Here is a 57,671-nt window from a genome sequence, read left to right as displayed (position 1 = left end):
GATTCAATCAAAAAGTAGCAAAACCCCTCCTTATCGCCTCGCCCTACTCGCCCTCTTAGCTGGTGTAAATCCGCTAGCCCAAAGCGATCTGCCCCATCGATGATTATGGTATTGGCATTGGGGAGGTGAATGCCTGATTCAATAATGGCAGTGCAAAGTAGCATTTGATATTTTCCACAGGCAAACTCATACATTATCTGCTCGCTCTCACTAGCATTGACTTGAGAATGCAGCATAGCTATGGCAAGCTCCGGAAAAAGCTCTTGCAAATGCTTATAAATAGCAGGCATAGATGCGATATTGTTATAGAGATAAAACACCTGCCCGCCACGGCGCAGCTCTCGCTGGATAATTTCTTTGAGCAAGGCATCGCTTTTATGCTTGATAAATGTGCGAGAATCCTTGCGCGAAGTGGGCGGTGTATCTAGGCGACTCATACCCTTTATGTGAGATAGAGCCATATTGAGTGTGCGAGGGATTGGTGTAGCAGACATACTTAGGATATGGACATTTGTGCTTAGCTGCTTTAAACTCTCCTTTTGCTTCACGCCAAATTTATGCTCTTCATCAACGACCACCAACCCAAGCTTGCTAAACTCCGCGCCAAAGAGACTATGCGTGCCAACCACCACAGAAATCTTGCCATTTTTCAAGCTCTCTGCGACCTCGCGTTTCTCTTTGGCACTAAGATAGCGATCATATCGACCAACTTGTATCCCAAAGGGCGCAAAGCGTTTGGATAGTGTGGCAAAATGCTGCGCGCTAAGAAGTGTTGTAGGCACGATAAGCGCGCATTGATAGCCGCTTCTACACACAGCATAGATTGCATTCATCGCTACTTCTGTCTTGCCAAAGCCCACATCGCCACTTAGCAGCCTATCCATCACGCGCCCACTTGCAAGATCGCTAAAAATGGATTCTATGGCTTTGCTTTGATCAGGGGTTAGCCCAAAGCCCGCACTATGCTGGAATACAGCTAGCTCCGGGGCTTTGGTATCAATCACGCTACCTTGCAGCAAATTGCGTGTAGCAGCAAGCTTGATGATAGAATCCGCTATGGCAAAGAGCTTGTCTCTAGCCTTTGCCTTAAGTCTTGCAAAGCTTCCTTTACCAAGTCGATCAATCACCGGGATAGAGCCACTTGCAGCAATGTAGCGATCAATTGTGTGGAGATTTTCCACAGGGAGCAGAAGCTTATCCTCGCCAAAATATTGGATATGGATAAAATCACGCGTAACGCCTAGGATAGTATTCTGCACGATACCTTTGAAAATCCCTATACCATACTCACTATGCACGACATATTCACCGATATTTAGCTCATCTAGGGCAAATTTAGGGCGTTTGGGTCGTTTAGCAGCACTATGTGTAAAAGTGGATTCTAGGCTTAATATCAACTCATCAGGCGTGCTAATATGCACAACCGCGCTAGATTCTACAATATTGCTAGAATCCACAATCTTTGCACTTATGGCAGCTAGCTCACTTTTGCTGCGCACTATAATTGTGGTGCGCTTGCTTGCGTGGTGGGCTAGCAGTGCTTCTAATGCTTCTAAATGAAACTCGACATCGCGATAGGATTCTAGCTCTTGTAAGATTGCAGGCATTTGCATAGAATCCTCTCTAGATTCTGCGATATGCACAAGCACTTGCTGCCAAAAATCCTGCGCCCTAGAATCCAGCTCTGCACAAGTGGATTCTAGGGCGTCTCCGCGATCCACAGATACGATCTCTGCTAGCTCTCTAGCAGCATTTGTAGTCAAAATACTAGGGTAGCTAGCAGGGAGCAGCTCTCTATGTGGCAAATACCAAAGCCCTAGAGAGAGCATATCTTTGCTCATCACTTGATAATCACTCTCCTCCACCGCCTCGCACAATCGCTCATACTCACCACAATCCAAGCTAAAAAGAGCAGGCGGTATAGTAAGGCTATCTTCTCTAGCTTGCTCTTTAAGCTGTGTTTCTATGCTAAATACACTAATCTCTTCACACTCATCACCAAAAAAGCTAATGCGATAGGGCTTACTAAGTGGGGGATAAATATCAACAATATCCCCGCGGAAGCTCACCTCTCCCTCCATTTCTATCATATCAACACTCTCATATCCATAGCGGATCAATGTGTCTTTAAGCTCTTGAAGTCGATAGTCTTTCCCTACTGCAAGCCTAAGATTCTGGCAGTATTTCTGCGATGGCAGTGGATATATAAGTGAAGAGATGGGTGTGATTAGAAGTGTGTTTTCATCAGCATAAAATGCACGAAGCTGGGCTAGATTCTCCACAAATTCGATAAAAAAGCTTCGCACATCATCGCCCACTCGTAGGCGCATTTCCTTGCAAAGCAGCGGGCGTTTAGTAGAGAGCTTTGCGCTATATGTATAGAGCGCGACTTGATAAGCACTTAAAGCTTCTTCATAATCCTTACACAAAATCACCCGTGCAGGTGATGTGTCTATAAGGATTCTATAGAGATTTGCTTGGAGCATTCTTTGGGGCTGCTTGCCCTTTAATTTTACTTTCTCCTATGAACACGCCTTTTTTCTCGATCACAAGCTCTGTAGAAGTTATCACGCCCTCAAATCGCCCAAGTGAAGCGATCTCCACGCTCTCGCTCTCTGTCAAGCCCTTAAGCTTGCCACTTACTATAAGCTTATTGGCATAGACTTCGCCATTGACAAAGCCGCTTTTGCCGATCATTACCGTGCTTTTTGAGCGGATACTGCCCTCAATTTCGCCATCAATGTGCAAGTGGCAGTCTGTATCGATCTCGCCCTTTATTTTTGTCCCTTGTGCGATGATAGTCGCAGCTCCGGGCTTTTGCCCTAATCCATTAGGTTGTTTATCGTCGCTAGTAAAGATTGCCATGCAATACTCCTTTCTTTTGTAAAAATTGAATCAAAGTTCTTCATATCCCACCTAGCAAAATTCATAGGATCGATAGGCTTTTCTAAAAACCGCACCTCATAGTGCAAATGCGGACCTGTGCTAACGCCAGAATTCCCCGTTTTGGCTATGAGCTGCCCCTTTTTCACAAATGAGCCTGCTTTGATTAAAACCTCATTGAGATGAGCATAATAAGTTTTAAAGCCAAATGAATGGGTAATCTTTACTAATTTTCCATATCCACCATTCCAGCCAGAATCCGCCCAATCCACCACGCCATCAGCTGTGGCATACACAGAAGTGCCAATCCTTGCTCCAAAATCCGTGCCTGTATGCTGACGCACGACTTTTAGCACCGGGTGCAGACGCGTGCCATAAGGATCTGTGATACTAGAAAAAGACTCAAGCGGATAGCCATTAGGGATAAACTTCATAAAAAACGCTTTTTGCACACCTGTGATACTTGCTATATCCACGCGATCGACTAGATTCTCATTTGGCATATTATTCACACCAATGACATTTTCAAGGTTGTCGATTTTATCGCTTGCTATGGAGATTTCTTGCAAGCGTTGATTGATCTCATCGTTTAAAATCGCATTGCCAAGCAGCATTGTCTCATTGCGCTCTTCAATGAGCGAAGTTTTGGCGTTAATATCAGCAATTTCAGATCGAAACACGCCAATTGCCACCGCGATAAAAAACACCACACTAAGAAAAAAGAGCAGGACATATAAAGTGATCTGGCGAAAAATCATATTGACATTGACATACTTACTCCCATCCTTATGGGTGATCATAAGCACAAGGCGTTGGTCAAATATCATAAAGACTCTTTTTTGAGCTTCTCGCTAGAGCTTACGCGCAATGTTTGTAGCTTGGCAATATCTTCAATCGCCCATACAAGATTTTTCCAATCAATGCCATCTTCTTTTTGAAAAATCGCATCAAAATTCTCAAAATTCCAGCTCGCATAGGTAGCGGGATTAAGCGATGTCCCTAAAAATCCCACTTCATAATACAACCTCTCTCCATTAGAGCGACCACTACTGCCGCTGTAACCGATGATTTGCCCCTTTTGCACGAAATCACCCTTATTGATCGTGAGCGTATCAAGGTGTGCATAGACTGATGAGAATCCAAAAGAGTGTGTGAGCTTGATCACATTACCAAGCCCTGTTTTGCCGTTGTTTTGCACAAGCACAACCACGCCATCTGCTGTGGCATACACAGGAGTAGCCTTTGGCGCGATGTAATCCATAGCCCCCTCAACCCCACTTACATTGCGCAGTGGATGCAACCGCTCTGCGGTTAAATGCTTGCTTGTGAAAGTTTTAAGCGGATCACCATTGGGGATAAGTCTAAGAAGCAAGAGTTTATGTGTATTGCTGATATTTTGTAAATCGACTTTTGTGATTTGGGGCTGCCTAGTGATATTGCGCTTAATACTTACAATATCCTCTAGCTTATCGATTTTAGAATTTACCACTTCTAGCTCATCAGTGCGCTCTCTAATGGCATTTCTAAGCAAGGCGTTTTTCTGGTAGATTGAGTGGTATTGTGCGATAGCATCGCTTTTTTGTTTGGCAATATCATTGACTTGATGCATAAGAAAATACATCGCAACAAAGCTTAGCAAAAATAGTCCTAGCACTATAACAGCACCGATTGCGACAAGCTTGGTTACATTTCTAGGGAGAGAAAACTGCCTAGATCCCTTCTCATCAACAATCGAAAAAACAAGTCTATCCTCTTGCATTCCACATCTCCAAAAAAGCTTCTGCCACGCTAAATGACCCAAACACCACATACTCTTTCTCATCTTGCAACAAAGAGCAATCAAGCACAAAAGCCTTATGTGCGATCCCAAGCTCAGCGCAAACCGCTAATAGCTCATCTTCGGGTATGGCTCTAGTATGTGTGATAGGGCAGATTAGTAATTGATCGATATTGGGCTTTAAGATACTCAATATCTCGCGCACATCCTTTTGAGAAAAAGTATTATACACAAGATTTATGCGTTTTTTACCAAGAATTTGCGCTATGGCACGCGCACACTCGGCATTGTGTCCTACATCGATCATCACATTTGGCGCGATTTTTTGCGCCCTAGCTGGTAGGTCAAATCTAGGCATATTAGACAAATCATCAACTCCCAAAGCAGCAAGCACACACACAGCCACAGCGAAGTTCTCCTGCAAAAATGGCGCGAAATCCCGCATATATGCTTGTATCTCTGGGGCTTTTAGGCAAGAGTGTATGATGTCTTTAGTAAGTATTGTCAATGTAGAATCCACTTTTTTAGCAATAGATTGAGCAATAGATTCTACTTCTTTGTAGGTTTGTGGAGCTAGGAACGCACGCTTGCTCATAGCCTTTAGCTTTGTGGTAGCAATAGATTCTATACTATTGCCTAAAAACTCTGTATGATCATAAGAAATAGGTGTGAAAACACTTAGCTCCACATATTCTTTTAGCACACTTGTAGAGTCAAACTCCCCGCCAAGCCCCGCCTCGCATACAAAATACTCACAATCTTGTGCCAGCACTAGAGCTAGCAAAGTCGCATACTCAAAATAGCTTGCCTGCTGGACACAGCTATATTCTTGCAAAGCCCTATGCGCCGCTTCTAGCTCATCATCGCTCACTATGCACCCATTTTTATAAAATCGCTCATTAAATCTATGCAAATGTGGAGAGGTAAAATGCAGCACCTTGTAGCCTTGCGCCAAAAGCCCAAGTGCGATAAACCGCCCCGTGCTGCCCTTGCCATTTGTGCCTAAAATTTGAATGATGTGTTTTGGGAGCTTGCAATCCAAAGCAGCAAAGATTTTAGGCATACGAGATGGATCAAATGCCGCATACTCCGCGCCTTTAGATTCTAAATACGCGTGCCAAGTGAGCCTAGATCCACGAGAATCCATAACGGCTTTTGCTCCATATCATCTCCATTTTTGTGCCTATCGTGCTATTTTTGCCCATCAAAGGAAATTTGCGCGACAAATTGATCCACTGTTTGCGTGAAGGCTTGATTGATCGCGTAGTAGCGGTTGTTGTATGTCGTAAGTGGATTATCTAGTGAGACATTGTAGTCATAATACCCACTGCCATCAAAGGTCCTTTTTGTGCCTTTTTTGTTGTCATAAGTATAAGTTACATACGCATTCACACGATAGTAAGTCGTAAATGCGCTACTGCTTAGGGCGAAAGTTGTATCTACGATTTTGTTGATCGCTACTGTGATGATACTATCGGCATCTTCTTTGCTAGAGACGCGAATTTGAAAGCGAGAGATGATGATTTTATTCATAAGGTCTTTAAGCTCGACAGAGTTTTCTGGGTTGGGGAGATTGACCTTTAGCTCCACATAAACTCTCTCGCCTAAGGCTTTTTGCGCATAGGTGGCTGAAGGGACATAGCCACAGCTTGTAAGTGCGAGCATTATAGCCACTAGAGCGATAAGTCTATACACTCACACCACCACGAAATTTACAAGTTTATTTGGGACAAAGACTTCTTTTTTGATAGTTGTCCCAAGCAGCCATTTTTGTGCAGCTTGCTTTGCTTGCTCGATGATTTGGGGCTTTTGCGCACTTGTTTGCACGCTAATTTCTGCACGCTTTTTGCCATTGATAGTAACAGCATAGATCATCTCATCACTAGCAAACACACTAGAATCCACTTTTATCTCGCCAAAGTTTGCTAGACCAAAAAGCTCCTCACTAAGCTCCCAGCAAATATGTGGGATAATAGGCTCTAAAATGGACAGCAAAATGAAATACCCCTCTGTCCAAATATCTGGATTATCCTGCGCATTTAGGGCATTGAAAGCCTCCATACAAGAGGCAATGAGTGTATTAAAATTATAATTATTCTGCCGTTTGGTGAAAACTTCTTGGCTTTTTTGCAAGGCTTCATAAAGCTTTTTGCGTGCGAGCTTTTGCGTAGAATCTAGCTTGCTTCCATCAATGCGCGGGGTCTCTTTAGTAGGGTAGGCATTTTGCGCTCTCTCATACAAGCGGCGGATAAAGCGATTTGCCCCTTCTACGCCATTATCATTCCACTCAAGCTCTTTGATAGGTGGAGCAGCAAAGAGGATAAACAGCCGCGCTGTATCTGCGCCATACGCGTGTAAAATATCCTTAGGATTGACAACATTGCCCTTAGATTTTGCCATTTTCGCGCCATCTTTTAGCACCATTCCTTGTGTAAGCAAATGGGCAAAAGGCTCATTGAAGCTATGATAGCCCAAATCGCGCAACACTTTGGTAAAAAAGCGTGCATACAGCAAATGTAAAATCGCGTGCTCAATCCCGCCGATATACTCATCAACCTGCAGCCAATACGCCACGCTCTTTGTATCAATGCCACACTGCTCCCACTTATCACGCCGCGTGGCATAGCGCAGAAAATACCAGCTAGATTCTACAAAAGTATCCATCGTATCGCTCTCTCGCCTAGCCTGCTTGCCACACTTAGGACAAAGAGCGTGCATAAAGCTAGAGTGGCTAGCAAGTGGATTGCCCTCGCCGGTGATTGCTACTTCTTCTGGCAGTGTTATAGGGAGATTTTCTAATCTCTCTGGCACAGCCCCACAATCATCACAATGCACGATAGGAATAGGCGCACCCCAATATCTCTGCCTAGACACTCCCCAATCACGCAAGCGATATTGCACCACGCCCCTGCCAAGTCCATTTTGCTCAAAATGCTTAATCATTGCCTGCCTAGCTTCATCACCACTAAGCCCCTTAAACGCCCCTTCTAGCATTGCCCCATCATCGCTACAAGGCAGGGGATTTTGCGTCTGCAAGGCTTGCTTGATAGGCAGCCCATACTTCTTAGCAAAGTCAAAATCTCTTTCATCGTGTGCTGGCACACTCATCACCGCCCCAGATCCATAATCCATAAGCACGAAATTTGCCACCCACACAGGCAGTAGCTCATCTGTAAGCGGGTGAATCACCTTAACCCCCAAATCCACGCCCTGCTTTGGCGCGATGGCGCGATCTTTGGCACTAGTATTTTGCATAGCTATGATACTCTCTTTAGCTTGCGTATCCAAAGTGGCAAAGACTGCTTGCACCAACGGATGCTCTGGTGCAATAGCACAATAAGTAACGCCAAAAATCGTATCCGGGCGCGTGGTAAAAACTTCAAGACTCTCTATCCCACTGCGCTCTTTGGCACTAGATTCTAGGGAGAGTCCAAACTGCAGCCCGTGGGACTTACCGATCCAATTTTTCTGCATAAGCAGCACTTGTGGCGACCATTTGCCCTCTAAAGTCTGTAAATCTTCAAGCAGCTCTTCTGCATAATCAGTGATTTTTATGTAGTATTGCTCCATTTCTTTTTGCACAACTTGCGTATCACATCGCCAGCACTTACCATCGATCACCTGCTCATTTGCTAGCACGGTAAGATCCTTAGGACACCAATTTAGCAAGGCTTTTTTGCGGTATATAAGCCCCTTTTCCCACATTTCTATGAAAAATTCTTGCTCCCATTTTGTATAAATAGGATCACAAGTCGCCAAATCCTGCTGTGCTGAAAAAGATAAGCCCAAAGCGCGAAACTCCGCACGCATAGCATTCATATTGTCATAAGTCCAAGATTTTGGGTGAAGCTTGTGCTTGATAGCGGCATTTTCTGCTGGCATACCAAAGGCGTCAAAGCCGATAGGGTGCAAGACATTAAAGCCACGATTGCGATAATACCTTGCTAGCGCATCGCCTATGCAGTAGTTACGCACATGCCCCATATGGATCGCGCCACTTGGGTAGGGAAACATACTTAGGATATATTTTTTAGGCTTGTTAGAATCCCACTCTGGCTCAAATACCCCTGTCTCCGCCCAATGCTGCTGCCACTTTTTTTCTATGGTTTTTGGATTATAGCTACGCATACACGATCCTAGAAATCCACATCTTGCTTCTGCGCACTCTCAATGAGAATCAAAATAAGCGAGAAGATATTTGCCATAAGCGCGCCTAGCACAAAGACATAGGCTAGCTTTTCGTTATGAAACACTTGCAACACACCAAATGCTGGCAACAAATGCAGATCCGCGACAATCGAGCTAGCAAACAGCTCTGATGAGAGCCTTTTACGCACGCCGATTTTCAAGGTCGTGGCGATAAGATTTAGCGCAATAGCGACAAACAAAATCGTCAAATCCGGCGCATACAAAAAGCCTGCCGTAGAAGTCGCACTGCTTAGTGTGAAAAAAATAAAAATGACTTTACCCCAGTCCATACTAGCTCCTTATTCTAGAATCCACTTTTTGTTTTGTGGGTGTCGGCTTTTTCTAAAGACACCTGAATCTCTCATAACCACACAGTAACTCACTTCCACACTCCCTCTAGACCCGTCCGCCCTCATACTGCTGGCGGATTCTAGCTCTCTCTTTTGCGCGCTTTTGCTTTTCTAGCTCTTTGTTATGATACTTTTCTATATCAAAGCCTAGCAGTATCGCAAGCTTTGGGGCAAGAAACATTGAGCTATAAGTCCCTACAATCACCCCCACAAGCATAGGCAAGGAGAATCCCACAATAATCGACCCACCAAAGACATACAAAGTCAGCACGACAAAAAACACCGTAAGTGAAGTGAGCAGCGTGCGTGAAAGCGTGTGAGAAATAGCTTCATTGATAACAAGGGCAATATCATTTGTCTTATCATTGAGCATTTTTTCACGGATTCTATCAAAGATGATAATGGTATCATTGATCGAATATCCTATCAAAGTAAGCAGTGCTGCTACAACTTCCAAATTTACATCAATATCAAAAATCACAACACTTGCAGCAGTGATGATCACATCGTGTATCAATGCCAAAATCCCAGCCAGAGCAAACCTCCACTCATAGCGGAAGCTCACATACACCATCATCGCGATAAATGCTAATAGCAGTGAGACAATGCCCTTTTCCTTAAGCTCTGCGCCGACTTTCGCCCCCACAGAGTCTAGCTTGCGGATCTCAAAGCTGCCACTTGGGGCTAAGGTGGATTCTAGCATAGGGGCGAGATTGCGCCCTTCAAGCTCGGCGTTATTGGGGATTTTGACAAGCAATTCTTGCGCAGAGTCAAACTCGCTTACCTGCACTCCTTTAAACACAGGCTCTAGCAACGCTCGCACTTGCTCAATGGGAGCTTTGCCCTCATAGCGTAGCTGCGCACTACTCCCCCCAGCAAAATCAATCCCCGCAGTAAAGCCGGGCTTGATAAACAAAAACACCGCCACTGCCAATAGCGCGACACTAAGCCATAGCCCATAATTAGAGTATTTCACAAAATCAATAAGGCGCACTTGTTTAAAAATTTCCATTATTTTGCTCTCCTTTGACTCCTTTGGGCGCGGATTTAATGCTTGCTTTTGGCTTAGTAGCGTGCATAGCTGACTTCACAGCAGGATAAGACACGCCAAACCACAGCTTCATTGATTTTGTCTTGCTAAGTCTAGGGAGCAAGACTTCATAGATCCCGTGTGTGCCGATGATGGCTGTGATGATAGAAGCTAAAATCCCAATCCCTGTAGTGATAGCAAAGCCTTGGATCGCGCCTGTGCCATAGGCATAGAGCAAAAATGAAGCGATAAGAGAGGTGATATTAGAGTCAAAAATCGCGCGAGAGGCATTGATATAGCCTACTTGGATCGCCCGCGCGATCGACTCTCCAGCACGCAAGGCTTCGCGGATTCTTTCATTGATGATGATATTTGCATCAACGGCTACCCCGACTGTTAGCACGATCCCTGCCATACCGGGCAGTGTCAATGTCGCACCAAAGATTGCCATAACCGCAATAATCAGCAAGAGATTTACCACAAGCGCGCAAGAAGCGATAACCCCTGCTAGCGCGTAATACACGATCATAAAGCCCACTACCAGCACAAAGCCACCAATGAGTGCGAGCATTGAAGCACGGATACTATCAGATCCTAGACTAGGACCCACACTGCGCTTTTCTAGCACAGAGAGTGGCACAGGCAATGCCCCGCTTCGCAAAGTGATCGCTAGATCTGTGGCTTCCTCTTCTGTGAAATCCCCACTAATTTGCCCGCTTGAAGCAATCCTAGCGCGAATCACAGGCGCGGAGTAAATCTTGCTATCTAGCACGATTGCCATACGCTTACCTATGCTAGCACTTGAAAAATCAGCAAATCGCTTTGCCCCTTGTGCGTTTAGCTCAAATGCCACCACAGGGCGGTGGTTTTCATCATACGCTACGCGTGCATCGCTTATCATAGAGCCATCTAAAATAGCTGTCGCCTTTAGCAAAAGCTTTGGCACGCCCTCGCCCCTAGCCATAGCACTTTGGGCTTCTTTGGTGGATTCTGCAAAGGGCAAAATCACATCACTAAAGCCTTGTGCTTCAAAATCACTCATAGCATACACGCGGCTCACGCGATCTTCATCGACTGCCATCATCTGCAAAAATGCTGCCTTAGAGATAAGATCACGCACGCGCTGCTCTTGCTTGGTGTTTTTGATCCCGGGCAATTCTACTAGAATCTGCTCTCGCCCTTGTTGTGTTACGCTAGGCTCGCCGAGCCCAAATTCATTTAGGCGGTTGCGGATAGTTGTGATCGCTTGAGCGATAGCCTGCTTGCGCACTTCATCTCGCTCTTGCTGGGTAAGGATAATGGTGTAGTGGTATTCTTGGGCTTCATAGGCGATACCGCGCAAAGATTTGAGCAAGATTTCAAGCTCGCTAGCCTCAGTAGAATCGATCAAATCAAACTGCACGCTGCTCTCTTGGGCTTGCACAGGAGAGAGTAGAATCTGCTTTTTGCCTGCTTCATACTCTATGGCAGAAGCGATAGAAGAGTAGCGCGCGGTAATTGCCGCATCTGTATCCACACCAAGCAAGAGCTGCAAGCCGCCTTGCAAATCAAGCCCTAATGTGATTTTATAGCCCTTAGTGTCAAAAAAGCTTGGCACACTAAACACCAAGCCAAAACACAAAGCCCCCAAAAAGACAAGGAATCTCGGCTGAAAGAGTTTCATCTAATTATCTAATGTAGTAGCTATGATTGCGTAGCTTGTGTATCATCATATTTATAGGCGACAAAATCCCTAGAAAGCCTAGCAGTGCTCTCATCACTTAATCGCACGCTAAAAAACAGCCCTTCTACTTTGATGATCTCACAAATAAATCCCCCAGAGCTTACGACTTTATCGCCCTTTTTCAATCCTTCTAGCATTTCTTTGTGGCGTTTAGCTTGCACGCGCTGGGGACGGATAAGAAAGAAGTAAAACACAGCAAAAAGCACAATAAGAGGCAAAAGAGAGACAAAAAGCTCATTAGCATTACTACCCATAGAGACATCCTTATGCATAAATTAGGGGCGCATTATAACGCCTATTTATTTACTTTATCCTTTATTTTTGCGACTAGGAGCAAAAAAGCCGCGCCAATAATACCCGACATAAGCGAGCCGCTAAGAATGGCGATTTTAGAGATCTCTGCTGCTTGCTCGGCATTCTCCACACCCTTAAACGCAAGCTCGGATACAAAAATCGACATCGTAAAGCCAATCCCTGCTAGCATACCAGCCCCTAGAATCTCACCCCAAGTAATCCCACTAGGACGCGAGGCAATGCCTAATTTCTCACATAAAAATGTGATAAGGAAAATCCCCAAAGGCTTACCGATAAGCAGTCCTAAAACCACGCCTAAAAATATATGATCAAATCCCAAAAGCGCGCTAAAATCTATGCCATCATCAAGCCGCACACCCGCATTGGCAAAGCCAAATAGCGGCATAATGCAATACGCACTCCACGGGTGCAAGGTGCGTTCTAGTCGCCCAAGTGGGCTTTGCACTTGTGCGATAGTCTCACGCATATCACGGAGGCTTCTTACTTGAGATTCATTTAAAAACACCTGCTCATCGCTCTTGCTACGGACAAAATTATCTACCATCGTGCCGACATACGGCGTGAAATCTTGCAGATCAAATTTAGGGCGCACAGGGATACAAAACGCCAAAGCCACAGCAGAAATAGTCGCGTGGATCCCGCTATTATGCACGGCAAACCACAGCACCACACCCACACACAAATACGGAGCTAACGCTCTAACGCCACACTTATTAAGCGCGATAAGCACACAAATAAGCACCGCTGCCAAGCCTAAATACGCATAATTCAAAGTGCTTGTATAAAACAGCGCGATCACCACAATCGCCCCTAGATCATCAACCACTGCAAGCGTTACCAAAAAGACCTTCAACGCCATAGGCACGCGCGATTTAAGGAGCATTATCACCCCAAGAGCAAAGGCAATATCTGTCGCCATAGGGATTCCAAAGCCGTGTGCTGAAGGTGTGCCGGCATTTAGCCCAAAGTAAATCGCTCCGGGGATAAGCATACCGCCAACTGCCGCAAGAGCTGGGAATAACGCCTTTTTCACACTTGCTAGCTCGCCAAAAAGCACCTCGCGCTTAATCTCTAGCCCCACCATTAAGAAAAACAACGCCATAAGCACATCGCTAATCCAATGATGCATACTAAAGCCGATAAATATACTGCCATCTTCTCCTTGTGCGCCAAGATGCGCTAAAAACGGAAATGGATGCATAAGCCCTTGTATCTCTACACCTAGCTTCATATGCCAAAAGTTAAAATACGCTTCGCTTAAAGGGGAGTTTGCCATAATCATCGCAAGCACCGCTGCGAAAAACAAAAACACCCCCCCAAATGCTTCACTTTTTAAAAAATTGACAAACACATCTCGCAATCCTAGCTTCTCTAGATTCCGCTCTGTTGGCTGCATACACACCCCTTGAAAATAAAATGGCGAGATTATAACAATATTTTGCAAGTGTTTTTTGGTAAAATCTCGCGCAAATCCCTAAAACAAAGTCCATATATGCACACAACAACGCAATCCCTATCCGCTCTGCAATCTTATGCAGATCTCTCTTGTGCTAGGCAGGAGCTTTTGCAAGCATTTTGGCAAGATATACTCTCTAGCTCTAGCACACACGGGACGCCTGCAACGCTTGAAGCACTCCTTGAGTATGCTTATAGGCTTGCTAGTGTTGTAGGGCAAATCCCGCCCCAAGCTATGGCGATTGTTTTATCAATAGATTCTAGCAACTTCGCACGATATAAGCAGACACAGACATTTACACACATTATGCAGGCATTAGATTCTATGCTTTGTGCAAGCAATCTTACTAGCGATTCTCTAGTGGCTATGCAAGCTTTGCAATGCGCTATTTTAGCCTGTGAGTCGCCTAAAAGAATCCAAGAGAGCCTAGAGCTTATGCGCCATATTATCGCCACAGGCTTATGTGATATACAACGAGCAAAAAGACTTTTTACAATGCTAGAGATATGTTTCTCACAGGATAAAAAGATCGCCCCTAGCCTAGAATCCACTTCGCGCAATATCTCTACCAAGGCTTTAGAAGATGAGTTTAGCAGCATTGCTAGCGCACTAGAATCCGCCATCCCACATACAAAACCAGCCCTTGACACAGCCAAGGCAAAGCTCCAAAACAAGGGCTTTTCTATCGGTGTAGCCGGTGTGCTAAGTGCGGGGAAAAGCAGCTTTTTAAACGCACTATTAGGCAAGAGTGTGCTAGGCACCTCCACAATCCCAGAGACCGCCGCGCTTACTATCTTGCACTATGGGCAAAGTGAGTGTGCGGAAGTGGAGTTTTTCACCCCGCAAGAGCTTGCCCAGCATAAAAGCAGCGATACACTCACAAATGAGCAAAAAGCCTTGCTAGAAATGGGGCAAAAAGCCATAGCCTGTGAAGAGCTAGCCCACTACACTTCAGCCAACCACAAAAGTGGATTCTACTCTTTAGTCAAGCAGGTAAAGCTCGCCCTACCGCTGGCATTCTTGCAAAATAATGTCGAGATTGTCGATACACCCGGGCTTGATGATCCTGTGCGTATCCGTGAAGAGCTTACAAAATCCTATATCCAGCAGTGTGATATGCTTATTTATGTGATGAATGCAAGCTGTGCGGCTACGCAAAAGGATATGGACTTTATCTTAGAATCGCTCATTGGTGGGCATTTAGCAAGGATACTTGTAGTGCTAACGCGTGCGGATTTGCTTAGTGGCAAAGAGCTAGAATCTAGCCTAAACTACACCCGCCAAAGCCTACAACAAGAGCTGCAAAAAGCACGCTATGATGGCGATATACAAGCCTTGCTAGATAGTATTGACTTTATCCCTGTTTCTTCACTTTTTGCCCTAGGGTATAAAACAGATGATAAAGACATCATCGCTAAAGCACAAGCACAGGGCTTTACACTAGAGCAAACAGGACTGCCCAAAGTGCAAGCCTACCTAGAATCTATGCTCTTTGGCGATAATGCACCCAAGCAAAGAGACTTGCTATATAGCGCGTATAGGGGAGTGCTACTTGAGCTAGATACAGCAAGGCAAAATATAGAGCTACAACAGCGCATAATGCAAGCAAATAGTGAAGATAGACACAAAATAGCACAAGAATTGCGAGATAAAAATGAAAAGCTAAAAGAGTCAATGCACAAAGCCCACAAACAGCTAGAGACATTGGCAAGCGATTTTATGCAGTATTTGCACGAGCTACTATCACTTATCAATGCCCACTTAAACGCCCATATACAAAGGCTTTTTACCCAGCTTTATGATGATGCTATCTATGAATACGCCAAAAACGCAAAGCCAAGCAAAGAACGCGTAGAATCCATAATCAACCAAAGCCTGCAAGATAGCTACCACGATCTTATGCGTGAATACAAATACAAAGTCGCCAAGAAGCTACGCACGCTCAATGAGCTCACACTCTCTACTAATGCCTCTTTGCCCCTAGATACACCCCTAGCAATGCCCATCATAACCCACCCGGATAACTCTGCTGCAATCACCACCCTAGCTAGCACCCTAGCCCTAGCCGTGCTAGAGCTTAATAACGCACACAGCAAAAACTCCCAAGAAAAGCTTCGCGCCAGCTTGCAAGAGCTTTTGCGCACACAGCTAGGAGATTTTACCCACTTGCTCACACAAGAAAATACACGCATACAAGGCTTATTAGAGCAAAGCCTAGCAGCCTATACCAAAGCACAAGAAAATGCCCTGCAAGAGATGATCGCCCACAATCTCTCCACACTAGAATCCACCCTAGCCAAGCAATCTAGCCCAAGTGATATACAAGCCCTAGAATCCACTTTTGCAACGATCCAATCCCTGCACAATGAAGTGCAAATGATCCTTAAGGCTCTGCGATGATCTCTACAAACACCACCCCCCAAGCAATGCAACCCACACAAGCGCATATAGCCCTAGATTCTCCCACACTACTAGAATCCTTTATCCAAGAGTGCTTGCTCACTGCTAGTGCCAATCCTCTAAGCCAAGCTATCCAGCTCACACGCTATGCCCTAAGTCGCACAGACACACTCACCAAAGAGCGCAGTAGCACATTAAACACCCTTGAAAAAAGCCTTGATGAGCCTATATCCATAGCTGTTGTAGGGCAGTTTTCTAGCGGGAAGAGCACTTTTCTTAATGCCATTATAGGGCGTGCGATCCTGCCTAGTGGGATCACGCCTATAACCTCAAAAGTCTGCACGATTTGCTATGGCGGCACATACAGCCTAGAGGCTATCTACAATGATGGCAGATCTGCCACAAAGCCGCTAGAGTTTCTCCACACACTAGATGAGCTAGAAAATCTCCAGATCCGCGAGTTTGTCCTCTACGCCCCAAACCCCCTGCTTCGCTCCATAAGCCTGCTTGATACCCCCGGCTTCAACTCGCAAAATGCCATAGACACTGACACGACTAATGCGATCTTATCGCGTGTCGATGGGATCATCTGGCTCTCTTTGATCGATAATGTCGGCAAGCAAAGTGAAAAAGACATTATAGAATCCCACATCAAGCGTTATCTCTCTAAATCCCTTTGTGTGCTAAACCAAAAAGATCGCCTAGCCAATGATGATGAAGTCCAAACAAGCCTAGAATACGCCAAATCCGCCTTTAGCGGGTGTTTTAGCGAGATTATTGCTATCTCTGCCAAAAATGCCCTAAAGGCTATGCAAATGGCAGAGCAGACACAAACACCACTAGAATCTAGCACTCTATATAGCCAAGCAAATTTCTCTGCTGTGCTAGAGTTTATCACCGCGCTAGCTAGCAATGCCAAAGAGCTGCAATCTAGCAAGCTTATCCGCTCTTTGCAAGAAGTCCTTACCCAAAGTCTAGCAGAGATACACCAAGCCCTAGAATCCACTAGCGCGTATCTACAAATGCTAGAGCGACTTGATAGCACGCTACGATTTAATGCCCTGCAAAGTGGCTTAGAGAAGCAGTTTAACGCCTTTTTCACGCGCTATGACAGCACACTAGAAAGCCTTGCGCAATACATCTTTTCCCAGCTAGAATCCAAAGATTTCACCCTATCTATCACAAGCAAAAATATCCTAGGTATGCAAAATACGCAGTCTCAAACTTTCCAAGCCACCATAATCCCCAAAGACACGATTATAAGCAAGCTCCATAGTGAAGAAAATCGCTTCTTGCTAGATTGCCGCACACTAGGCTTGCAAATAAGCGCGTTTGGGAAGAATGTGGGCGAGTTTTTAGACAATGAGATGAAGACTTTTTGCACGCAAAGTAGCACGCTTGGGCTTAATCAATGCCCAAAGCTTAAAGACTCTTGGCTGGCTTTGTGCCACACTATTACCTCATCACTCCAAGCACAAAATGCCAAAGCTCTATGCACTCTCCAAAGCGAGCTTGATACGCTAAAAACACTCCTTACCCTAAACTACCCAAATGCCATAATGCTAACGCTAAACACCCTAGATAACACAATCAACTACGCTTTGCAAAAGCACAAGCAATCCCCAAAAGACTTCGCGCTTTTCACTCCCACGCTAGAAAATATCCGCGATAGCTTGAATAATGCTCTGCATTTTCTCACATTTCAAGACAAGCTCTCTCTCCACAATGCTTTGTATAAAAAGACCTTATGGGGCTTAAGTCAAGCATATATGGACAATGCCAAGAATGCTGCTATGCATATCGCCCCATATAAAAATACCCTGCAAGAATACACACAAATCCTACAAGACACCAAAGATAAGCTTAACAATCAAGCCTAGTGCGATGAAAATAGGCGATGTGTATTAGGCTTTGCGCTGGGCTTTCTCCTCTAGCCCACTAAGCCCAAAACGCCTTTGCAGCTCGGCTAGCACTTGCTCTGGGTGGATATTATAGTAGGCTAGCCCCACAAGGATATGGTAGAGTAAATCCGCACATTCATAGACAATCTGCGCAGAATCTTTATCTTTTAACGCTAGCACGACTTCTCCTGCTTCTTCAATGATCTTTTTGCCAAAGCCATTGACACCTTTTGCATACAAACTAGCAGTGTAAGAGCTAGATTCTGGTGCGCCCTTGCGCTCTAAAAGCGCGTGATAAAGCGTATCCATAATGTCATAGGCTTGAATGCCATAGACTTGGGAGGGATCATTAGGCGAAGAGGGCGCAAAAGTGGGTTCTAGGGGGCTAGATTTTAAAGTGGTTAAAAAGGTGGATTCTGGGGAAGTTTGGGGTTCTAAGATTGTGGAGCTAGAATCTAGCGTAGTAAAAAAGCAGCTTTTATGCCCTGTGTGGCACGCCGCCCCCACTTGTGTGATGATAAAAAGCAAGGCATCATTATCGCAATCTAGCGCGATGGATTCTACCTTTTGCGTATGTCCGCTGCGCTCGCCCTTTTTCCAAATGCGATTTTTCGAGCGAGAAAAGTAGTGCATATAACCACTCTCTAGTGTGAGTGTTAGAGCCTGCTTATCCATAAAGGCTAGCATTAGCACTTCTTTGCTGCTAGAGTCCTGCACGATAGCGGGCATTAGCGGAGATTTGCCCCAATCAAGCCTAGCTACTATCTCATCTACTACCATAGATAGATCTACCCCTTTATCCTGCCTTTAAGTCCTTGCCACCCTTGGGCGATTGCCACTGCCTTACTTGTCAGATACTGCGGCGTTTTGCTTAGGATTTTTGCTATCGACCCAAATATTTGGCACAGCCCCACCGGGTAGCAAGAAAATCTGCGTATCTTTGTTTTCTTTCAAGGCTTCATTAAACTTGCCCTGTGTCTCGATCTGGCGCAGCTGGATTAGCTGATTATTTAGGCTTTGTCCTACAAGGCGATTAGATTCTGCCACCGCCTTTGCTTCAATGAGCTTGGCATCTGCCACACCTTGGGCTTTAATGCGATTTGCCCTAGCCTCGCCCTCTTCTTCTTGCTGGCGTCTTTGGGCTTTTTGGCGTGCGTTTTGCACCTCTTCTATCTGCTCTCTTACCTTAGGTGGCAGCACGATTTCACGCAGCTCCACAGAGACGAGATTAACCGGGCGGTCTTCATACTGCTCGATTTTGTCCTTAATCCCACTGCTGATAAGCTGGGCGATCTCTCCGCGCTTGCCGGGCAGCTCTTGGGCAGGGTAGTTTCCAATCACGCTTAATGCCACATCACGGATCGCAGGATAGACGATTTTCTCCTGCCACGAAAGCCCCCATTTCTCAATCGTCTTTGGGGCTTTGGTGCTATCTAGGACATATTTGACCGTTAGCTCCACAAGCACTTGCAAGCCATCTCTATCCATTGTGTCAATGGCGTTGTTGCGAAAGATCCCGCGATTTTTCCCTACCAAAATATCATCAGCCCTTGAGAAATTCACCTCGCGCACCTTTGTATCTTCAATAATCACACTTTGCACAAAGGGGATAAAAAAGTGGATTCCAGCTTCAAGGGGCTTTGGATCATAGCGACCCGTAGTAGCCTTAATCCCTGTCTCCCCAGAATTGACAATCACAAATGGACGCGCCATAAAAAAGAGAATCCCTAGCACCACGATAACGATCACAATCGTAACCATCTTGCTGCTAGCCAAATTTGGCGGGATATTAAAGCCCTGAAAATCGCGTGGCGTATTGCCTTCACCCCTATTTCTGCTATCATCTCGCTTACTTCCTGTGCCACGGCGATTATCGCGCGTGTCTTTATCATCGTTATTATCTCTAGGTGGGGTTTGATTTTTCTTGCGTAAATGCTCGTTTAGATCTATTGGCATAGTGTGTCCTTAATCAATGAAAGTTAGATAGCTAGCATATTTTGGATTCTGGTCTTTTTGCGCATTGACTAGCGCGTGAAATTCTGCTTGCAGGGCTTTGGTGATCTGCCCAGCTCCACCAGAGCCGATTGGATAAAAATCCACCTCTCTAATGGGCGTGATCTCCGCAGCCGTCCCGGTGAAAAACGCCTCATCAGCTACATAAAGCTCATCGCGCGTGATATGCCGCTCTAGCACCTCTAGCCCCAAGTCTTTAGCAAGCTCGATAGTCGTAGCCTGTGTGATAGATTCTAGTGTATAGTCGTGCGGTGGGGTGATAAGCTTGCCATCTCGCACGATAAATATACACTCCCCGCTTCCCTCTGCTACAAAGCCCTGCTCATCAAGCAGCAATGCCTCATCACAGCCGCACGCCAAAGCTTCGTATTTTGCCATTTGGGAGTTGAGATAGTTTGCAGCAGCCTTTGCTTTGCCCATAGTAGAGCGGATAGGATTACGCGCAAAGGAGCTGGTTTTGACCTTTATGCCATTATTTATGCCATCTTCGCCAAGATACGCGCCCCACTCCCACGCCGCGATAATTGTCTCCACAGGGGCGTTGATATGCGCCACGCCCATAACGCCATAGCCCAAATACACAAGCGGGCGGATATAAACATTGCCAGAAAAGTCCGCGCGATTTGCTTTAAGCAGCGCGATATGTGCAGCTTCTAGCTCCTCTAGTGTATAAGGGCAATGTAGGCGCAAAATCTTGCACGATCGTAGCAGCCTAGCGCAATGCTCTCTTAGGCGGAAAATCGCCAAGCCCTTAGGCGTCATATACGCCCTTGTGCCTTCAAAGGCAGCGTTGCCATAATGCAGTGTATGGCTTAAGACATGCGTGGTGGCATCTTTCCACGCGATAAGCTCGCCATTTTTCCAAATATAGCTTGATTCTTTCATCGTGATTTCCTTGATTTGTTATGGGATTTAGTCGTGCGATACACTCGCGCGGGTGATTCCATCATCGGCAAACTTGTGCGCTTATGCTCTAAGTAATGTGTCAAAAGTTTTAAACACAGCTGGGCTGGCTCGGCTTGGCTACTTAGCTGATTATAAGTATCTATGGCTTCTTGTGAAATCTTAGTCGCTAGCAAGTCATCAAGCTTTTTAGCAATATTTACAGGCAGCTCAAATAGCTCTAGCTTGCTGCCGACATCTTCTTGGATTCTTTGCAGCTCTTTATACTCTAGTGGGCTTACAAGCGTGATCGCCACGCCCTTTTTCCCCGCGCGTCCTGTGCGCCCTATGCGGTGGATATAGCTTTCTGGATTGAGCGGGATATGGTAGTTAAATACATGGCTCACATCGCTAATATCAAGCCCGCGACTTGCCACATCAGTAGCGACTAGGATCTGCACGCTTTTATTCTTAAACTCCGTGATCGCCGCGCGTCTTGTGCGCTGGTCTAAATCCCCGTGCAATGCCACAGATGCATAGCCCTGCGCGTTAAGGAAAGTGTTTAGCGTGTCGGCTTCTTTTTTGGTGCGAGTAAAGATGATAGAGCGCGTGGGGGTTTGGGTATCAAGCAGGCGGATAATGGCTTCATTGCGCTCATTATCATTGATGACATAGTAGCGTTGCGTAATATCGGTGTTTGCCACTTCTGTGGGGGTGATTTTGATTTTGGTGGGGTTTAGTAAGATTTTATCCGCAAGCTCTTGGATAGGCTTTGGCATAGTCGCTGAAAACAGCAGCACTTGAATCTCGCTTGGCAGATAGCTAAAGATCTCTTCAATATCGTCCAAAAATCCCATATCAAGCATTTCATCGCTCTCATCAAGCACGACAATGCGCGGCGCGAAATTGCGCAGGCGGTTGTTTTTCAAATGATCTAGTAGTCTGCCCGGAGTAGCGATCATCATCTGCGGATTTTTGTCTAAAAAGCTAATTTGGTGCTTGATATTTTGCCCACCATAGACACAAATCGTGCGCGTGCGGCAGAATTTACCAAGCTTGAATGCCTCATCGCTAATTTGCATAGCAAGCTCTCTTGTAGGCGTGATGACAAGGGCTTCTACTTCGCCATTGTTGCGGAGATTGTGCAAGATAGGTAGGACAAAGGCGGCAGTTTTGCCCGTGCCTGTTTGGGCTTGGGCGATGAGATCGCCTCCTTGCAAAATCGCCGGGATCGCTTCTGCTTGGATCGGGCTTGGCACGCTAAATCCCGCTAACTCTATACCTCTTAATACGGAGCGTTTAAGCCCCAAATCACTAAAGTTTTGTTCTTGTGGTTCTTGTGATTGCTGCATTATGGATCTTTGTTATAGTCTCAAAAATGGCGTAATTATACTTTGACAGACTTATAATTTTCTTATGTGATTAGCCCATAAGTTTGGCATTTAGCGCACTTGCTCGCCATTGATAAGCAGTCTACGCACCTTGTCTGCTAGCAGGATAAAATGCACTTCTGGCTGGGTAGAATCCTTGATACCCTTAATCTCAAACACCGCCATATCCGCGCTTTTTCCACTCTCTAGCGTGCCATTAGCAAGCCCTAGGGCTTTGGCATTGCCCCTTGTGGCAGCAAGCAGCAGCAAACGCGCAAGCCTCGGCAGATCATAATCCATACCAAAAAGCCCCGCACGCAATTCATCAAGCATATTGGTATTGGCATTAGAGCTTGCGCCATCACTGCCTATGCCAAGATTCTCCACTAGGCTAGAATCCAGCTTTTTTAGATCAAGCATAGAGCCGCTAAGCAGGCGATTAGATCTCGGGCAGGTGATGAGAGAGTGCCCCTGCTGCGCTAAAAAAGTGGATTCTAGGGGGTGCAAGGCGGTGCAATGCACAAAAGATGTGCGCATAGATGAAAAAAGCTCCATAAACTCCTGCGGTGTGTAGTAGGGGACTGGGCTAGGGATCTTTAACACTTGTGTATAAAAGTCATAAAACCACCCCTTAGGCGCGGTGGCGCGATCTTTGGACTCTAGCCAAACTCGCTCGGCATTAGATTCTAAAAAATGCGCACTAAGCGTGCAAGACATCTCGCAAGGATTATTGCAAGGATTATTGATAGTATGGGTAGGGCGCGTGGATTCTAAAGCTTGCTTAGAAAAAGCCTCTTTAGCAAAGGCGATGATATGCTTTGCTAGCACGCTATGCACAGAATAGGGCGCGTGCAGGGCAAGAGCCGGGAAAAAGCTCCTAGAAGAGAGCTTTTTAGCCTCATAGAATCGTGCTTTCACATCTGCTAGCAAGGTATCAAGCGCAGCAGGATTTGCCCCAATGGCTTCGCTAAAATACACCACCTTTAGCGCGCTTTTGGCTAATGCTTGCATATCTGCTCCATAGCTAGAGATCGCCCCCACACTCCCCACACCAGAGTCTAGCTGCTCATCTATGGTGGATTCTATGGCGGTGGGCATATCAGCTAGCACGCTATCGCGCTTACTCATCACACTTGCTAGCCAGCCCTCAAAGCTCCCATACACAAAGCTTGTAGAATTGCTACTAAACTCAAAATGAATGTGGGCGTTGATGAGGGCAGGGAGCAAGACGCAACCGCTAAAAAACTCTGTTTCTAATGTTGGCGTTGGCTTTTTGCGAAAAAGCGGGGAGTTTGTGGCTCGCTGTGTCGATAGACCGCAAGTCTTATCTCCTTGCTCGCCACTACACAACCCCGCTTTTTCATCAAAAATCCTGCCGCCTGCGAGGTGGCTATCAAACACATTTTCAGCCTTTGCGTTCTGCGGCGTGTTTAAACTTTCGGCATTTTCCCTAGAATCCACTTTTTCTAAAGAAACCTGCGAGCTCACGCTCGCACCGCTTCGCTTGTTTTCTAAAGAAACTGCGTTTTCACTAATGGCGTTGTTTTCTGTCATTGCGAGCCGCTGCGTAGCAGTGGCGTGGCAATCCATTTTTTCTTTAGAATCCGCTTTCGCGCCTTTATGGATCGCCACGACTTCCTTGCGGAAGTCTCGCGATGACAAAAAGGTGGAGTCGGCTTGCTCGTGTGGATTTTGCGCGTTCCTAGAATCCACTTTTTTATTAGCGGCGTTTTTTCTGTCATTGCGAGCGGATTGAAAATCCGCGTGGCAATCCATAGCTTCACAACTAGAATCCACTTTTTCTAAAGAAGCTATGCTTTGTATTTTTTCAGCATTGTTTAAAAAAGTGGATTCTAGCTCCAAAATCTTAGAATCGCTTGGGCTTTTTGTGTATTTTGCTACTAGCTCTTCATACCCCCCCACCTCCACAATCCTCTCCCCCTCATACACCACGCCCCCATCACGGATAATGCAAAACTCCCTATCGCAGACAAACACCACACTCGCGCCAATGATTTTCATCGCCATTCCTTACACACTCTAGCTAGATTCTGCTTTATAGCTTATGCAATCTTAATAAAAAATACATTACAATCGCGCCCAAACTCACACGCCGGAGATCCTATGAGCAAGCCCCACACCCCAAAGGACTCTTCCCATCACTCCCCACAGCCCAGCCCATCACAATCCCATCTGCCACAATCCCAAAAATCTCTACAAAAACCCCCGATAGAAGAGATATGCGACTTTCTGTGTGCCTACTCTAGTGCCTTGCTACAAAGCGGAGCCTACACGGCACGCGTGATTAAATGCACCAATAGAATCGGGCAGAGCTTTGGCTATGAAGTGCATTTAAGCGTGTTTTTACAATACATCACAATCAATATCGCTGATAAAAAAGACTACAACAACCGCCGCACACAAGTGATCAAAAATATGCACCTAGGTATGGATCTCTCGCTTATCTCAAACCTTAGCGCACTAAGCTGGCAAATCTATGATGAAAATATCTCCTTGCAAGAGGCAAAGGAGCATTTTTCCTATATCTGCGCGAAAAAATCGCGCTCTTTAGTGCTAGGTGCGCTGCTTATCCCGCTAGGAAATGCGACATTTTGCAAGCTATTTGATGGAGATTTTGGCGCGCTTTTATGTATATTTGTGGGGACTTTTATGGGGTTTTTTATGCGCAATTTCTTTAACAAAATCCGCCTAGACAATCGCGCCCAGCTACTCTTTGCCTCCTTTATTGTCTCATTTGTCGCTTATATTGGCGTGTGGCTAGGACTTAGCAAGACCCCGGGTGTAGCCATTGGCGGCAGTATTTTGTATCTAATCCCGGGTGCGCTGATTTTAAACGCCTTTGTAGATATTATCCACGAAAACACCCTTATGGGTATCAGCCGACTTATCAATATGATGGTGCTTATGATGTGTATCGCAGCAGGCGTGTATCTCACGCTAGCTATCACCAATGCGAGTGTGCTGTGATGCTAGAGCTTTATCCCCATATCCAAGAAGTGCTGTATGCGACCTCGTGGCACGATTCACTCATTATGGCAATGCTTGTGGATTTTGTCTTTGCCTTTATCGCAGGGCTTGGCTTTGCTTATGGGCTTAATCCACTCAAGCGCACGATTTTTTGGAGTGCGCTTTTTGCTGGGCTTGGCTACAATATCCGCTTTGGGCTTATGCAGCTGCCCATTGTTAGCTTCGTGGGGGCGAGCTTTTGCGCGAGCTTGTGTATAGGGCTTTTGGCGATCGTGGTGGCAAAGCGCGTCAAAGCTCCCATAGAAGTGATCGTCTTCCCCTCTCTTCTGCCGATGTTTCCGGGAAGCTATGGATATAAAAGTATCTTATCGCTACTCTCATTTGTGCAGCAGCGCGATGATAAGGCGCGGCTCGATTATTTGCTGCTCTTTTTTGATAATTTTACGATTATGTTCTCTGTCTCTTTGGCTCTTGTAGCAGGCGTGCTTATTGTATTTTCTATCTTTTATGAGCAGAGCTTTATGATGACAAGAGGGCTTAAAAAGCTCTCAATGCGCGACCACTAAGCCCTAGAATCCACTTTTTACAATCGTTTTGTATCATAATGATTCTAAGGGTTGCGGTGGGGCTGTGGTTGTTTTACGCGATTTTTTGGGTAGAGCTAGACTAGAGGTCTGCGGTTGCCCAAAAAATCGCGTAATCAATCGCATTGCTCGCCCAAGACTGAATCACTAGCCCTAGAATCCACTTTGCTGCATTAGTGCAAGAAATGCCTCACACCGGTAAAATAAAGCGCGATCTTATGCTCATCTGCCGCGTTTATCACTTCTTCATCACGCAGGCTACCGCCGGGCTGGATTATGGCTCTAACGCCTGCTTTGGCAGCTAGATCCACACTATCACGGAATGGGAAAAATGCTTCACTTGCCATAGCACACCCTGCGGTGTCAAGCCCCATATCGTGCGCTTTGGCAAGGGCGGCGCGCTGGGCATCGACCCTGCTTGTCATACCCATACCTATGGCAATTAGCGTGCTATCTTTGACATAAGTTATGCAATTAGACTTGGTAAGTGCGGCGATTGTGTAGGCGATATGCAGATCTTGTAGCGTGCTAGGATCTGCTATGGCTTGACTCTTAAGCGTGGCATTTGCTAGCTCATCGCTTGTGATGTGATCACTCTGCTGATAGACAAAGCCTCCGCCAATATGCTTAAAGTCCATAGGATCTAGTGGCAGGGCTAGGGCTGGGGCAAAAGTGGATTCTAGGGATTTTTTGGAGGTGGATTCTAAAGTGGATTCTAGCGCGGCGGAGGCTAGGGCGAAGATTTTCATTCTCTTTTTTGGTGCGAAAATCTCTAGGGCTTCTTGGGTAATATCACTTGCCACTAGCACTTCGATGAATGTCTTGCTCATCTCTTGTGCTAGGGCTTGATCGACTACGCCATTTACTGCTACCACGCCACCATACGCGCTCACACTATCGCACGCTAGGGCTGCTTGGTAGGATTCTAGCAGGCTCTCTTTCATCGCAAAGCCACAAGGATTGCCGTGCTTGATGATACTTACTGCCTTTTTGTCTCCAAAGCTAGAGGCTAAACGCAGCGCGCTATAAATATCGGTAAAGTTATTGAAGCTTGGCTCACCTTTGAGTATGCGTAAATTGCGGCTATAAAAGCTCTCAAACTCATACAACGCGCCTTTTTGGTGGGGGTTCTCGCCATAGCGCGTTTGCAGCACCTTTTTCCCGCTGATAAACACCATCTCCCCAAAGCCATCGCAAAAGCGCGTATTCATATAATTAGCAATGGTGGCATCATAGTGGGCAGTGTGGCTAAAGGCTTTTATCATCATTTGCTGCCTAAGCTCTAGGGTGTTTTGCCCATTTTTTAGCGCGGTGATAATGCTAGGATAATCGCTAGGGCTTGTGATGACTAGCACAGATTGATACGCTTTCGCCGCGGCTCGCACCATACTAGGACCACCTATATCGATATTTTCTATAATCTCATCAAAATTGCTTGTGCGCTGGGTGGTTTCATAAAATGGATAGAGATTGACACACACAAGATCGATGGCGTGTATATTATGCGCCTTTGCTTGCTCCAAATCTTTGGCATTGTCCCTGCGGTGCAAAATACCGCCGTGGATTTTAGGGTGCAGTGTTTTGACCCTGCCATCAAAGAGCTCTGGGCTTTGTGTATAGGAGCTTACCTCTGTGGCTTTGATATTAGCTGCTAGGAGGGCTTGTAGCGTGCCACCTGTGGATAAAATCTCAAAGCCTAGCTGCGTAAGCTCTCTAGCAAATTCTACAATGCCACTTTTATCACTGACACTAAGGAGGGCTTTTTTCATCATAGTAACCTTTCTGTTTGAGTTGGATCTAGGCTTTGCCTTGCTCGCCACGATTGTTAGCACAATCTCGCAAATGCAAGTAAAGCAGCTAGATCTAGCTTTGTCAAAGCTTTGTTTAAGGCGTATTATATCGCTAAGGGCTTAAATATTTAATGCTATAATGCCCGCTTCACAAATCTAGCGCGATAAGGACTTCTATGCTACTTTTTACCCCCGGACCAACCCCCACGCCAGAATCTATCCGCCACGCGATGGCGACCCCCACGCTTCATCACCGCACCAAGGAGTTTGAAAGCATTTTTGCCAAGGCTAGGCTAGGGCTACAAGCAATGCTTAATATGGAAGAAGTGCTAATGCTAGCAAGTAGCGGCACAGGAGCTATGGAAGCAAGTGTGCTGCAATTTTGCCATAGCAAGCTTCTTAGCATTAGCTGCGGGAAGTTTGGGCAAAGGTGGGGCAAGATCGCGCTAGCAAACAATCTCCCCTACACCGAGCTTGCCACAGAGTGGGACACGCCCATAAGCGTGCAAGAAGTGCTAGAAGCCCTGCAGAGCGACCCTAGCATTGATACTCTAGCCCTGCAAGTGTGTGAGTCTGCTGGGGGGCTGCGGCTGCCTTTGGAGCAAATCGCGCGTGAAGTGAAGACATACAGGCAGGATATTATCATCATCGCTGATGCCATTACGGCTATGGGCGTAGAGCCCATAGATACGACATATATTGATGTCCTAATCGGCGGAAGTCAAAAGGCATTTATGCTCCCACCGGGTATGAGTATCGTGGGGCTTTCACAAAGAGCATTAGAGGCGTTAGAAAATCGCCCCACACACAAAGGCGGGCTCTACTTTCACTTCCTTACAGAGCGAAAAAACCAGCGCAAAAACACCACCGCTTGGACCGCGCCGACCACACTTATCACCGGACTTGTGCGGTATTTTGAAATAGTCCAAGCCCTAGCTAGCTCCAATTTAGACTCCGCACTAGAATCCACTTTTGCACAAGAGCTAGACCCTACACTATTGCAGCAGGGCTTTGCCAAAGCATATACCCACACAAAAGCCCTAGCCCTAGCCACGCGTGAAGCCATAGCCGCGCTAGGCTTATCTCTCTATCCCAAATCCCCTGCCCTAGCGATGAGTGCCATAGCCCACGCAAAAGCCGCAGAAATCCGCGCAAGTATGAAAGCCCTAGGCGTGAATGTCGCCGCTGGGCAAGACCATATCAAAGATAGCATTTTCCGTATCAATCATATGGGGCTTATCCATATCTATGAAGCAAGCTATGTGATAAACGCACTAGAGCTAAGCCTAGATGCGCTTGGGCTACGCAGCTTTGATGGCGTAGGCAATGCAAGCTTTTTTGCCTCTCTACAAGCGCAAAAAGCCCTATAATGCGCCCCTTACTTCATCTAATCTCGCTTGGCTGCACGAAAAACCTTGTCGATAGTGAGGTTATGCTAGGGCGGCTTAGCGCGTGTGAAATAAGCGATGATATAGCTAGGGCAGATGTGATTATCATCAATACTTGTGGCTTTATCCAAGCAGCAAAGCAAGAGAGTATCCAAACGATCTTAGAAGCGGCAAATGCGCGTAAAAAGGGCGCGCTACTTGTGGTAAGCGGCTGTCTAAGCGAGCGATATGCCACAGAGCTAGAGCAAGAAATCCCAGAGATTGACTTAATCATCGGCGTGCGCGATTACGCTAAAATCGACACACTTTTAGAGCAAAAGGGCTTTAGCTTTCCGCGCTTTTTTGCTGCTCCTAATACCTTTGCTACAAGCCCTAAGAGCGCGGCGCAAGCTAGCAGGATCGCCTCTAGTAAGGATAAAGTCTTTTTAGCAGATGAAACACATAAGCGAGTCATCGCAAACTCCCGCCTACACGCCTATATCAAGCTTTCTGAAGGCTGCAATCAGCTCTGCTCCTTTTGCGCGATCCCAAGCTTTAAAGGCAAGCTCCAATCCCGCCCTATCGCCTCTATTTTACGCGAGGTGGAGAATCTAGCCAAGCAGGGCTTTGTGGATTTTAGCTTCATCGCCCAAGATTCTAGCTCCTACTTGCGCGATCAAGGGCAAACAGACGGGCTAATCCAGCTCATAAAAGCCCTAGATACGCAAAATATCGCCCAAAACGCTAGAATCCACTATCTCTACCCCACCACCACAAGCCCCAAGCTCATCGAAGCGATGATTAGCTCGCCCATCGTGCAAAACTACTTTGATATGCCCTTGCAGCATATCGCAGATGATATGCTAAAACGAATGCGCCGCAACCACACAAGCACGCAAGCTAGAGAGCTACTAAGACTTATGAAAGAAGCACCCAATGCCTTTTTGCGCAGCACCTTTATCATAGGACATCCGGGCGAGAGTGAGGGGGAGTTTGCGCAGTTGCAAGAGTTTTTAGAAGAAGGGGTGTTTGATTGCGTCAATCTCTTTGCGTTTTCTAGTGAAGAAGGCACGCTAGCGCATACGATGAGCGGCATAGTCCCCACGAAGACCACCAATGCTAGACTAAAGATCTTGCAAAAGCTTTTAGCAAAGCAGGCAAAAGAGCGTGCCAAAGCCCTGCAAGGTGCGAGAGTGCAGGCATTTATAGAGTCTAAAAGTGCGGTAAGCGAGTATTTTTACAGCGCGCGAGATCATAGGTGGGGGCTAGAGATTGATGGGGAGATTTTGATAAACGAGCTAGATCCTAGCCTAGAGGCGCAAGTGGATTCTAGTGGGCTTGCGCCCGGGCTATATGAAGTGCAAATCACACAGGCAAAGGACACAATGCTCCTAGGTAGTGCGCTTAGGAAGTTATAGCGATGAAATGCGCGCTTGTGGGGTGTGGATATTGGGGGGAAAAGGTGCTAAGTGCTTTGTGTAAGCCGCAAGAGTCGCGGGATTTAGGCGTGCTAGAGCCTTATGGCAAAGGCGTGCTACACAGCGCGGAATTTGAGCTTGTAGGTGTGTATGATAGCCATTTAGATAATGCGCAAAAGGCGCGAGAATCTTGCCCGAGCGTGCATATCTATCCTAGCTTTGAAGCCTTGCTAGCAGATAGGCAGATACAAGCGGTGTTTATCATCACGCCCCCGGCTAGCCATTTTGCCCTAGCTAAAGCCGCCCTAGAAGCAAAAAAGCACATCTTTGTGGAAAAGCCCCTAGCTCTAAGCTCTAAAGAGTGCGCCTTGCTCTATGAGCTAGCAGCTAGGCAGGGTGTGGTGGTGCATTGCGATCATATCTTTTTGTATGCGCCAGCGGTGCAGTGGCTAAAGGCGCATATCCACGAGCTAGGCGAGATCTGCTCTATCCACGCACGGCGTGAGAGCTTGGGGCGATTGCAAAAAGAAGTAAGCGTGGTGTGGGATCTTGCCTTGCACGATATAGCGATTTTGGACTATGTGCTAGGGGCGGGCGTGCTAGAGCAGATGAAGCCCTCTGCTAGGGTGGTGGAAGCAGGCGGCTATCGTGCTGTGGCGGACATAGGCTTGGTGGATACGCGCACGACTATTGCGATCCATACCTCTTGGCTCTCGCCTACAAAGGTGCGTGAAATGGTGATCGTGGGGAGGAGTGGGAGAGGGGTGATATATAACGAGGTGGCAGAAAATAAACTCGCTATGTTTGCTATGGATTCGGCTTTACTTGGGGAGGATTCGGCTTTGCGCGATAAAGCAGGGAGTTTGTGGCTCGCTTCGTCGATAGACACCCAAGTCTTATCTCCTTGCTCGCCACTGCACAACCCTGCTTTCTCATCGCAAATCCTAGAATCCACTTTTGATAAAAACGCAAAATTACAAAACGAGGATTCTAGCCCTAACGCCCATTTTTCTGTCATTGCGAGCCGCGATAGCGGCGTGGCAATCCACAAAGGCGCAAAAGTGGATTCTAGCAATGACTATTCTGCTAGCGCAGAATGTATGGATTCTAAAGAAACATCGGCTAACGCCGAGCGGTATCCCTTGTTTTCTAAAGAAGCTACGCTTTGCCACACCACTGCTACCGCAGCGGCTCGCAATGACAGAAGAAACACGATTGATGAAAAAGTGGATTCTAGCAAGCAAGCCAAAAATGTAAGCAAGCAGCCAAAGGATTCTAGGATTTTTACTCAAAACGCCCCAAGTGTAAGCGACTCGCAGGCGGCAGGATTTTCTAAAAAAACATCGGCTAACGCCAAGTTTTGCGACAACAACGCAAAAGCTGAAAATGTGTTTGATAGCCACGCCGCAGGCGGCAGGATTGTTGATACAAACGCAGAATTACAAAAAGCGGATTCTAGCAAGCAGCCAAAGGATTCTAGGATTTTGGAGATAGAATCGGGGCTTTTCAAGCGCGTGCAAAGGCGCATACTTGGCGTATGTAACTGCAGCACGCGCGCAGAAATCGCCGATTCTAGCCCAAAAGCCGAATCCACCAAGCAAAAGCCAATGCCAGAATCAAGCCAAGCTGAACTCCCCACCACTCCGCCACTTATCTCTTCCATCGCCCATTTTTACGCCCAAATCACACAAGGACAAATATGCCAAGAATTAGCCAGCCACACCTTGCGTGTAGTCCAGATCCTAGAGCAAATCGATGTAGCCACTTTACGCTAAGAGATTGCACAAGCCCTTTGATATGCGCTACAATGCGCAGAATTTACCTTAAGGATTTCTATGAAGGCATTGTTGTTTATTGTGCTAGTTGTAAGCCTAGCATATAGCGAGATTGAGCAAAAGAGACAAGAGATTGAAATGCAAAATATTGCTACAAATTCTACGCATTCTAGCAGCTTGCGCAAGTTTGGCGATGTGGCGCAGTTTTTGCCAGCGGCAAGCTTGGTGTATGCGATTTTTTTACGCGATTTTGTGGGGGCTAGGCAGCAGGCTGTGGGCTTTGTAGCAGTGGTGGCTAGCACTTATGCAGTGAAGTATGCCCTGCATTTTCTAGCACCCTCTAGCCCTAGGATACAAGCTCTCTCCAAACGCCCAGATGGTGAGAATTTCGAGGGCTTCCCTAGTGGGCATACGGCTTCAGCCTTTGCAGCGGTAGGGTTTTTGCAGAAGCGGTATGGGCTGCGCTTGGGGCTGCCAGCCTTGGCGATCGCAAGTGTGGTTGGGATCTCTAGGATTGATGCTAAAAGACACACGATAGCCCAAGTGATTTGCGGGGGTATGCTTGGGTTTTTCCTCTCATTCCTCCTAGCTTCTAGGCGCGATGATAAGCGCATAGGCAAGGGCGGGGGCAAAGGCACATATCACGCCCCTAGCACCAAAACAACTCTGTGTGAATGCGCTCTGCTAGCAGTTATGGTGCTCTAGCGTGCAAGACCAAGCCCCCACCGCTCCCACTTCTTGCAAATGCTCGCACTGCCAGCGTAGCTTCCCACCATCCCAGCTCACACACGCCAAAGACTCTTGTGGTAATGATGTATATTTCTGCTGCAATGGCTGTGAGAGCGTGTATAAGCTACTGCAAAAAAGTGGCTTTAGTGGATTCTATGAGCGATTGGGCGAGGTGACGCTCACACCTTTAGAGAAAAAAAGCATAGATTTACGCTATCTTGATGAGCCTAGCTTCCTAGCCCAGCACACAAAAAAGCTAGGCACACTCAATGAAGTAAGTCTTGTGATAGAGGGCATTCACTGCGCGGCGTGTGTATGGCTTAATGAGCATATCCTAAGCCTGCAAAAGGGCATTAAAAAGGCGCATATCAACTACACAAACAACAAAGCAAAAATCCTCTTTGATAGCACGCAAATCAGCCTATCTGCTATCTTTAAGCTTATAAAGTCTATCGGCTATAGCGCGCATATCTATGACCCCAAATCCCAAGAAGAGCAGCTAGCAAAAGCACAAAGAAGCTTTTTTATCTCTTTTGTGGTGGGGGTGTTTTGCACGATGAGCATTATGATGGTGGCTATCGCGCAGTATGTGGGGTATTTCTATGGTATGCAGCCTTTGATGAAAGATGTGCTAAATCTTGTGGCTTGCTTGCTTGCCGCTCCGGTGCTGTTTTATACAGGGCGGGTGTTTTTCTCCGGGGCGTATTATGGGCTTAAGCTTGGCTATGTCGGTATGGACTTTTTAGTAGCCTTTGGGGCTAGCTTGACATTTATCTACTCGATTTATGCGAGCATTACGCGCAGTGGGGAGAGCTACTTTGAATCAGTGGCGATGATCATTCTCTTTGTCTTTAGTGGGAAGTTTTTAGAAATGCGCGCTAGGAGGGTCGCTGGCGATAGCCTTGATAGCCTGCATACGATCTTGCCAAATATGGCTAAAGTGGAGCGCGATGGGAGCTTGCAAGTCTGCGATGTGAAAGATTTGCGCATAGGGGAGCGGGTGCATATCGCTGTGGGGGAGATGCTGCCGTGCGATGGGGTGGCTTGCAGTGATGTGCTACTAGATATGCGCTCACTCTCTGGGGAGAGCTTGCCTGTGAGTAAAAAGAGCGGGCAAGAGCTGCTATCTGGGAGTATCGTGCTAGAAAAATCGCTTGTCTATGAAGTACGCAAGCGATATGTGGATTCTACGATGAGTAGGATTATCACGCTCCTAGAAGAGAGCCTAAGCTCCACTCCTAGGATCCAAAATCTCGCTAATAGCTTGGCGAAGTATTTCTCCCGCTTTGTGCTGCTTATCGCGCTGGGTGGGTTTGTGTATTGGTGGGTGGATTCTGGGGTGGATCAGGCGTTGATCATCACAATTTCTGTGATTGTGATCGCCTGCCCTTGTGCGCTTGCGCTTGCTACGCCCATTGCTAGTGTGGTGGGGATCTCGCGTGCGTATAAGGCGGGGCTGGTGTTTAAAGAAGCGCGATTTTTAGAAGTGCTGGCACAAGCAAAGGCGGTGGTCTTTGACAAGACAGGCACGCTCACAAAGGGCAGCCCAAAGGTGCAGTATATGGAGCGATTTGGGGAGTTTGATGAGAGCGTGCTAGCGCACTTTGTGCGGCTCTCTTCTCACCCTATTTCTGCGGCAGTGGCAGAGTGCTTCCGCCCAAGTGGAGCTATGGAGCTAAGCGCGGTGGTGCAGGTGGATTCTAGAGGGATAAGGGCGAAATGGGGGGAGGAGGAGGTGGTAGGCGGGAGTGTAGAGTTTTTGCTAGAAAATGGCGTTATGGATTCGGCTTTGTTTGGTGGGGATTCGGCTTGCGGGCTAGAATCGCGGATTTCATCGCCGCGCTGTGTCGATAGACACCCAAGTCTTATCTCCTTGCGCGGCTTGAAAAACCACGATTCTAGCACCACAATCCTAGAATCCCAAAGCGGTTTTACAAAACAAGCTGAAATCAAAACTACCGCCCTAGAATCCACTTTTGATAAAAACGCACAAAACATACAAACATTACAAAAAGTGGATTCTAGCAAGCAAGCCAAAAATGTAAGCAAGCAGCCAAAGGATTCTAGGATTTCTAAAGAAACCTGCGAGCCCACGCTCGCACCGCTTCGCTGGTTTTCTAAAGAAACTGCGCTTCGCTGGTTTTGCGATGAGAAACCTTTGCTTTGCAAGCCGCGCAAGGAGATAAGACTCGAGCGTCTATCGACGAAGCGCGGCGCAGCAATCAAAGGTTTATCGCGCAAAGCCGAATCCACCAAGCAAAAGCTAACGCCTTTAGACTCTATGAGCATCTTCGCCTACGCCACAAACAAAGCCCTTAAGCTCATTTGCTACATAAGCGATGAGGCAAAAGATGGGGCAAAGGAGCTTGTAGCATACCTACAAAGCAATGGCAAAAAGGTAGTGCTGCTTAGTGGCGATAGGGCGGGCGCGGTGGAGGCTGTGGCAAGCTCGCTTGGGATTAGGGAGTTTCATAGTGGCTTGCTCCCAGACCAAAAGGCGCAATATATACAGGATCTGCAAGATTCCTTAAGCACGCCTAGGGGCAAGGGACTCTGGCGCAAAGATCCTAGTGTGGTGATGATAGGCGATGGGCTTAATGACATTGTAGCCCTAAAGACTGCCGATGTGGGGGTCTCTATGGGGGCTGGGAGTGATATAGCTATCGCCCAAAGTGATGTGATCGTGCTAGATGATAGTCTAGTGAGCTTGCAAGCAGGCTTTGTGATCGCTAGGGAGACTTATACTAGGATTTATCAAAATCTCGCCATAAGCCTAGCCTACAATGCCCTATTGATCCCGCTAGCTTTATGCGGTTTTGTGATCCCGCTTGTCGCAGCCCTTAGTATGAGTCTGTCCTCTTTGCTTGTCGTGGGCAACTCCCTGCGCAAGAGTAGCAGTAAGGGTGGCGACTTATAGGCACGCACAAGCCTTAAAACATATTTTAAACATATTGTGCTAGAATCCACGCTTATTACTTTTAGGTCTAAGGTGTGTGAAGGTGTGTTTGGTGGATATTGGTATAAAAAACTCTGTTAGAAACGGGGGGGGGGGGAATCCTGTAAGGATTCGGCTTCGGGTAATCATAGCAGTGATTTTGTGGATTTTAGGGCAACCGCAGACCACAAGTCTAGCTCTACCCTAAAATCCACAAAAAGCACCGCTAGCAATACCGCAAATCCTAGAATCCTAGAATCCCGCAGCGGTAATGAAAACCACAAAACAAGGCGCAGCCGCAGTTTCTTTAGTAAATCTACCTCGAGCGACTCTACACTAGAATCCACTTTTTCACACAATGCGCCTTTTTTGTCATTGCGAGCCGACTTGTCGGCGTGGCAATCCATACAGAAAACCGCCCAACCCCTAGAATCCACTTTTGAAAAAAGCCACGATTCTAAGAGCCACGCTCATTCTCTGTCATCGCGAGACTTCCGTAAGGAAGTCGTGGCGATCCACAAATCCGCGCAGGCGGATTCTAGTAACGCCGCTGATTTTACTACCGCAAAAAAAGTGGATTCTAGCCTTGAAGCTATGGATTGCCACGCAATCGCTACCGCGCTTGCTCGCAATGACAAGAAAAACGCCGCTAGCAAAAAAGTGGATTCTAGTGTAGATTGCCACGCGGTGCAAGCGGTGCTACCAATGACAGAAAACAACGCCAAAAATGTAAGCAAGCAGCCGCAGGATTCTAGGTTTTGCGATGAGAAACCTTTGCTTTGCAAGCCGCGCAAGGAGATAAGACTTGCGGTCTATCGACGCGGCGCGGCGCAGCAATCAAAGGTTTATCGCGCAAAGCCGAATCCCCAAGCCCAAAAGCCAACGCCCAAGCCCAAACCCCAAAGGCTCCCCCTATGAAAGTCCTTATCCTAGCCGGCGGTCTTGGCACAAGGCTCGCTGAAGAGACAGGGCTTAAGCCAAAGCCTATGGTAGAGATCGGCGGGCGACCGATTTTGTGGCATATTATGAAGATTTATGCGCACTATGGCTTTAGCGATTTTATTATCCTTACGGGCTATAAGGGGCATATCATCAAGGAGTATTTCCTAAACTACTACACGCATTACAGCGACATCACTATCGACCTAGCGGACAACTCCTTGCAGATCCACGCCAATCGCCACGAGCCTTGGCGTGTAACGCTCCTTTACACCGGGCAAGACTCCCAGACCGGCGGCAGGATCCTCCACGCCAAGCCCTATATCAACAACGAAAGCTTTATGCTCACTTATGGCGATGGTTTGAGCGATATAAATCTACACGCGCTTTTAGACTTCCACAGATCGCACAAAGGGGCTATGAGTATGACTTCTGTGCTGCCAGAGGGGCGATTTGGCGCGCTAGAGATAGAGCCTAGCACCAATGCGGTAAAGACTTTCGTAGAAAAGCCCAGAGGCGATGCTAGCGCGCAGCAAAGCGGCTGGATCAATGGGGGATTTTTCGTATGCGAGGCTAGGGTGTTTGAGTATATAGAGCGCGCAGGGCGTGGGGATATGACGATTTTGGAGCAAGAGCCTTTGAAAAATCTTGCGCGAGATGGGCAGCTCTATACCTACCAGCATAGCGGCTTTTGGAAGTGTATGGACACTTTGAAAGACAAAAATGACTTGACACAAATGTGGCTTAGCGGCAGCGCACCTTGGGCGGTATGGTGATCGCAATGTTTGATGAAGCTTACCGCGGTAAAAGAGTCTTGCTAACGGGGCATACCGGCTTCAAAGGCTCGTGGCTAGCTCTGTGGCTCTCACACTTAGGGGCTAGGCTCTATGGCTACTCCCTGCCCCCACAAGAGCCTAGCCACTACGCCCTAAGCGGTGCGCAAAAGCTCTTTGCCAAAGAGTGGCTAGCAGACATCAGCGACTATGCCACGCTAGAGTCCGCCCTGCAAGAAGCCAAGCCTGAAGTGGTGCTCCACCTAGCAGCCCAGCCGCTTGTAAGGCAGAGCTACAAGGATCCGCTTGAGACTTTCCACACAAACGCCCTAGGCGTTGCTAATGTGCTAAATGCCTGCCGCAAGCTAGAATCCTTGCGCGCAGTAGTGATCGTAACCACCGATAAAGTCTATGACAACAAAGAGTGGCTCTATGGATACAGAGAGTGCGATGCGCTTGGCGGCTATGACCCTTATAGCGCGTCTAAGGCGTGCGCGGAGATCATCGCAGACTCTATGCGGCGGAGCTTTTTTAGCCTTGATGACTATGGCAAGAAGCATAGCGTGCTAGTCGCTACGGCTAGGGCTGGGAATGTGATAGGCGGAGGGGACTTCAGCCGCGATAGGCTGCTGCCAGATCTCGTGCGAGCAGCGATAAGCCGCGAGCCTGCTAGCATTAGGTATCCTAGCTCCACGCGCCCGTGGCAGTTTGTGTGCGAGAGCTTGCAGGGCTACTTGCTGCTAGCACAGGCTCTGCTAGCAGGGCGCATAGAGTGCGCTAGTAGCTTTAACTTTGGACCTAGTGGGGGGCAGATCTTGCGCGTGAGCCAAGTGCTAGAGCTAGCGCAGCAGGAGTGGGAGCAGATCGCCTACACGATCGAGCTAGACTCTAGCTTGCACGAGAGTGGGCTGCTGGCACTAGACTCTAGCAAGGCTAGCAGCCTGCTAGGGTTTAGCCCGCTATGGAGTGCTAAAGAAGCGATACAAAAAAGCGTAGCGTGGTATAGGGCGTGGAGCGAGACAAGCACGATCCTAAGCCAAGAGCAGCTTGGGGAGTATATGGACAAAATGAAGGAATGCAAATGAATATGCTTGAATTACAAATGGTAGATGTTTTGAAAGATTTATGCCAAAACTATGGTGTCGTGGGCGTGAAAGCGGAGTTTGAAGCAGAAGGCACAAGGCTTGAAGAAGCTATGCGCTTAAAGGAGATTGTAAGCAAAGCGGGGCTTGATTTGACAATCAAAATTGGTGGCTGCGAAGCGATAAAAGATATGAGAGAAGCAAGGCTTTTGGGCGTGTCGCATATCGTAGCCCCTATGATTGAGACTGCCTATGCACTAGAAAAATATGTCAATGCCGCAAGCTCTGTCTTTGCTAGCGACAATGTGTCCTATCTCATAAATATCGAAACAATCACAGGCTTTACTAATTTGCAAGCAATTTGCGCTAGTAAAGCGTTTCAAAAAGTTAGCGGTATTGTGCTGGGGCGAGTGGATATGACAGGCTCTCTAGGTTTAAGCAGAGATGAAATCCATAGTGAAAAAATCTTGCAAATCGCTACTGATTTGGCGACTACCTGCCTTAGTTGTGATAAAGATTTAGTGATCGGCGGTGGGGTTTCTATCGCTTCTTTGCCATTTTTTGCCACATTGCCGCCACAATCTCTCACGCGTTTTGAGACAAGAAAGGTGATCTTTAATGCTAGTGCTGCTATGTCAAATCCACACATAGCCGATGGACTTATGAAAGCGGTGCATTTTGAGCTGCTATGGCTACGCAACAAGCGCGACTTTTATCAAGCAATTTATAAAGAAGATTCTGCGCGTATCGCAATGCTCGAGGAGCGTTATGGGAAGTTTTTACAAGAGCGTAAATAGGAGTGAAAATGTATAGCGCGTTGATTACCGGAGGCTCTAGGGGGATTGGCAAGGCGATTAAAGAGCTTTTTGAATCGCGTGGCTTAAAAGTCTATGCCCCAAGCTCAAAGCAGCTTAATCTAGCTAATCCACAAAGTATCGCAGCCTACACTGCCACACTTGATAGGGTAGATATACTCATAAACTGCGCTGGGATAAACAAGCTAGCCCATTTAGAAGAAGCCGATGAAATGCTTATCCAAGAGTCATTTCAGGTGAATTTGTTTTCCAATATGCAGCTAATCAAAGCCGTAGTCCCCAAAATGAAGCAAAACAACTATGGCAGGATTGTGAATTTCTCATCAATTTGGTGTAGATTTTCTAAAAATGCTCGCGTGGTGTATTCTAGTGCTAAGGCTGGGGTAAGTGGCTTAAGTATGGCACTAGGCGTGGAGCTAAGTCCTTATGGGATTTTGACCAATGCCATTGCTCCGGGATTTATCAACACCGAAATGACCGCGATAAATAATGCCCCCCCCCTAATAGAATCTATCAAAGAATCTTTACCGATAAAAAGGCTAGGAGAGCCTATGGAGGTAGCAGAATTGGCGTATTTTTTAAGCGTGAAAAATACTTATATAACCGGACAAACGATTTTTATCGATGGAGGATTTTCCTGTGTATAAAAGACTAGATATTGCATCAAATATCAAAACTTATCAGGTGTATTTTTGTGAAAATACAGATTTTGTAGCCAAGCTTGCAGGGCTAGATAATGTGCTGTTTATGGTGGATTCTAGGGTGTATGAGCTCTATAAACATAGCGCGTTAGCCCCCATTGTAGATAAGCCGCTTATCTTGCTAGAGATTGATGAAAATCACAAAAGCCTTGACTATGTCGCTACGCTTTATGAAAAGATTATGCACTTTGCGCCAAAGAAAAATATCCACCTAATTTCTATCGGCGGTGGGATCACGCAAGATATTACAGGCTTTATCGCTTCTTCGCTTTATCGTGGTGTGAAGTGGAGCTTTATCCCCACGACTTTGCTCGCACAAACTGATAGCTGCATAGGTGCGAAAACCTCGCTGAATTTTGCCAGCTACAAAAACCTTATAGGCACATTTTTCCCACCAGATTCTATTTATATTTATGCGCCTTTTATCAATACGCTTGATAGGGTAGATGTTTATTCTGGTATAGGGGAGATGGCGAAGTTTCATCTACTTTGTGGGAGGGATAAGGCGAGAGATTTTGCAGCGATTTTGCCAAAGCTTACAAGCGATGAAAGAGTGCTACTAGAGACAATTTATTTTTGCTTGCAAGTGAAGCAAGGCTACATTGAAGAAGATGAGTTTGATACAGGCAGGAGAAATCTCCTTAATTTTGGGCATTGCTTTGGACACGCGCTTGAGAGCTCTACAAACTTTGCCTTGCCACACGGATTAGCCGTAGTCGTGGGTATGCTACTAGCAAATCGCGTAAGCAAAAAGCGCGGGCTGCTCTCACAAGATGAAGAAGCTTATATCGCTAGCAATGTGCTTTATCCACTTTTGGCGTGTGAGATTCCTAAGCTCAATGTAGAATCCACTTTGACAGCTATGGCAAAGGATAAGAAAAATACCGCGAGTGATAATCGCCTGCCATTGATTATGCTAGCCAATACGCACGCACAAATTTCCCCCCCCCCCCCCCGTTGTGTGCGTGATGAGTATGTGTTTAGCAAGGTTAATGATGTGGAAGTGTCTTTGGCGCAAGAAGTGCTAGCAGAGATTTGGAATGAGTGGCAAGCGTTATAAGGAGCATAAATGGCAGAGATAAAATTAAGCGACTATCTCGCAAAAAGATTGAAAGAGCATTATGAAGTCAAGCACTTTTTTATGGTCTCTGGCGGTGGGGCTATGCACTTAAATGATAGTTTAGGCAGAGCTATCCCCTATACAGCAAACCACCACGAGCAGGCGTGTAGCTTCGCTGCAGAGGGCTATGCTAGGGTCAATCAAGATCTAGCAGTAGTAAATGTTACTACCGGTCCGGGCGGGCTTAATTGCTTAAATGGTGTATTTGGGCAGTGGAGTGATTCTGTGCCTGTTTTGTATATCTCTGGGCAAGTCAAATACACTACAACGCTAGCTTCTGTGCCAGAGATCCCTTTAAGACAGCTTGGCGATCAAGAGGTGGATATTATCTCTTGTGTCAAGCCTTTGACTAAATATGCAGTGATGATCACAAATCCGCTAGAGATCAAATACCACTTGGATAAGGCAATTTACCTAGCGACAAATGGGCGTAAAGGTCCTGTGTGGCTTGATATACCCATAGATATACAAGCTGCTATGATTGATGAAAAAAATCTAGTAGAGTTTGATAGGAGCGAGTATAGCGAGCATAAAGACTTAGATACTTTAGATAGTGGCATTATGGAGAGAGTCATTAGCTCGTTGCAGAAATCCAAAGCACCGCTTATCATAGCTGGACACGGCGTGCGCATAGCCCATCAAGTAGAAAATCTCAAAGCCTTATTGACAAAGCTTAATATCCCTGTTGTTACGACATTTAATGGAATGGATAGTATAGAATCCACACATACAAACTACATAGGCAGGATCGGCTCTCTAGGACAGAGAGCGGGGAATTTTGCCCTGCAAAATGCCGATTTGATCCTATGCCTTGGCACGCGCAATAATATCCGCCAAGTAAGCTACAACTACGAAAACTACGCCAAAAACGCCTATAAAATCGTAGTAGATATTGACAAAGCAGAGCTACAAAAGCCCACATTGATCCCAGATCTAGCGATATGTGCGGATTTGGGCGAGTTTATCCCAAAGCTTTTGCAAATAGCCGAAGCTATCACGCGCCCGGCTTGGCTAGAGTTTTGCCAAAATCTAAGGGATAAATACAGCAGTATCGAGCAAAAACAAGGCGAGAAAATCGAGCCTTATCATTTTGTAGAGACTTTCACACGCTGCCTAAAGCCTAGCACGATACTTGTTATGGCAAATGGCTCGGCTTGTGTCTGCACCTTTGCAAGATCAATCATCAAGCCCGATCAACGCCATATCTTAAACTCCGGCAATGCCTCTATGGGCTTTGCTCTGCCAGCGGCTATTGGGAGCTTTTATGCAAGCAAGGGGAGAGAGGTAGTGTGCCTAGAGGGCGATGGCTCTATAATGATGAATCTCCAAGAGCTACAAACGCTAAAGAGCGCAAATATCCCTATAAAGCTCTTTGTCTTACATAACGATGGCTACTCATCAATCCGCCAAACGCAAAAAAACTTTTTCAACGGCAATCTCACAGGCAGTGGCGCGAGCAGTGGCGTGGAAGTGCCTGATTTTAGCGCGCTTGGTAAGGCGTTTGGCTTTGAGACAAGGCGACTTAGCGACCCACAAACTTTAGAAAAAGATTTGACACAGATTTTAGAGAGCAAAGGTGCGATGCTTGTGGAGATTATGCTAGAGCAAGACTATGACTTCGCCCCAAAGCTTAGCGCGAAAGTTTTAGAAGATGGCAGTATGATAAGCCCATCGCTAGAGGACTTATCGCCATTTTTATCGCAAGATGAGATGGCAGAAAATATCTTTACTACACAATAAAGGAGAAATATGAAATGTGTGATTTGTGGGCATAGTGATATTGCCGCGTATAAGGCGCGATTTCGCCCATTTTTAATCGCTAGAATGTTTGCTGGAAAAGCGCAGGACACAGATGTTTATGTGTGTAAGAAGTGTGGCTTTGAATACTCAAGCTTCCGCCCAAATGATGTGCAAATGCAAAGGCAGTATGATGGCTATATGCTAGAAGAGTATTTGCACCAGCGAGAGAGTTTTGAAAAGGGATTTATAGAGCAGACTTTGCGCGTGGTTAATGATGAGAATCTAGCCAATCGGCGCGCAAATTTAGCGCACTTTATCGCGCCATTTATTGTGGATTCTAAGCCCCGCACAATCCTAGACTACGGGGGGGGGGGGGGGTGAGATTATTCCTCTGGAGCTGCACTATGCTAAATGCTTTGTCTTTGATATTTCCAATAAAGAGCCTGTGGCAAATGTCTCTAAAATCTATGATGAAAAAGAGCTTTTTGCACAAAGCTTTGATCTCATCATCTGCTCGCATATGCTAGAGCATGTGAGCTATCCTATGGAGTTTATGAAGAAGTTTTTAGCTCTTATGCATAAAGATTCTTTGCTGTATATCGAAGTGCCTTTTGCAGAGTTTGGCTGGAGAGAAGATAGCGATGGAGCAAAGCTTATCCACGAGCATATCAATATGTTTAAAAAGGAGACATTTATAGAGATGGGTAAGGTGCTTGGGCTAGAAATTATTGTCTGTGAAATCTTTAGCACATCAAAGCGATTTGGCTGCCCAAAATCAATCCGCTTTCTAGCCAAAAAGGTAGAATCCTAATGCACCTACTAATCACCGGGGGCGCAGGATTTATCGGCAGGGCATTGCAAGAATTCTTGCAAACTAGATATAGCTACAAGCTCTATACGCCTAGCTCTAGCGAGCTAGATTTACGCGACTGCCACGCAGTAAGCTCCTACATAAAAGCGCATAAAATCTCCCACATTATCCACCTAGCCAACCGCGGCGGCGGGCGCGACACGATGGGCTTGCACGACATCGCCGAGTATAATCTGCGAATGTTTTTTGCCATTATGAGCCAAGCCAATAGGGTAGAGAAAATCCTACACTTTGGCTCTGGGGCGGAGTATAGCAAGCACAAGCCCATCATATCTGCAAGCGAGCCTAGCTACCTAGAGAGCCTGCCACTTGACTCCTATGGATTCTACAAGGGCGTGTGCTCGCGCTTTATAGAATCCACGCGCGGCAATGTCATCTGCCTGCGTATCTTTGGCTGCTATGGTGCGGGCGAAAACTACCGCTACAAGTTCATCTCAAACGCCATTGTCAAAAATCTCTTACACCTGCCAATCACCATCTACAAGGACTGCATTTTTGACTACATCTACATCGATGATCTTTTGCGCATAATTGACCACTTCTTGCACGCTAGCATTGCTAGCCTAGATCATAGGGTCTATAATGCCAGCAGTGGCAGGGGCATACTCTTAAGCGAGCTAGCCAAGATCATCAACGCCACTTCCCCCTACAAGTCGCCGATCCACTTCATAGAATCTGGGCTAAACAATCAATACACCAGCGACAACTCTAGGCTTTTATCAGCAATGCCAGCCCTAAAGCTCACCCCCCACAGCCACGCCATAGAATCTATGCGCGAGTATTTTGCAAGTAATCTCACTAGCCTAGATGTAGAGTCTATCAAGGCAGATCCGTATTTGAGTAGGATTGGGGAGATGTGGGCGGCGGCTAGCAACGGGGGGGGGGGGGTAAATATTTAAGGGATTCAGCTTGGCTGGTGGATTCGGCTTGTAGCGATAAATCGGCGATTGCTTCGCGCGTGCTGCAGTTACATACGCCAAGTATGCGCCCTTGCACGCGCTTGCAAAACGCCAATTTCTCATCTACAATCCTAGAATCCTTTGCAGGCTCGCTTACATTTTTGGCGTTTCCAAAAGCGGATTCTAATCCTAAAATCTTAGAATCCAAAAGCAGTGAAAATCACAAAACAAGGCGCAGCCGCAGTTTCTTTAGTAAATCAACCGCGAGCAACTTTAATCTAGAATCCATTTTTTCATCACAAGCCGACTCCCTATTGTCATCGCGAGCCTTGCGACAGCAAGGCGTGGCGATCCACAAATCCGCGCAAGCGGATTCTAATATGAAAATGGATTGCCACGCAATCGCTACCGCGCTTGCTCGCAATGACAGAGGCGTGTGGGGAGTGGATTGCCACGCGGATTTTCAATCCGCTCGCAATGACAAGAAAAACGCCGCTAGCAAAAAAGTGGATTCTAGGCAAACCACCCAAAAATCCAGCCGCAAGCAACTCACACTAGAATCCACTTTTACACCACAAATCCAACTCGAGTGTGAAAAATCCACCCAGCTCCTAGAATCCATTTTTTCATCACAAGCCGACCCCCTATTGTCATCGCGAGACTTCCGCAAGGAAGTCGTGGCGATCCACAAATCCGCAAAAGTGGATTCTAGTGTGAAAATGGATTGCCGCGCAATCGCTACCGCGCTTGCTCGCAATGACAAGAAAAACGCCGCAATTCTAAACGAGCAGCCAAAGGATTCTAGGTTTTGCGATGAGAAACCTTTGCTTTGCAAGCCGCGCAAGGAGATAAGACTTGCGGTCTATCGACACAGCGCGGCGCAGCAATCAAAGGTTTATCGCGCAAAGCCGAATCCACCAGCCAAATTTAACTAAGGATACCCCCAATGCTAGAAGAAGACTTTACCGCCATCACCTCCTCCCCTCTAATAAATTGGCAAGCCTTTGCCAATGCCAATGTCCTAATCACCGGGGCAAACGGCTTCCTGCCAGCCTATATGGCAAAGACCCTGCTAAATCTTAATGCCACGCTTCTTAAATCAGCCCCCTGCCGTGTGCTAGCTCTGGTGCGCAATTATAAGCACGCTAGAGAGGTATTTGCCCCCTATTTAGACCCTACTTTTACAAAGGATTCGGCTTTGGGTAATCATAGCGGCGATTTAGCAAATTTTGGGGTAACCGCAGACTCAAGTCTAGCTCCACCCCAAAATTTGCTAAAAGCCCCACTAGCACTACCGCAAATCCTAGAATCCCAAAGCGATGGTGAAAAACCCACCGAGTGTGAAAAATCCACGCAACCCCTAGAATCCACTCGGCAAGACCTTATCCTAATCACCCACGATGTGAGCGAGCCACTTAGCCTCCCCTATCCTATCCACTACATTATCCACGCTGCCTCGCCTGCTAGCCCTAGATTCTACAAAGATGCCCCGCTATCAGTGATCTACCCCAATGTGCTAGGCACGATCAATATGCTAAATCTCGCCCGCATAAATCCTGTGCGATCTTTCCTCTACTTTTCTAGCGGCGAGGTGTATGGGGAGTTTGCCGGGGAGATTGATGAGAGTGCCTATGGCTATGTCGATCCCACTTCCTTGCGATCTTGCTATGCCGAGTCTAAAAGAATGGGCGAGAATCTCTGCATAGCTTATGGGAGCGAGTATGGGCTGCCTGTGAAGATCGCGCGTCCATTTCACACCTATGGTCCGGGTATGAAGCTAGATGATGGCAGGGTATTTGCGGACTTTGTGCGATCTGTGGTGATGGGGCAAGACATCGTGCTAACAAGCAGCGGAGAGGCAAAAAGGAGCTTCCTCTACCTAGCCGATGCGGCGATCGCGTATTTTTTGATTTTGACAAAAGGAGTGAATAATGAAGCCTATAATGTAGCCAATGAGCAAGGGATCGTAAGTATCAAGGAGCTAGCGCAGATCATCGCAAGCCTCTTCCCAGAAAAGGGACTAAAAGTGCGCTTTGAAGCTCCAAAAGAGAGCTATATGCCAAGCCCCATTATGTCTTGTGCTGTAAAGACAGATAAGCTTAAGGCTCTAGGCTGGAGCCCTAAGATAGCCATAGAGCAAGGATTTTACAAAACTATAAGGAGCTATTTATGAAAACATTGAAATCCCTAGAATCCGCCTTTTTGCAAGGCGAGCTACCAAAGCCAGAGTATATCACGCAGATGTATAAGCTGCACGATAGGCTCTTTGAGTATGCGGAGTTTATCGCTAATCGCGACATAGAAGAGATAGTTATCACGCCTAATTGTGTGAGGGTTGCTGTGCGCACACAAACGGGGGGGGGGGGGGGGTAACCTTGCTGCTACAAAAAGGCTGCGAGCGAATGACCCCGCTAGAGATCTTAAACTTCAAGCACTATGAGCGACTAGATAGCGCGATGATTTTCACACTTGTGAGAGATGGGGACTTGGTGCTAGATATTGGCGGCAATATCGGCTACTACTCCATAGCCCTAGCCAAGATGAAGCACTGCACGATCCACGCCTTTGAGCCGGTGGCTAGCACTTATAGGCAGTTTATCGCCAATGCCTACTACAACGGCGTGCAAGATCGCGTGCGTATCAACAACTTTGGGCTATTTGATAAGAGTGGGGAGCTGACATTCTATGTCTATAAGCAGGATTTTGGCAATGCTTCTGCGGCGATTATGCACGAGGAAAAGGAGAATGAAAAGATCATCTGCAAGGTAGAGCGGCTTGATTGGTATGTCAAAGAGCAGGGGCTAACGCGCATAGATTTTATCAAGCTTGATGTGGAGGGGGCGGAGATTTTCGCGCTTAGAGGGGGGCTAGAAAGTATAGAGAAGTTTAAGCCGATATTGTTTGTAGAAATGCTTAGAAAATGGGCGGCGAAGTATGGCTACCACCCAAATGAGATTATTGCGATGCTGGAGCAAATTGGCTATGGGTGCTACTATACCTGCGAGCAGGATTCTACTTTAAGGCTTATGGGCTTAGAAACGATGACAGATCACACACAAGAAACAAACTTTTTCTTCCTCCACAAGGAGAAGCACAAAGCCTATATCGATCGCTTTAGCCTAGAATCCTCGTTTTGACATTCAAGCTTTTTGTCATCGCGAGCTTTGCGCCACGCCAAGCCTCTATGGTCATCGCGAGACACTGCGCCAGCAGGGGCGTGGCGATCCACAATAAAAGCGGATTCTAGGGCAAGGGCGGTTGATTCTATGGATTGCCACGCCTTGCAGAGCAAGGCTCGCAATGACAGAGAAGAGACTGCATTTGCTCGCAATGACAGAAAAAACGCCGAAAGTCAAAACGCAGTTTCTTTAGAAAAAGTGGATTCTAGCTCCGCTCAAAGTGTAATCAAGCTAGGCACAAGCAAGGCTCGCTATCAATGCCTACATACGCGCAAAATATGCTAAAATACGCGCAATGCAAGCAGAAAAAGTAAAGGGACTAAGACAGAATGACTAAAGAGCAGCTGCAACAAGAAATCATAGAAAAAGTGCGCGAGTATTATGCCCTAGCACACGCCTCTAGGCAGGAGTTTATCCCCGGAGCTTCTAGGATCAATTATGCAGGGCGGGTGTTTGATGAGCGCGAGATGGCAAACGCCACGCAAGCGGTGCTGGAGTTTTGGCTCACAAGCGGCAAATGGACCAAAGAGTTTGAAAACAAGCTAGCAGCATATCTTGGCGTGAAATACGCGCTAATGGTCAATTCCGGCTCTAGTGCCAATCTACTAGCATTTTTCGCGCTTACTTCCCCACTTTTGGGCGAGCGGCAAGTCAAAAGGGGTGAAGAGGTCATAACCTTAGCCGCAGGCTTCCCTACGACTATCGCGCCGATGATCCAGTATGGCGCGGTGCCGGTGTTTGTGGATATTGATGAGTGCGCAAATATCGATATAAACGCGCTAGAATCCGCCCTAAGCCCTAAGACAAAGGCAGTGATGATCGCCCACACTTTGGGCAGCCCTTTTGACATCGCACGCGTAAAAGCCTTTTGCGATGCGCATAATCTCTGGCTTATTGAAGATAACTGCGATGCGCTAGGCTCTCTCTATCAAGGGCGTAAGACAGGGAGCTTTGGGGATATTGGCACAAGCTCTTTCTACCCACCTCATCACATCACCACAGGCGAGGGCGGCGCAGTCTATACGAGCAATCCACTGCTAAAAAAGATCCTGCTATCAATGCGCGATTGGGGGCGAGAGTGCTTCTGTGAAAGCGGCGTGGATAATACTTGCAAGGCTAGATTCTCCCAGCAGTGTGGGGAGCTGCCTTATGGCTATGATCATAAATATGTGTATAGTCATTTTGGCTTTAACCTAAAAGCCACGGATCTGCAAGCAGCTATCGGCGTAGCCCAGCTAGAGAAGCTAGAATCCTTTGTCGCAAAAAGGCGTGCAAATCACGCGCGATTATGCGAGCTGCTGCAAGGAGTCAAGAGGCTTAGGATCATACAGGCGCAAGGAGAGAGCGAGCCTGCGTGGTTTGGCTGCTTGATGATAGTAGATAGTGATGCGCCATTTACGCGCAATGATCTTGTGCAGCACCTAGAATCTAGAGGGATCCAAACGCGCGCGCTCTTTGCCGGCAATATCACCAAGCACCCGTGCTTCACGCATTTAGAAAATGGCAGGGACTATCGCATTGTAGGCGATCTAGCGCGGACAAATGCGATGATGGAAAGAGGGCTTTGGGTGGGGGTGTATCCGGGACTAGAGCAAGCCCAGATAGAGTATATCGCCAAAGAGATTAGGGAGTTTTGCAATGCCTAAAACCCAAAAAGCACAATCTTCTAGCACGACAATTTTTTATGGCGTGGGCGACGCGCTTAAAGATAGCTACACCAAAGCCGAGCAATACGCCATTATCGCTGAAGTGGAGCGGCGATGCAAGCAGTATTTAGACCCTAGCTTTGACCCTACAAGCTTCATCTACCCTAGGGATAATTTCGCCTTGACTGCAAATGTGGAGTCGCGATGTGTGTTTAGGCAAAGCCTAGAATCCTCATTTGACAACACAGCCACAAACGCCCATTCTGTCATTCGGGTCCGCGATAGCAGTGGCGCGGCGATCCATAATAAAAAAACGGATTCTAGTAAAGACTATTCTGCTAGCGCAGAATGTATGGATTGCCACGCCGACAAGTCGGCTCGCAATGACAGAAAAAACGCCAATACGCAAAGTGCAGCTTTTTTAGAAAACGAGGATTCTAGCAACGCCCATTTTTCACAAGCCGATCTTTCTCCGTCATTGCGAGACACTGCACCAGCAGTGGCGTGGCAATCCACAGCAGCAAATGAAAAATTGGATTCTAGGGCAAGGGCGGTTGATTCTATGGATTGCCACGATTCTGCTACCGCAGAATCTCGCAATGACGATAAAAAAGTGGATTCTAGGGAAAACGCCGCAATTCTAAACAAGCAACCAAAGGATTCTAGGATTTTGGAGCTAGAATCCACTTTTGAAGTAGCCAGCTCGCAGGCGGAAGCAAGGCTAGATTCTAGTAAAAGCCCAAGCGATTCTAAGATTTTAGATGAAAAATGTGGGTTGCAAGGACAATCGCAAGGGAGTTACCTTAGCGGTAATGAGTGTAGCGATTGTCCGCCGCTCCCGCATTTTTCGCTAAAAGCTGAATCGCCACAAGCAAAAAAGCCGCTCTTCACTATTGCTATCCCCACTTACAAACGCGTAACCCTTCTCCGCCGCGCCATCCTTAGCGCACTAGCCCAGGACTTTGATGAGCCTTATGAGATCATTGTCGTAGAAAATCCGCTTGAGCCTATAAGCTACCCCGCAGAATCTATGCTACAAGAATTTGCCCACCGCATAACCTACTACCAAAACGCCCAAAATATCGGCGGTCTGGGGAATTGGAATCGCTGCTTAGAGCTAGCACGGGGCGAGTGGGTGTGCTTGCTCCATAGCGATGATGAGCTGCTGCCTAGCTATCTAGCGCGTATGAGTAGCCTAGCTACCAATCCTGCCTACGCCCACGCCACGCTTATAGGCGCGATCGAAGATACTAGCGATGTATATCCACGCACGCGCTTACAAAAGCTCTATGCCAAGTGTATCTCACAAGCGCGCTTACAAAAGCTGCAAATGCAAGCCCCCTTTGAAGATGGCTTTTGCGGTATGCCGCCTAGGGCATTGCTGCATAATCGCGCTAAGTGCATAGAAATCGGCGGCTATGATGAGAGCGAGGCTCCTAGCGGGGATATGACATTTTTCAATCGTGCGGCACTTTGTGGGGAGGTGTTTTGCTACCGCGCAGAGCTGCTTACGCGCAATCACTACGATGCTTCAAGCTGCAAGGATCCAAATGTCGCGCTAATGATGATCCTGCAAAATCCGCAGATGATTTTGGGCTTTACGCGCAAGCTTACTCACGCCCAGCTTGTGGGGAATCATCTGTGGTGGAGTCGGTATTTTGCGCATTTGCCGCTGCTTAGACTCTATGCGCAAATGCGCTTATCCCAGCAGTTTAGGCTCTTTGGGCTACGCCCTAGCTACACGGAGCGAAGCAAGCAGTATGTAAAAGAGCATTGCCCAAGCATTTTCACCGCGCTAAAAATGCTCAAATCCCTGCTTACAGGGCGATTGTCTCTACAAAACGCAGAATCTAGCACACAGAGTGAAAAAGTGGATTCTAGCAATGCTCAAAGCCTAAGCCACTCCACACAAGCCTCTGGCGCAACAGAACTTCCCCCCCCCCCCCCGTTAGATCTTCTTTTTAGTCGAGTTTTTGTAGATCCTTTTTTATCATCGCGAGTTTTATCATCGCGAGGCTTGCCCCAGCACGGCGTAGCGATCCACAAATCCGCAAAAGTGGATTCTAGCGAAGTCAATTCTGCTAGCGCAGAATGTATGGATTGCCACGCGGATTTTCAATCCGCTCGCAATGACGATAAAAAAGTGGATTCTAGGTTTTCTACCCACAACGCCCCAATTTTCAGCGACTCGCAGGCGGCAGGATTTTGCGATGATTTTGTGGGTTTTCAAGGCGGGGGCGAAGGGATTTATCTAGGCGATAATGAGCAAGCCCCCGCCGCAGAATCCCGCAAAAGCGCGCAAAAGCCAACGCCCAAGCCAAGCAAAGCCAAATCCTCCAAGCAGCAGCTAATGCCCAAACTAGCAAGGGCTAGCTAATGCTAACCATCCTACTCACCGGCTCCACCGGCTTCATCGGCTCGCACTTTATCCAAGCGTGCTATGAGCGATTCCACATCATAGCCCTTGTGCGCCCTAGTAGCGATACGACAGCTATCGCGCCATATTGTGAGATCGCGCACTATGATGGGAGCATAGAGTCTTTGACCCAGATTTTTGCCACACACAATATCGATGGAGTGGTGCATTTGGCGGCGTTTGTGCAAAGTGGGCGTAGCAAAGGGCAGGAGATTGCTAATCTTATCGCGGCAAACCTCACGCTAGGGACGCAGATTTTAGAGACTCTAGCGACTTATCCGGCGCGATTTTTTATCAACACACTCTCCTACTTTCAATTTGCCAATGCTAGCAGTTATAGCCCCTTTAATCTCTACGCTGCGACCAAGCAGGCGTTTTATGATATTTGCGTGCATTATGCCGCGACCTTGCCGACAAAAATCGTGCATATCTTGCTCTATGACACTTATGGAGAGAATGACCCTAGGGGCAAGATCCTAAGCCTATGGCGCGATCTTTTGCGCAATCCCCCAAAGCAGAATCTAGCGATGAGCGATGGGCTACAAGTGCTAGATCTCACCCATATCGATGATATTATCAGCGGCTTTGCCCTAGCCATAGACTCCATAGACTGCCTGCATACAAGCACCATCTACACCCTAGAATCCACCAATCGCATACGCCTAAGAGAGCTTGCTAGCGTGTTTGAGAGCCTAGCTAATGCACGCTTGCCGCTAGATTTTGGCGCGCGCGCAAGTGCGATCCCAGCAATCCAAATGCCTATAAGTGTAGATCGCATAGATGGCGAGCTTGCTGCAAACGGGGGGGGGGGGGGAATCCAGCCAAGAAATCCGCCATTTTATGCCACTTGCCAAGCTGCCTAACTATGCCCCAAAAATCAGCCTAGAAGCTGGGCTTATGCGCGTGATTTCACCACCTAAACAATAAAGGAGTAGTAATGCAAAAACAAAAAGTGGATTCTAGGAGCTGGGATTCGGTCTTGGGTGAGCAATGCGGCAGTATTGCAAACTTTGTGAAAGGCACGACCGCCAAGGTCGCTAACCTTCCCCAAAGTTTGCAAAGCTCCCACAGCCCCACCGCAACTCCTAGAATCCTTGAGGAAGAAAGCCAAACGGAAAGTAAAAACGAAAAGGAATAGTAATGCAGACTATAAAATACACCATCATAATCCCCGTGCGCAACTGCAAAGAGTTTGTGCCATACGCGATAGCTAGCGTGCTAGAGCAAGCAGGCGATAGGGAGGACTATGAAGTTATTGTCAGTGATAACTACTCAAGCGATGGCTCGTATGAATTTGTGCAAACACTCGCACATAAGAGGGTGCGAGCTATGCGCCCGCCGCAAGTTTGCACGATGAGTAGCCACTATGAGTGGCTTTTATCCCAAGCACAAGGGGAGTGGGTAAGCATTGTAGGCAGTGATGATGGCGTGCAGCCCTACTTCTTCCACCTAAGCGATCGCTTGATAGAGCAGGCTCAAGCAAAAGGGATAAGGATTGTCAATGGTGCTAGGGCATATTACTTCTGGGAGGGGTGTAGTGAGAGCTACAAAGATATTCAAACCGCCTACATAGCCGAGCCTAGGTTTATCATCAAAAATGCGCAAAAAGAGTTTATCCCCACGCTGCTTAGCGCGGAAGGGTTTTTTGCTATGCCACAAATTTATGCCGGCTCTTTGGTGCATAGAGATGTGATAGCAGAGATCAAAGCTAGGCAAAATGGCGTTTTCTACAAAAGTGCTAGCCCAGATGGCTTTGCTAGTGCAGCGATCGCAAGCCTAGGGGAGTGCTATATCCACTCACATATCCCGCTTACTTGGATAGGCTCTTCGCCAAAATCCATTGGCGGAGGTGTCAATAAGCAGAAAGAAAAGGAGCTTTTTGTCCTGCCAAAAGATAGCATAGAGTGTGCCAAGGAGCTTGGCGGAGACTACGCGCTTTTAGGGGATATTGCCGTAACGATGTGGATGTGGGAGCCTATGCTTAATGCCAAAATGCTCCAAGATGAGAAAACGCAAGCCTTTTGGCGATCAAAGTGGGCTAGCACGATGTTTTTAGCCACTATTGTAAAAGAGCGGCGCAAATACCCACGCATACAAGATGACTACGCGCTAGGGGAGCAGCGGCTCAAAGCCTTGATAGAGCGGACTAAAACGAGCAAGCTAGCTATCTATACGCTAGCCTTTTTACTGCGCTTTTATCGGCAGGACTTTTTCTCCCGCGCATATAGAAAGATCTTGCGCACTTGTGGGCTACTAGCTAAACCTATAAAAGTGGATTCTAGCTACAAATCCCCCACGCAAAATGCCAATATCCTAGAATCTAGTAAGCTTACCCTAGCGGTGTATGAAGCGCATTTTGCAAATAAAGCGATCACGCTAGAGCGCAAGCACTACTAGCTACCACGAGTAGCTAAGGCTTAGTCCATAAGTGGTTCCTGCTATATCTGTGCCTATATCAGGGGTGATTAGGAGCTTCCTAGGCTTATAAGGTGTGGTAAATATCCACGCTACTCCCCACGCGATCGCACTTCCGGCAAGCACCTGCCATACACTATGCTTCCTAGCGACCACGCGCGAGGCATCAGTGATGATCCCAAGCCCGATAAGTGGCAATGCCGGCTTCCACCCATAGCGGTAATACACAAACCCAGCCGCGCTAAAGCTCCCGCCGGCGTGTCCGCTTGGCATACCTTCCCAATTATCGCAGCAAGGGCGTTTGGCAAACTCTAGCTCCCCCCAGCCCTTATCGTGGGCAAATTGAAAGCTCTTTTTGACCACTTCTATCACCCCTTGGGTAACAAGCGAGCCAGCTGCGAGCTGCACAGCTCCCTCATAGTCTTGCATACCAAGGCTTACGATAAGCACGCCAACAGGTGCGAGAGTTAGCACATCGCCCACTTTCTCAAAAGGCTCGCGAGCGTATGCGGTGCTAGCAGTGCTAACAAGAAAGGCTAAGTAGAGTAGCAGCCCCGCACAAAAGCGGCTATGCAAAAAGTGGATTCTAGGCATTAAGCTACGCGGCTAGTCTTTGATATGCTGGCGGCATTTATCGCAGATGACAAATAGGCGCATATCGTGGCTTACAAGCTTGGCTTTGTAGGCACTAGCTACTTGGATTTGGCGAGCTTCTATCTCTTCATCGACAAACTCTTGAATATCCCCACAATGCAGGCAAATGATGTGATCGTGATGCTCCTTTGCTGCGATTTCATAGCGTTTGCCTGTCTTGCCCGGCTCTAGCGCGGTGATGAAACGCTCTTTTTCCAAAAATCCTAGAATCCTATACACAGAAGAAATACTTGTAGATTTATCACGCTGGCGCAAGTTTGCCGCGATTTCTTCAGGGCTTAGGTGGGTGCCGCTTTTGTAAAGCACGCTTATGATCTCTTCGCGTTGTTTGGAGTTTTTCAACCCATTTTGGCGGATAGAAAATCGCAGTCGCTCTAAGATAGATTCTAATGTCTCAAGACGATTTTTCACTTTCATAATTAAACAACCTCGCAATATCAAATACATTGTGGGAATTATAGTTTAATTTTTGCAAATAAAAAAACTTTTTAAGATTTGATAGGCTATAATCGGCGTTTCTTAAGAGATCATATCAAGGGGTTAGACAATGTTTGGCGGCACAAATAGGGAGATGAAATTAACTCTACAAAAACAAGAAGAAGAAATAAGAAAGCTAAGAGAGCAGGTTGAGCATTTTAAGAAAATAGCGAGCTTTTCCTTTGAAGAGGCACTTATAGGGGTGAAAAATGGCGAGATCGCTTTCCAAAACAACATCGCTCAAAGCTTTCCTGACCTTGATCAAATTGTCGATGTGCTTAAGCCCGGTCAAGAATATGTATCAACACAAACTCATAGCTTGCGCATAAAAAGTGAGACCATCGATGGCGCGACTTTTTATCGGTTTGTCGAGATGAATCCTAGATGTGATAAAGGCGATGGCGGAGTTGATCTCTTTGCCGTGTATCACAAAAGCCTTAAAGATGGCATTATGGGGACACAAGCTGCTTTGCAAAAGATCCTTGAAGAGACAGGTCTGCTCTCTACCAAAGCAGCAGAAAATGAGCAAGTGAGCTTTGAGGTGCGCCAAAGAAGCGAAAATGTCGAGCAAAGTATCAATTCTCTTTATGAGAGAATGCAAAATGCCACCGAGCTTGTAGCTTCACTTGCCCAGCGTAGCAATGAAATCACCAATGTTGTCTCACTGATTGATGATATTGCCGAGCAGACCAATCTCCTAGCCCTAAATGCCGCTATCGAAGCCGCTAGAGCAGGAGAGCACGGCAGAGGCTTTGCCGTTGTCGCTGATGAAGTTCGCAAGCTAGCAGAAAAGACACAAAAAGCCACCAAAGAAATCGCCATAGTTGTAAAATCTATGCAGCAAGAAGCAAGCGATATTCAAACAAGCACCGAAGAGACCGCTGGCTTTACCCAAGAGGTCAAATCTGGCATTGATGAGATCTACTCAATGGCAAACCAAACGCTTGTATCCGCAAGGCTTGCTAAACACGCTGTCAATATTTGCGATAGCCAGATTTTCTGCACACTTGCCAAGCTTGACCACACTGTGTTCAAAAACAATCTCTACGCCCTACTCTTTGGCGTATCTGATAGCTTCAATCAAGTCCCCCATACTGCTTGCCGACTTGGGAAGTGGTATTTTGAAGGCGATGGCAAAGCAAACTTTAGCGAGACATTGGGGTATAAGAAAGTCGATGCTTTCCACGCTACTGTGCATGATGAAGCTAATGCACTTGCCCAAAGCCTGCTTGATACAACTAAAGCCACGCCAAAATCTCTCATCGACACAAAAATCTCTGCTATGGAGAGAGGCTCTGAAGGCGTTATGGCAAGTATCGATGAAATGCTCGCAGAAAAAGTTGCACAAATCAAAACATATATCAAAAACTGCGATACATCTGCTCCACACACTATCCAAGATGAACAACCTGCTGATGAGACAAACCCACAAGACTAGCCTAGCAGATTCTGCTGGTGCTTGCAGCTCTTGAAAGTAGGATTATGATTAAAAAAGCTTTTTTCTCTCTTGTTATTCTTACAAGTCTTGTTGGAGTCTCTTATATTGTGCTTTTGTATAAGGACTTAAGCACTGACATTGACAAGGTCAAGCACTATACCCCCAAGCTTGCAAGCCAGATCTATGATAGGAAAAACCGCCTAATAGCCAATGTCTTTGACACAGAGTTTCGATTCTATGCGAAGTTTGATGAGATCCCGCCGCGTATGATAGAAGCACTGCTTGCCATAGAAGATACGCTATTTTTCGAACATAGTGGGATCAATTATGACGCCATTATCCGCGCGATGATTAAAAATATCAAAAGTGGTCGTTTTGGCGAGGGGGGTAGCACGCTTACCCAGCAGCTTGTCAAAAATGTCATACTCACACGCGAGCGCACCTTTAGCCGTAAGATCAAAGAAGCCCTGCTTACAATCCAAGTCGAGCGTGTGCTAAGCAAAGAGCAGATTTTAGAGATTTATTTAAATGAAGTGTTTTTTGGGCACGGCTATCACGGCGTGAAAACCGCTGCTATGGGGTATTTCAAAAAGCCTTTATCTATGCTAAGTCTTAAAGAAATCGCTATGCTA

General features: G+C 46.9%; 50 protein-coding genes and 2 pseudogenes (2 of these 52 cut by a window edge). 32 read left to right on the top strand and 20 right to left on the bottom strand.

Features of this window, described 5'->3' with window-relative positions; genetic code table 11:
• The 12 genes and pseudogenes from mfd to nhaA form a co-directional block, all read right to left on the bottom strand.
• Positions 1–2,486, bottom strand: partial view of a transcription-repair coupling factor gene (gene mfd, locus NYG90_RS01295; protein WP_285264583.1) — the 5' portion only. Its footprint begins 586 nt before the window's first position; the window shows 2,486 of its 3,072 coding nt (coding positions 1–2,486); the start codon lies at positions 2,484–2,486; the stop codon falls past the left edge of the window.
• On the bottom strand, positions 2,464–2,865 hold the full coding sequence (locus tag NYG90_RS01290) for a bactofilin family protein (RefSeq protein WP_115011125.1): 402 nt from the start codon (positions 2,863–2,865) through the stop codon (positions 2,464–2,466). The genes mfd and NYG90_RS01290 overlap by 23 nt, the downstream gene beginning before the upstream one ends.
• On the bottom strand, positions 2,823–3,710 hold the full coding sequence (locus NYG90_RS01285; RefSeq protein WP_285256356.1) for a M23 family metallopeptidase: 888 nt from the start codon (positions 3,708–3,710) through the stop codon (positions 2,823–2,825). Before NYG90_RS01285 ends, NYG90_RS01290 begins: the two co-directional genes overlap by 43 nt.
• The gene (locus NYG90_RS01280) at positions 3,707–4,642 is read right to left on the bottom strand and encodes a M23 family metallopeptidase (protein WP_181814163.1); all 936 of its coding nucleotides are present in this window, start codon (positions 4,640–4,642) and stop codon (positions 3,707–3,709) included. Before NYG90_RS01280 ends, NYG90_RS01285 begins: the two co-directional genes overlap by 4 nt.
• Positions 4,629–5,807 (bottom strand): Mur ligase family protein, encoded by a 1,179-nt coding sequence (locus NYG90_RS01275; protein ID WP_285264582.1) that lies wholly within the window; start codon positions 5,805–5,807, stop codon positions 4,629–4,631. Before NYG90_RS01275 ends, NYG90_RS01280 begins: the two co-directional genes overlap by 14 nt.
• 44 nt (positions 5,808–5,851) lie before the next feature.
• On the bottom strand, positions 5,852–6,325 hold the full coding sequence (gene lptE / locus NYG90_RS01270) for an LPS assembly lipoprotein LptE (protein WP_285256353.1): 474 nt from the start codon (positions 6,323–6,325) through the stop codon (positions 5,852–5,854).
• 30 nt (positions 6,326–6,355) lie between these two features.
• Entirely contained in the window at positions 6,356–8,788 is a 2,433-nt protein-coding gene (gene leuS, locus NYG90_RS01265; RefSeq protein WP_285264581.1) for a leucine--tRNA ligase, read from the bottom strand.
• An 8-nt stretch (positions 8,789–8,796) separates the two neighbouring features.
• A complete protein-coding gene (locus NYG90_RS01260) occupies positions 8,797–9,138 on the bottom strand; it encodes a DUF6394 family protein (protein ID WP_115011119.1) in 342 nt (113 codons plus the stop codon).
• 106 nt (positions 9,139–9,244) lie between these two features.
• Entirely contained in the window at positions 9,245–10,210 is a 966-nt protein-coding gene (secF, locus tag NYG90_RS01255; RefSeq protein ID WP_285256351.1) for a protein translocase subunit SecF, read from the bottom strand.
• 76 nt (positions 10,211–10,286) lie between these two features.
• Positions 10,287–11,891, bottom strand: a pseudogene (secD, locus tag NYG90_RS01250) (protein translocase subunit SecD); the annotation flags it as partial.
• A gap of 20 nt (positions 11,892–11,911) precedes the next feature.
• Positions 11,912–12,205, bottom strand: a complete 294-nt coding sequence (yajC, locus tag NYG90_RS01245) for a preprotein translocase subunit YajC (protein WP_115011116.1) — start codon at positions 12,203–12,205, stop codon at positions 11,912–11,914.
• A 41-nt stretch (positions 12,206–12,246) separates the two neighbouring features.
• Entirely contained in the window at positions 12,247–13,662 is a 1,416-nt protein-coding gene (nhaA, locus tag NYG90_RS01240) for a Na+/H+ antiporter NhaA (protein ID WP_285256350.1), read from the bottom strand.
• Positions 13,663–13,758: 96 nt separating this feature from the next.
• Between nhaA and NYG90_RS01235 the strand changes: the two genes are divergently transcribed.
• Complete coding sequence (locus NYG90_RS01235) at positions 13,759–16,122, top strand: dynamin family protein (RefSeq protein ID WP_285256349.1); 2,364 nt, start codon at positions 13,759–13,761, stop codon at positions 16,120–16,122.
• The gene (locus tag NYG90_RS01230) at positions 16,119–18,002 is read left to right on the top strand and encodes a dynamin family protein (protein WP_285256348.1); all 1,884 of its coding nucleotides are present in this window, start codon (positions 16,119–16,121) and stop codon (positions 18,000–18,002) included. Before NYG90_RS01235 ends, NYG90_RS01230 begins: the two co-directional genes overlap by 4 nt.
• A gap of 24 nt (positions 18,003–18,026) precedes the next feature.
• Here NYG90_RS01230 and hisIE read toward each other — a convergent pair whose 3' ends face one another.
• The 5 genes from hisIE to NYG90_RS01205 form a co-directional block, all read right to left on the bottom strand.
• Positions 18,027–18,803, bottom strand: coding sequence for a bifunctional phosphoribosyl-AMP cyclohydrolase/phosphoribosyl-ATP diphosphatase HisIE (hisIE, locus tag NYG90_RS01225; protein WP_285256347.1), 777 nt, complete (start codon positions 18,801–18,803; stop codon positions 18,027–18,029).
• A gap of 63 nt (positions 18,804–18,866) precedes the next feature.
• On the bottom strand, positions 18,867–19,979 hold the full coding sequence (locus NYG90_RS01220) for a prohibitin family protein (protein ID WP_285256346.1): 1,113 nt from the start codon (positions 19,977–19,979) through the stop codon (positions 18,867–18,869).
• A gap of 9 nt (positions 19,980–19,988) precedes the next feature.
• Positions 19,989–20,921, bottom strand: a complete 933-nt coding sequence (locus tag NYG90_RS01215; RefSeq protein WP_115011110.1) for a branched-chain amino acid transaminase — start codon at positions 20,919–20,921, stop codon at positions 19,989–19,991.
• The gene (locus NYG90_RS01210) at positions 20,918–22,270 is read right to left on the bottom strand and encodes a DEAD/DEAH box helicase (protein WP_350338532.1); all 1,353 of its coding nucleotides are present in this window, start codon (positions 22,268–22,270) and stop codon (positions 20,918–20,920) included. Before NYG90_RS01210 ends, NYG90_RS01215 begins: the two co-directional genes overlap by 4 nt.
• Positions 22,271–22,360: 90 nt before the next feature.
• Positions 22,361–24,310 (bottom strand): amidohydrolase family protein, encoded by a 1,950-nt coding sequence (locus NYG90_RS01205; RefSeq protein ID WP_285256345.1) that lies wholly within the window; start codon positions 24,308–24,310, stop codon positions 22,361–22,363.
• A gap of 102 nt (positions 24,311–24,412) precedes the next feature.
• On the opposite strand from NYG90_RS01205, the gene NYG90_RS01200 reads away from it, so the two are divergent.
• Together NYG90_RS01200 and NYG90_RS01195 are read left to right on the top strand one after the other, a co-directional pair.
• Positions 24,413–25,276 (top strand): threonine/serine exporter family protein, encoded by an 864-nt coding sequence (locus NYG90_RS01200; RefSeq protein WP_285264580.1) that lies wholly within the window; start codon positions 24,413–24,415, stop codon positions 25,274–25,276.
• The gene (locus NYG90_RS01195) at positions 25,276–25,842 is read left to right on the top strand and encodes a threonine/serine exporter family protein (protein ID WP_285256343.1); all 567 of its coding nucleotides are present in this window, start codon (positions 25,276–25,278) and stop codon (positions 25,840–25,842) included. Before NYG90_RS01200 ends, NYG90_RS01195 begins: the two co-directional genes overlap by 1 nt.
• 191 nt (positions 25,843–26,033) lie before the next feature.
• Here the strand turns inward: NYG90_RS01195 and purH are convergent, their stop codons facing one another.
• Positions 26,034–27,629, bottom strand: a complete 1,596-nt coding sequence (gene purH / locus NYG90_RS01190) for a bifunctional phosphoribosylaminoimidazolecarboxamide formyltransferase/IMP cyclohydrolase (RefSeq protein ID WP_285256342.1) — start codon at positions 27,627–27,629, stop codon at positions 26,034–26,036.
• A gap of 197 nt (positions 27,630–27,826) precedes the next feature.
• Here purH and NYG90_RS01185 point away from each other — a divergent pair, with 197 nt between their 5' ends.
• From NYG90_RS01185 to NYG90_RS01065, 25 genes are all read left to right on the top strand, one after another.
• Positions 27,827–29,020 (top strand): pyridoxal-phosphate-dependent aminotransferase family protein, encoded by a 1,194-nt coding sequence (locus tag NYG90_RS01185; protein WP_285256341.1) that lies wholly within the window; start codon positions 27,827–27,829, stop codon positions 29,018–29,020.
• Entirely contained in the window at positions 29,020–30,435 is a 1,416-nt protein-coding gene (gene rimO / locus NYG90_RS01180; RefSeq protein WP_285256340.1) for a 30S ribosomal protein S12 methylthiotransferase RimO, read from the top strand. Before NYG90_RS01185 ends, rimO begins: the two co-directional genes overlap by 1 nt.
• 2 nt (positions 30,436–30,437) lie before the next feature.
• Entirely contained in the window at positions 30,438–32,210 is a 1,773-nt protein-coding gene (locus NYG90_RS01175; protein ID WP_285256339.1) for a Gfo/Idh/MocA family protein, read from the top strand.
• Positions 32,211–32,270: 60 nt separating this feature from the next.
• Complete coding sequence (locus NYG90_RS01170; protein ID WP_285256338.1) at positions 32,271–32,915, top strand: phosphatase PAP2 family protein; 645 nt, start codon at positions 32,271–32,273, stop codon at positions 32,913–32,915.
• Between the two features lies 1 nt (position 32,916).
• Entirely contained in the window at positions 32,917–35,856 is a 2,940-nt protein-coding gene (locus tag NYG90_RS01165) for a heavy metal translocating P-type ATPase (RefSeq protein WP_285256337.1), read from the top strand.
• Positions 35,857–36,036: 180 nt separating this feature from the next.
• Positions 36,037–36,792 carry a hypothetical protein gene (locus tag NYG90_RS01160; protein ID WP_285256336.1) on the top strand — a complete coding sequence of 252 codons (756 nt, stop codon included), beginning with the start codon at positions 36,037–36,039 and terminating at the stop codon, positions 36,790–36,792.
• On the top strand, positions 36,789–37,589 hold the full coding sequence (gene rfbF, locus NYG90_RS01155) for a glucose-1-phosphate cytidylyltransferase (protein ID WP_285264579.1): 801 nt from the start codon (positions 36,789–36,791) through the stop codon (positions 37,587–37,589). The genes NYG90_RS01160 and rfbF overlap by 4 nt, the downstream gene beginning before the upstream one ends.
• 5 nt (positions 37,590–37,594) lie before the next feature.
• The gene (gene rfbG / locus NYG90_RS01150; protein WP_285264578.1) at positions 37,595–38,671 is read left to right on the top strand and encodes a CDP-glucose 4,6-dehydratase; all 1,077 of its coding nucleotides are present in this window, start codon (positions 37,595–37,597) and stop codon (positions 38,669–38,671) included.
• A complete protein-coding gene (locus tag NYG90_RS01145) occupies positions 38,668–39,465 on the top strand; it encodes an aldolase/citrate lyase family protein (RefSeq protein WP_285256333.1) in 798 nt (265 codons plus the stop codon). The genes rfbG and NYG90_RS01145 overlap by 4 nt, the downstream gene beginning before the upstream one ends.
• Before the next feature lie 8 nt (positions 39,466–39,473).
• A complete protein-coding gene (locus tag NYG90_RS01140; RefSeq protein WP_285256332.1) occupies positions 39,474–40,130 on the top strand; it encodes an SDR family NAD(P)-dependent oxidoreductase in 657 nt (218 codons plus the stop codon).
• The gene (locus NYG90_RS01135) at positions 40,123–41,244 is read left to right on the top strand and encodes a 3-dehydroquinate synthase family protein (protein WP_285264577.1); all 1,122 of its coding nucleotides are present in this window, start codon (positions 40,123–40,125) and stop codon (positions 41,242–41,244) included. Before NYG90_RS01140 ends, NYG90_RS01135 begins: the two co-directional genes overlap by 8 nt.
• A gap of 9 nt (positions 41,245–41,253) precedes the next feature.
• A complete protein-coding gene (locus tag NYG90_RS01130; RefSeq protein WP_285264576.1) occupies positions 41,254–43,044 on the top strand; it encodes a thiamine pyrophosphate-binding protein in 1,791 nt (596 codons plus the stop codon).
• Between the two features lie 9 nt (positions 43,045–43,053).
• Positions 43,054–43,425, top strand: coding sequence for a hypothetical protein (locus NYG90_RS01125; RefSeq protein WP_285264575.1), 372 nt, complete (start codon positions 43,054–43,056; stop codon positions 43,423–43,425).
• 1 nt (position 43,426) lies between these two features.
• Entirely contained in the window at positions 43,427–43,855 is a 429-nt protein-coding gene (locus tag NYG90_RS01120; protein ID WP_350338539.1) for a class I SAM-dependent methyltransferase, read from the top strand.
• Positions 43,855–44,814 (top strand): NAD-dependent epimerase/dehydratase family protein, encoded by a 960-nt coding sequence (locus NYG90_RS01115; RefSeq protein WP_285264574.1) that lies wholly within the window; start codon positions 43,855–43,857, stop codon positions 44,812–44,814. Before NYG90_RS01120 ends, NYG90_RS01115 begins: the two co-directional genes overlap by 1 nt.
• A gap of 17 nt (positions 44,815–44,831) precedes the next feature.
• Positions 44,832–45,749 (top strand): hypothetical protein, encoded by a 918-nt coding sequence (locus NYG90_RS01110; RefSeq protein ID WP_285264573.1) that lies wholly within the window; start codon positions 44,832–44,834, stop codon positions 45,747–45,749.
• An 11-nt stretch (positions 45,750–45,760) separates the two neighbouring features.
• Positions 45,761–46,987 (top strand): NAD-dependent epimerase/dehydratase family protein, encoded by a 1,227-nt coding sequence (locus NYG90_RS01105; RefSeq protein WP_285264572.1) that lies wholly within the window; start codon positions 45,761–45,763, stop codon positions 46,985–46,987.
• Positions 46,984–47,187 carry a hypothetical protein gene (locus tag NYG90_RS01100; RefSeq protein WP_285264571.1) on the top strand — a complete coding sequence of 68 codons (204 nt, stop codon included), beginning with the start codon at positions 46,984–46,986 and terminating at the stop codon, positions 47,185–47,187. Before NYG90_RS01105 ends, NYG90_RS01100 begins: the two co-directional genes overlap by 4 nt.
• A 29-nt stretch (positions 47,188–47,216) precedes the next feature.
• On the top strand, positions 47,217–47,951 hold the full coding sequence (locus NYG90_RS01095) for an FkbM family methyltransferase (protein ID WP_285264570.1): 735 nt from the start codon (positions 47,217–47,219) through the stop codon (positions 47,949–47,951).
• A 12-nt stretch (positions 47,952–47,963) separates the two neighbouring features.
• Positions 47,964–48,278, top strand: coding sequence for a hypothetical protein (locus NYG90_RS01090; protein WP_285256326.1), 315 nt, complete (start codon positions 47,964–47,966; stop codon positions 48,276–48,278).
• Between the two features lie 44 nt (positions 48,279–48,322).
• Positions 48,323–49,639, top strand: coding sequence for a lipopolysaccharide biosynthesis protein RfbH (gene rfbH / locus NYG90_RS01085; protein WP_285256325.1), 1,317 nt, complete (start codon positions 48,323–48,325; stop codon positions 49,637–49,639).
• Complete coding sequence (locus NYG90_RS01080; RefSeq protein WP_285264569.1) at positions 49,632–52,016, top strand: glycosyltransferase family 2 protein; 2,385 nt, start codon at positions 49,632–49,634, stop codon at positions 52,014–52,016. Before rfbH ends, NYG90_RS01080 begins: the two co-directional genes overlap by 8 nt.
• Positions 52,016–52,918, top strand: coding sequence for an NAD-dependent epimerase/dehydratase family protein (locus tag NYG90_RS01075; RefSeq protein ID WP_285264568.1), 903 nt, complete (start codon positions 52,016–52,018; stop codon positions 52,916–52,918). The genes NYG90_RS01080 and NYG90_RS01075 overlap by 1 nt, the downstream gene beginning before the upstream one ends.
• Before the next feature lie 74 nt (positions 52,919–52,992).
• Positions 52,993–53,193 carry a hypothetical protein gene (locus NYG90_RS01070; RefSeq protein ID WP_285256322.1) on the top strand — a complete coding sequence of 67 codons (201 nt, stop codon included), beginning with the start codon at positions 52,993–52,995 and terminating at the stop codon, positions 53,191–53,193.
• A 2-nt stretch (positions 53,194–53,195) separates the two neighbouring features.
• Positions 53,196–54,452: a glycosyltransferase family 2 protein gene (locus NYG90_RS01065; RefSeq protein ID WP_285256321.1), complete on the top strand. Its 1,257-nt coding sequence runs from the start codon at positions 53,196–53,198 to the stop codon at positions 54,450–54,452.
• On the opposite strand, the gene NYG90_RS01060 is transcribed toward NYG90_RS01065, so the two are convergent.
• Together NYG90_RS01060 and fur are read right to left on the bottom strand one after the other, a co-directional pair.
• Positions 54,453–55,046 (bottom strand): phosphatase PAP2 family protein, encoded by a 594-nt coding sequence (locus tag NYG90_RS01060; protein WP_285264567.1) that lies wholly within the window; start codon positions 55,044–55,046, stop codon positions 54,453–54,455.
• Positions 55,047–55,076: 30 nt separating this feature from the next.
• On the bottom strand, positions 55,077–55,541 hold the full coding sequence (fur, locus tag NYG90_RS01055; protein WP_115011081.1) for a ferric iron uptake transcriptional regulator: 465 nt from the start codon (positions 55,539–55,541) through the stop codon (positions 55,077–55,079).
• A 130-nt stretch (positions 55,542–55,671) separates the two neighbouring features.
• On the opposite strand from fur, the pseudogene NYG90_RS10635 reads away from it, so the two are divergent.
• The 3 genes and pseudogenes from NYG90_RS10635 to NYG90_RS01045 form a co-directional block, all read left to right on the top strand.
• Positions 55,672–56,472: pseudogene (locus tag NYG90_RS10635) on the top strand (methyl-accepting chemotaxis protein); the annotation flags it as partial.
• A gap of 57 nt (positions 56,473–56,529) precedes the next feature.
• Positions 56,530–57,039, top strand: coding sequence for a CZB domain-containing protein (locus tag NYG90_RS10630; RefSeq protein ID WP_434062952.1), 510 nt, complete (start codon positions 56,530–56,532; stop codon positions 57,037–57,039).
• A 44-nt stretch (positions 57,040–57,083) separates the two neighbouring features.
• A protein-coding gene (locus NYG90_RS01045) for a transglycosylase domain-containing protein (protein ID WP_115011079.1) crosses the window boundary here: on the top strand, positions 57,084–57,671 show its beginning. It continues 1,350 nt past the right edge of the window; 588 of the gene's 1,938 nt are visible here — the first part of the coding sequence; it begins with the start codon at positions 57,084–57,086; its stop codon lies beyond the right edge, outside the window.

Source organism: Helicobacter zhangjianzhongii (assembly GCF_030249855.1).
Taxonomy (GTDB): domain Bacteria; phylum Campylobacterota; class Campylobacteria; order Campylobacterales; family Helicobacteraceae; genus Helicobacter_B; species Helicobacter_B zhangjianzhongii.
Note: the sequence above shows the minus strand (reverse complement) of the source record. Positions and strands in the feature narration are given on the sequence as shown.

Coding starts and splice junctions, on each gene's coding strand:
- NYG90_RS01290 (WP_115011125.1), bottom strand. CDS start 2,865: ATGGCAATCTTTACTAGCGACGATAAACAACCTAATGGATTAGGGCAA.
- NYG90_RS01285 (WP_285256356.1), bottom strand. CDS start 3,710: ATGATATTTGACCAACGCCTTGTGCTTATGATCACCCATAAGGATGGG.
- NYG90_RS01280 (WP_181814163.1), bottom strand. CDS start 4,642: ATGCAAGAGGATAGACTTGTTTTTTCGATTGTTGATGAGAAGGGATCT.
- NYG90_RS01275 (WP_285264582.1), bottom strand. CDS start 5,807: ATGGATTCTCGTGGATCTAGGCTCACTTGGCACGCGTATTTAGAATCT.
- lptE (WP_285256353.1), bottom strand. CDS start 6,325: ATGCTCGCACTTACAAGCTGTGGCTATGTCCCTTCAGCCACCTATGCG.
- leuS (WP_285264581.1), bottom strand. CDS start 8,788: ATGCGTAGCTATAATCCAAAAACCATAGAAAAAAAGTGGCAGCAGCAT.
- NYG90_RS01260 (WP_115011119.1), bottom strand. CDS start 9,138: ATGGACTGGGGTAAAGTCATTTTTATTTTTTTCACACTAAGCAGTGCG.
- secF (WP_285256351.1), bottom strand. CDS start 10,210: ATGGAAATTTTTAAACAAGTGCGCCTTATTGATTTTGTGAAATACTCT.
- yajC (WP_115011116.1), bottom strand. CDS start 12,205: ATGGGTAGTAATGCTAATGAGCTTTTTGTCTCTCTTTTGCCTCTTATT.
- nhaA (WP_285256350.1), bottom strand. CDS start 13,662: ATGCAGCCAACAGAGCGGAATCTAGAGAAGCTAGGATTGCGAGATGTG.
- NYG90_RS01235 (WP_285256349.1), top strand. CDS start 13,759: ATGCACACAACAACGCAATCCCTATCCGCTCTGCAATCTTATGCAGAT.
- NYG90_RS01230 (WP_285256348.1), top strand. CDS start 16,119: ATGATCTCTACAAACACCACCCCCCAAGCAATGCAACCCACACAAGCG.
- hisIE (WP_285256347.1), bottom strand. CDS start 18,803: ATGGTAGTAGATGAGATAGTAGCTAGGCTTGATTGGGGCAAATCTCCG.
- NYG90_RS01220 (WP_285256346.1), bottom strand. CDS start 19,979: ATGCCAATAGATCTAAACGAGCATTTACGCAAGAAAAATCAAACCCCA.
- NYG90_RS01215 (WP_115011110.1), bottom strand. CDS start 20,921: ATGAAAGAATCAAGCTATATTTGGAAAAATGGCGAGCTTATCGCGTGG.
- NYG90_RS01210 (WP_350338532.1), bottom strand. CDS start 22,270: ATGCAGCAATCACAAGAACCACAAGAACAAAACTTTAGTGATTTGGGG.
- NYG90_RS01205 (WP_285256345.1), bottom strand. CDS start 24,310: ATGAAAATCATTGGCGCGAGTGTGGTGTTTGTCTGCGATAGGGAGTTT.
- NYG90_RS01200 (WP_285264580.1), top strand. CDS start 24,413: ATGAGCAAGCCCCACACCCCAAAGGACTCTTCCCATCACTCCCCACAG.
- NYG90_RS01195 (WP_285256343.1), top strand. CDS start 25,276: ATGCTAGAGCTTTATCCCCATATCCAAGAAGTGCTGTATGCGACCTCG.
- purH (WP_285256342.1), bottom strand. CDS start 27,629: ATGAAAAAAGCCCTCCTTAGTGTCAGTGATAAAAGTGGCATTGTAGAA.
- NYG90_RS01185 (WP_285256341.1), top strand. CDS start 27,827: ATGCTACTTTTTACCCCCGGACCAACCCCCACGCCAGAATCTATCCGC.
- rimO (WP_285256340.1), top strand. CDS start 29,020: ATGCGCCCCTTACTTCATCTAATCTCGCTTGGCTGCACGAAAAACCTT.
- NYG90_RS01175 (WP_285256339.1), top strand. CDS start 30,438: ATGAAATGCGCGCTTGTGGGGTGTGGATATTGGGGGGAAAAGGTGCTA.
- NYG90_RS01170 (WP_285256338.1), top strand. CDS start 32,271: ATGAAGGCATTGTTGTTTATTGTGCTAGTTGTAAGCCTAGCATATAGC.
- rfbF (WP_285264579.1), top strand. CDS start 36,789: ATGAAAGTCCTTATCCTAGCCGGCGGTCTTGGCACAAGGCTCGCTGAA.
- rfbG (WP_285264578.1), top strand. CDS start 37,595: ATGTTTGATGAAGCTTACCGCGGTAAAAGAGTCTTGCTAACGGGGCAT.
- NYG90_RS01145 (WP_285256333.1), top strand. CDS start 38,668: ATGAATATGCTTGAATTACAAATGGTAGATGTTTTGAAAGATTTATGC.
- NYG90_RS01140 (WP_285256332.1), top strand. CDS start 39,474: ATGTATAGCGCGTTGATTACCGGAGGCTCTAGGGGGATTGGCAAGGCG.
- NYG90_RS01130 (WP_285264576.1), top strand. CDS start 41,254: ATGGCAGAGATAAAATTAAGCGACTATCTCGCAAAAAGATTGAAAGAG.
- NYG90_RS01125 (WP_285264575.1), top strand. CDS start 43,054: ATGAAATGTGTGATTTGTGGGCATAGTGATATTGCCGCGTATAAGGCG.
- NYG90_RS01115 (WP_285264574.1), top strand. CDS start 43,855: ATGCACCTACTAATCACCGGGGGCGCAGGATTTATCGGCAGGGCATTG.
- NYG90_RS01105 (WP_285264572.1), top strand. CDS start 45,761: ATGCTAGAAGAAGACTTTACCGCCATCACCTCCTCCCCTCTAATAAAT.
- NYG90_RS01100 (WP_285264571.1), top strand. CDS start 46,984: ATGAAAACATTGAAATCCCTAGAATCCGCCTTTTTGCAAGGCGAGCTA.
- NYG90_RS01095 (WP_285264570.1), top strand. CDS start 47,217: ATGACCCCGCTAGAGATCTTAAACTTCAAGCACTATGAGCGACTAGAT.
- rfbH (WP_285256325.1), top strand. CDS start 48,323: ATGACTAAAGAGCAGCTGCAACAAGAAATCATAGAAAAAGTGCGCGAG.
- NYG90_RS01080 (WP_285264569.1), top strand. CDS start 49,632: ATGCCTAAAACCCAAAAAGCACAATCTTCTAGCACGACAATTTTTTAT.
- NYG90_RS01075 (WP_285264568.1), top strand. CDS start 52,016: ATGCTAACCATCCTACTCACCGGCTCCACCGGCTTCATCGGCTCGCAC.
- NYG90_RS01070 (WP_285256322.1), top strand. CDS start 52,993: ATGCAAAAACAAAAAGTGGATTCTAGGAGCTGGGATTCGGTCTTGGGT.
- NYG90_RS01065 (WP_285256321.1), top strand. CDS start 53,196: ATGCAGACTATAAAATACACCATCATAATCCCCGTGCGCAACTGCAAA.
- fur (WP_115011081.1), bottom strand. CDS start 55,541: ATGAAAGTGAAAAATCGTCTTGAGACATTAGAATCTATCTTAGAGCGA.
- NYG90_RS10630 (WP_434062952.1), top strand. CDS start 56,530: ATGGCAAACCAAACGCTTGTATCCGCAAGGCTTGCTAAACACGCTGTC.